Here is a 54380-nt window from a genome sequence, read left to right on the forward strand (position 1 = left end):
ATCTCGAAAAAGTACTTTTCTTAGTAGGAACTATTAAGTGGATCGCGCGTGTACATTGGGATGAAATGAGTACCCAGAAGCAGGCCCGTCAGCGATACGGCGACGTTCACGAGAGCGAAGCGCTCCGCGTCCCCGAGGAGAAGGCCGAACAGCTCGTCGACGCGCTCAACAGCGACCTCGCGGCGACGTACGTGCTCTACCACCAGATCAAAAAGCACCACTGGCTCGTCGAGGGCGCCGAGTTCCTCGACATCCACGAGTACCTCGGCGAGGTCGCGGCCGACCTCGAGGAGGGCGCCGACGTGCTCGCCGAGCGCGCGCAGGCGCTCGGCGGCGTGCCGCTCTCGGGCGGCGCGAACTACGAGGAGCACGCGCCGGTGACCCCCGAGGACGCCGACGCCTACGACATCCGGACGTCGCTCGCACACGACCTCGAGATGTTCGGCGACATCACCGAGCAGCTCCGCGAGCACATCCAGCTCGCCAACAACCTCGGCGACTACAACACCGAAGAGCAGCTCCGCGACATCCTCGAAGACGTCGAGGAACACGGCCACCACATCGAGCACTACCTCGAAGACGACACCCTCGTCACGAGCGAGACGCTCGAATAAGCCGGCCGCGGCGGACCGCTTTCGGGCCGTTCCAGGTCCCGATTCTTCGCTTTTTCCACACCGCCGAGCGGCGCCGCCGGCCGCACTCTCGCCGACCGCGCTTCCGGTCAGTCCAGATCCGGCGCCCGCTCGCCGGCCGGTATCACGATCTCCAGCCAGTTCTCCTCGGGCGGGAGCGGACAGGAGAACGTGTCGCTGTACGCGCAGAAGGGGCTGTACGCGAGGTTGAAGTCGATCGTGACGGCGTCGCCGTCGTCGAGGTCGCCCTCGGGCTCCAGCTCCATGTACCGCCCCTGGTAGTACGTCTGCTGGCCGGTCGTCTTGTCGCGGAAGGGGACGAAGATGGCGCCGTCGTCGCCCGCCTGTCGGTACCCCGCGAGCGTGTGCTCCTCGCCGTCGACGTCGAACGCGAACGTGACGACCCGGAGGTACCGGACCGGGTTGCTCGCGGTTGTCTCCATCTCGACCGGCTCGGGATCGTCGTGGACCGTGACGGTCGCCTCGACGCGGTAGTCCGGGTCCGGCGGGAAGTAGTCGAGCCCGTCGAACTCGCCGCGCCGCTCGGGCGGGATGGGCGACTGCGGGTGGTCGTCGAAGAACTCGTCTTTCTCCCGTCGGTTCGCGCGGAGCCGCTCGGCGTAGTCCTCGCTCATGGCCGGTCCGACGGGCGCCGGCGGTTTCAGGCCCGCGGTTCGGCCGCCCTCCCGCCCCGCGACGCCCTCACAGCGCCTGGAGGTCCGCGAGGCAGTCGTCGAGGTCGCGGTTCGACGTGGCCAGCGAGACCCCGTCGACGCGGGCGAGGTCGGCGGCGTGGTCCCACAGGTCGCCGTCCTCGATGCCGTGGAGCACGACCGCGTTCGGCGTCGGGCTCACGACCCGGAGCGCCACGAGCGGCGACTCGCCGCGCGTCACCCGCGTGAACACGAGCGCGCGGTTCGTCGACTGGCCGTACAGCCGGTAGAACTCCTCGCTGGAGAGGCGCGTGATCGCCTGGATCGAGTCGATGACGGTGTGGCCGTTCACGTGGTCGTGGTCGCCGCGGACGATCTCCGTCGCGCCCATCGCCTCGTAGAAGTCCTCCAAGGGGACCGCCGTCGAGTACTCGCGGAGGTCGTGGACGATGTCGCTCTCGAACCCGGCCGAGAGCACCCTGGCGTGCTGGCGGAGGCGACCGCCGCCCCGGCGCTCGTCGATGTCGAGTAGCCCCTCGACGGTGCGGCGGACGACGCCGATCCCCGGGCTCTCGCGGCGGCCGCTCTCGTAGTCGGAGATGACCGACGAGGAGACGCCGAGCTGGTCGGCCAGCTCCGTCTGCGAGACGTCGAAGTCGGTCCGCCACTTCCGGAGGGTCGCCCCCGGATCGTCGCTCAGCGTTATCTCGCCGGCGATCCGGCGGGAGAGCTCCTCGCGTGCGTCGCTCATGGCGTGAACGGACGGCCGAGCGCCGCAAAAGGGTACCGTTCGTCGCGCGTCGAACGCCCCCGGATCACTCCAGGTACAGCGAGTAGACGATGACCGCGAACCCGACCGCCGTGAGGAGGCCGTCGATGGCGATGCCGACGGTCAGGCTCGCGCCGATGATCTGGTGGGAGACGCCGCCCAGCAGCGCCCCGACCGTGACGATGCCGAAGCCGACGCCCAGCTCCCGCAGCGACCGGTCGCCGGTCCGGTCGTACGCGCGGAGCGCGTAGTAGGTGATGCTGCCACCGAGCACCAGGATGGCGGTCTTTGCGACGATGATAGTCAGGTCGATGTAGGGGTTCATGTTTCCTCTCGTAGCTCCGACCACAGGTCGGCCAGTCGCTCGTCTCGGGTCCGCTCGGGCCGAGAGAACTCCACGTCGAACTCGCGGCGGTCCGCGTCGCCGTCGCCGTCGACCGAGACGGTGACGGCGTCGAACGACACCGAGTACCGCGTCGTGTGCTGCCCGTCCCGCCGGATGTCAGTCGACTCCGAGAGCAGGGAGGCGTCCGTGAGCTTCTCCAGCTTCCGGTAGGTCGTCGACAGGGGGATGTCGCACTCCTCGGAGAGCTCGCTCGCGGTCTTCGGCTCGGTGAGCGCCGCGACGATCCGACGGGCCGCGTCGTCGGCCAGCGCGTCGAGCACCTCGTCGACCGACGGCGGCTCCGGCTCTCGCGACGGGTCCCGCACCATGCCTGACGGTTCGGCCCCCGGAACTTAAACCATCGAACTTCGGTCCGAGCGCCGACCGATCGCCTGAGGGCGCGGCCGGCGGTCGCCCGGAACCGGTCGCGGAAGTCGCCCCGCGCGAGGCCGCCCGTTTTTGTACGGCCGCGGCGTACCGCGGGCCGATGGACACGTGGAAGCGGCGGGTCGTGTTGTACACGGTCTTCCTCGGCGTCGTGCTCACGGTTACCGCCGTCGCCTACCGATGGGGGATGCGGGTCTACGAGGGCGACCCTCGGACCCTGATCGAGTCGTTCCAGTTCGCGATCGAGATGTTCACGACGACCGGCTTCGGCGGCGACGCCTCGGACTGGCAGAGCCAGCAGATGCACGCCTTCGTCGCCGTGATGGATCTGGTCGGGATGCTCCTTCTCATCGGCGCGCTCCCGGTGGTCGCGACCCCGCTCCTGGAATCCGCGTTCTCGACGACGGTCCCCCGGTCGCTGGAGGGCGACGTCGAGGGGCACGTCGTCGTGTGTTCCGACACCACGCGCTCCGACGCGCTGTTGAACGAGTTCGAGTCGGAGGCGGTCCCGTACGCCGTCGTCGAGCCCGACCCTGACCGGGCGCTGGCGCTGTACGAGGCGGGCCACACCGTGGTCCGCGCCGACCCGGAGACGACCGCGGGGCTCGAGAGCGCCCGCCTCGGGGCCGCCCGCGCCTTGGTCACGGACGTCTCCGACCGCGTGGACGCGAGCATCGTGCTCGCCGCGCGGGAGCTCTCGACGGACGTCCGCGCGATAAGCGTCGTCGAGGACCCGTCACGCGAACGCTACCACCGCCTCGCCGGCGCGGACGAGGTGCTGTCCCCGCGGTCGCTGCTCGGCGAGAGCCTCGCGTCGAAGGTGACGACGGCGGTGCGGACCGACCTCGACGAGGCGGTCGCGGTGGGCGACTCGCTCCGGATCGCCGAGGTGTCGGTCCACCACGGCAGCGGCCTCGCCGGGTCGACGCTCGCGGGCAGTCGGATCGGGGAGCGCACCGGCGTCGACGTGATCGGCGCGTGGTTCAACGGGTCGTTCGAGGCGGCGCCGCCGCCGGACGCGACGCTGTCGGCCGGGACGGTCCTCCTCGTCTCGGGCACCGAGGGACAGGTCGAGCGGCTCGTCGACCTGACGAACTCGGCCGCCCGCCGGTTCGGCGCCGGCGAGACGGTCGTCGTCGGACACGGACAGGTCGGACAGACGGTCGCGACCGCCCTCGAAGACGCCGACCTCCCGGTGACCGTCGTCGACCGCGAGGACGGCGAGGCGATCGACGTCGTCGGCGACGCGACCGATCCGGAGACGCTGCGGGAGGCGGGGGTCGACGACGCGCGGACCGTCGTCCTCGCGCTCCCGGACGACACGACGGCAGAGTTCGCGACGCTCGTGATCCGCGACCTGGCGCCGAACGTCGAGCTGCTCGCCCGGGTCGAGGACCCGGAGAGCGTGCCGAAGATGCACCGCGCGGGCGCCGACTACGTGCTCTCCCTCTCGACGGTGACGGGCCGCATGTCCGCGTCGGCGGTGCTCGCCGACCGTGACGTGCTCTCGCTCGACACGCACGTCGAGGTCGTCAGGAGCGAGGCGCCGGTCCTTTCCGGTCGAACCGTCGGGCAGGCGGCCGTCCGCGAGACCACCGGCTGTACCGTCATCGCCATCGAGCGCGGCGGCGACCTCATCACCGACGTGGGCCCCGAGACGCGGATCGAGCGCGGCGACGAGCTCGTCCTCGCCGGCACCGACGAGGGGGTCCGGTCGTTCGAGCGCGCGTTCGCCTGACCGGTTCGCGCCGCTGCCCCGCCCGCGCCGCCGCTTCCGCCGGGACGAGTCGAACGCTTCAAGTATTCGCTGGCTGTTCGTACCCGTATGAAAGACCAGGGACGCTCCGCGCGCAAGCGGACCGGCGGCCGACTCAAGCACGCCTCGAACAAGAAGCGCCACCAGCTCGGCCGCGAGCCCGCCGAGACCACGGTCGGCGAGACGCGACTCCAGTACATCGACTCCCGCGGCACGGACACGAAGGTCCGCGCGCTCTCGACGAACGTCGCGCAGGTCGCCGCCGACGGCGAGGTCAGCGAGGCCGAGATCGAGAACGTCGTCGACAACCCCGCGAACGTCAACTACGCCCGCCGGAACATCGTCACCAAGGGCGCCATCATCGAGACGTCCGCCGGCCGCGCCCGCGTCACCTCCCGTCCGGGACAGACCGGCCAGGTCAGCGCGGTCCTGCTCGACTGAGCCCGCGCCCTTTCTGAAGGTATTTCCCCCCGCACGCCCACTAACCACGCGTGTACCTCGGCGTCGACGAGGCCGGCAAGGGGCCCGCACTGGGCCCGATGGTGGCCGCGGCGGTGATCGCCGACCCCGCGAGCCTGCCGGCCGACGTGGACGACTCGAAGCGCGTCGCGCCGGCTCGGCGGGAGGAGCTGGCCGCGGCCCTCCGAGACGACCCGGCCGTCGCCGTCGGCGTCGCCCGCGTCGAGCCCGCCGAGATCGACCGGGCGGACACCGACATGAACACGCTCACCGTCCGCGGACAGGCGCGCGCGGTCCGGGCCGCGCTCGCCGGTCTCCCGGCGGGCGTCGCCGAACCGGTCCGCGCCGTCGCCGACGCGGGCGACACCAGCGAGGAGCGGTTCGCGGAGCGGCTCGCGCGCTTCGTCGCCGAGGGCGGCGAGGCGGACGCCGCCGCGGGGGCCGACCGCGTCCCACCGGTCGACGTGACGGCCGCCCACGGCGCCGACGAGGACGACCCCGTCGTCGGCGCGGCGAGCGTCGTCGCGAAGGTGGAGAGAGACGCCGCGATGGCCGAGATCGACGCCGCGTATCCGGACTACGACGACCTCGGTAGCGGTTACCCGAGCGACCCGGCCACTAGGGCGTTCCTCGCGGCGTACGTCGGCGACAACGGGACGCTACCGGACTGCGCGCGAGCGTCGTGGGCGACCTGCGAGGACGCGCTCGCCGCCGCCGAGCAGTCGGCGCTCGACGAGTTCTGACCGCTGCGTCAGGGAAGAAGCGCTTGAACGCGTTGATGACTGCCCACTTGGTCCGCTCGATCGGCTGGCCGCTCTCGCCGCTGATGACGATGTCGTCGTTCGCGACCGCGCCGCCGGTGGCGGCGACGAGGACCAGCAGCGCCACGGCGAGCGCGAACGGACCGCGTGTGAGCTTCATTGCTGCCGCGGGGCGCCGCGAGTATTTGATCAGCTCAGCGATGCGCCCGTCCCGGTCGCCGGACGCCGATTCCGCATCGCGCACGCGGAGGCGCGGGCTTCAGAACAGTCCGGCCGCGAAACCGCCGACCGCGCCGACGAACGTCTCCCACACCGAGAAGCCGGTCGCGATCGCCAACACGGTGTCCGCGCCGAAGAAGGCGAACAGCAGCGCGGAGCCCAGGTGCGCGAGCCGCATGTCGATCCGCCCCGCGAACGTGTGGAAGAAGTACGCGTTCGCGAGGCTCACCGGGACGATCGCGAGCATCTCGCCGACCCAGATGGCGGAGGTCGCGCCGTACTGGACGCTCAGCCCGATGGTCACCAGCTGGGTCTTGTCGCCGAACTCGCCCGTCGCGGTGAGCGCGAAGATAGGCAGGAAGCCGCCGAAGGACCCGGAGTACCTGTCGAGCGGTCCGGGGAGCGAGAGCTCCTCGAACGGGTCGCCCCCGTCACCGTCGCGCTCGGCCGCGGGGGACGCGCCGCGCGCCGGCGCGGAGCGGTACAGGGCCACCGCGAAGACGAAGAACAGCGTCGCGGTCACGGCGTCGAGCGCGACCGGCGGGAGCGCCGACTGGAGCGCCCGGCCGAACGCGATCTCGACCGCGGTCCAGCCGGCGAACGCCGAGCTCGCGGCGGCGACGACGACCTTCGGGTCGTACTTCGTCGCGAGCCCGGCGATCATGAGTTGGACCTTCTCGCCGGGTAGCACCGCGAGCTGTGCCACGAGGGCGATGACGACGATCTCGGCGTAGCCGGTCATGCGTCACTCGCCTCCCGCCGGCCCGCGGGTCGGCGTGTAATCCCGGACGACATCGGCTCGGCTCACCTGACCGTCAGCAGGCGGCGCAGGATGTCGCCGTACGCTGGGCGGGTGATCAGGACGCCGACGAGGACGCCGAGGACGGTGAAGATGGCGAACCCGGAGAGGTCGCCGAGCGACAGCACCATCAGCGGCGACATCGCGATGATCGTCGTCGCCGCGGCCGCGCCGATGACCCAAAACGCTTGGCGGAACCGTGAGTTGAACACCGTCCGGGAGCTCACGTCGCCCTCGCTCATCACTTGGTCGGCGATGATGACGAGGTCGTCGACCCCGGTCCCGACCACCGCGATGAAGCCGGCGATCACCGCGAGTTCGAGCGGGTAGCCGAGCAGCGCCGCGAAGCCGAGGAGCGCGTACACCTCCGTCAGCGCGGTGACGATCATCGGGAGGGCGACGCGGGGCTCGCGGTAGCGGAGGAACACCATTCCGGAGACGGCGAACACCGAGAGGACGCCGATGATAAGCGAGTACGTCCGGAAGTTCTCTCCCTGCGAGGCCGAGATAGACGAGGAGGTCCCTTCGCCGCTGATGTCGAGGTCGGCCGGGAGCGCGCCGGCGCGGAGGTTCAGCGAGATGGTCTGCGCCTCCGCGAACTCGCCGGTCGTGAGGCGGAAGTTCCCGGTGTCGGCCCACGAGCCGGCCGCCATGCTGTCGGCGAGCCCGGGATCCATCCCGAAGGAGTTGACGACCTCCCCGTCGACGACGAGCAGGAGACACGGGTTCCGGTCCCCGTTCACCACCTCGATGCCGCCGGTCTCGGGGTTGTACCCGCACCGGTCCGCCTGGGTCTGGTACGCGTCCTGGAACCCCCGCTGCGCGACGGCGTCCTGGAAGCTGTGCGCGGGCGACTGGCCGTTCTCGGCGGTGTTCCGGACGGTGACCGGCACGTACGCACCCGTGCCGCGGTCGCTCTGTGCCGCGGTCCCGATCTCCTCGAAGTCGTCTTGGATCAGCGCGCCCTCCTGCACGGCGGTCCCGTTGCCGTCGGGATACGCGATGTCGATCCGCACGGTCCCGCGCTCTTCGAGGAGGTCGATCACCTCCTGGCGCCCCTGTCCGGGCACCTCGACGAGGATGAAGTACTCGCCGGTGATCGACTGGACCTGCTGGACGCTCCCGCCCGAGAGGCCCGCCTCGTTGATCTTCCCCTGAATGACCTCCATCGTCTCGTCGCGGGTCTCCTGGGTGACGCCCTCGCGGATGTCGCCGTACTCGTACCCGCTCGCGTCCATCGCCGCGCGGAACTGGGACTCGGTCACGGACGGCTCCGTGACCTCCACCGCGCCCTCCTCGGGGACGACGCCGACGTTCCGGACCGACGCGTTGTCGAGCTCGGCCGCCACCGCCTCGGCGACCGTCCCCGGTGTGTCACCCCCGAACGCAACGTCCGTCGCGGTGTATCCCGACAGCGGCGCGCGGACGCGCGTCCCGCCGGCCAGGTCGAGCCCGTACTGGAGGTTCGTGATCCCCTGGCGGGCCTCGCTCGCGTTCTCGCCGGGCGCCGGCTCCGGCCCGAACCCGGGGCCGAACAGCGTCACCGTCGACCCGACCACGACGAGGACGAGCAGCAGGATCCGCCAGTTCTCCTTGATCGGTTCGAGCATTACCGGGCCACCCCCTCGAACTTGTACCAGCGAAGCAGCGAGACGTTCAGCAGGTACGTGTTCATCAGATCGGCGCAGAGCCCCACCGAGAGGATGATCCCGATGTCACGGAGGAGCCCGACCCCGAACACCGAGGCGACGACGGCCATCACGACCATCGCGGCGATGGAGGTGAGCGTCATCGTCACCCCGGTCCGCATCGCGCGGCTGACCGACTCGTAGAACTCGCCGGTCCGGCGCAGCACGGAGTCGTTCAACAGGATGTCCGAGTCAACGCTGTACCCGATGATCATAAGCAGCGCCGCGATCGTTCCGAGCGTCATCTGGATGCCGAGGAGGTTCATCGCCGCGATCGGTATCACGAGGTCCGAGAACGCGGACGCGACGACCGCCAGCGAGGGAACGAACGTCCGGAACAGCGCGAACACCAGCACGCTCATCCCGAGGAACGCGAGCGCCACGCCGAACAGCGCGGTCCGCGCGGTGTCGCTCGCGAAGCTCGGCGACACCTGGTCGACCGCGGTCGTCGTCAGGCCAGCCGCCTCCGCCTGGTCCTGGAGGTCGTCCGCGAGCCCCTCCGGGTCGTCCTCGGCCGCCTGGAACGTGACGACGACCACGTCGTCGCCAGGGATCGTCCGGACCGAGTCGGGCTGGCGGTCGAAGGCCGTCCGGATCTGCTGTTCGACGTCCCCGTTCGCCTCGTCCGCGACTCGCAGCTCGACGCCGCCGGTGAACTCCAGTCCGAGGTTCGCCGGCGCACCGGTGGCCACGACCCAGCCGCCGATGATCGCCAGCGCGAGGACCAGAAAGGCGAGCGGCACCGCCGCGAGCTGCCGGTTCGAGTAGTCGGTGTAGTCGACTTCCGGCACCTCGATCGCTACCATAAATACCGCTTCCTCTGCGGGCGCGAATAAGCCTTCTTATCTGGGTGGCTGCGGCCTCTCGTCCGACCGTCCACGGCCTCGATAACGCGGCCGCTCGGCGCCTTCGAACGGCCTACCCGCTCGGCGGTAACGGTCAGTCAGGTCCGACGACGAGCCAGTCGGGTCCGACGACGACTGAGCGACCGGCGCGCTCGCGGGGCCTACGGGAGGTACCGCACGGCGACGACGCCGGGCTCCGACCGGATTTCGACGCGGTTCACGCCGAGCCGGGCCGCGCGCGAGAGCGTCCCCTCGCGGTCGTCGATCACGTCCCCGACCGCCGCCTCCGTCTCCGATTCCGGCGGCGTCAACACGTGGACCTCGCCGACGCCCGCTCGCTCCTCGCGGGAGAGCTCCCCCGTCGCGGTCTCCGCGGCGAGCTCCCGCTCGTGGACGGTCGGCGGCTCCGGGCTCTCCTCGATCGACAGCGACCGGCGCTCCGCGACCTCGATCACCTGATAGGTCACCTCCATCGGCGGGTCCGGCGCGACGGTCGCCTCGACGGCGTCGTCGACGTCGAGGCCGGGGTTCGAACTCAGCGTGTGGACCTGTCCGTCGTGGACGTCCTTCAGCACGGCCGAGTCGCTCTCGACGTGCGTGACGAGGAACGTGCTCTCCTTCTCGTCGGTCATTGCGTCCGGGTAGTCGGTCCGGCGCCTTCGGGCTTTCGAGCCGCGGCCGGCGGGGGGCGGCTCACGCCGAGCCGCCGCCCCCGGTCGACTCGGCGCGGTCGGGGGACCCGTCGTCGGCGCCGCCGCGGAGCCGGAAGTGCGTCGCGAAGACGGCGAGCCCGGCCGCGACCGGCGGGACGAACCCGGCGAGCTGCGGGAGGTCGTACAGCGCGTTGACGATCACGGAGTCGCTCGGGTCCCGGAGCCCCTCGGGCGCCGAGACGATCATCCCGAGGTACAGAGAGAGCAGGAAGAGGAAGCCGGCGACGCCCATCCACCGGTCGTACGTCGCCGCGACGCGGTCGCCGCGGCGGTGGCGCCGGGCGACGAACAGGATCGGCGCGAGCAGCGGCCCGACGGCCGCGAGGCCGGCGACCACGTACAGCGACCGCGAGAAGAGGAACGTCCCCCCCTGCGCCGAGGCGGTCTCGCCCATCCAGACGACCAAGGCGAGGGTGACGACGAGCGCGACGAACCCGGCCGCCAGCGCGCCGAGCGCGGCGTACGCGCGCATCGTCCACGACTCGGTCGCGCGGAACGCGTAGGGGATCGCGCCGAACACCCCGCGGTAGCTGTCTGCCATCACCCGTGGTATGCGCGTCGGCGAATTAAACCCCTCGTCGGCGGGAAGCCATTTATACGCGCGGCCGGATCGACCTGACGTGGGTCTCTACGACGCGTACCTCGCGACGCGCCACCGCCTCCACGACGCCGAGCCGCCGGCGCACGTCGCCCTCGTGCTCACCGAGCGGGACCTCCTCGCCGACGGTGCCTTCGACACGCTGTCGTCGGCGATCCGTTGGGCGTTCGAGTACGGCGCGGAGCGCGTCACCGTCTCGGTCTCCGTTCTCGACCGCGCGGTCGCCCCGACGCTCGTCCGGGAGTTACGTCGGCTCGACGCGCCGGAGCAGACCGTGGTCCGCGGGCCACAGGCCGACGAGTTCGACGGCGGCAGTTCGGGCGCGGCGACGGACCGGGGCGCGGACGCGGCGCCGGAATCCATCGACGCGCCGGTGAGGATCCTGGTCGGGCTCGGCGGGAAGGCGGAGTTCGCCGGCGCGGTCCGCGAACTGGCCGGCGACGTCGCCGACGGCGAGGTGAGCCCCGAGGCGATCGACGAGACGGACATCGCCGAGCGGCTGCTGTTCCCCGAGGAGCCGGACCTCGTGATCAAGACCGGCGCCGAGCGCCTCTCCGATTTCGCCATCTGGCAGTCGGTGTACGCGGAGCTCTACTTCACCGACGTGAACTGGCGCGACTTCCGCCGGCGCGAGTACCTTCGCGCGGTGCTGGACTTCCAGGACCGCCAGCGCCGTTTCGGCAGGTGACCGACCCCGCGGGGCGCCGACCCCGCCCTACCAGACGAGCCTGAAGAGCACGGCGAACGTCACCAGCGCGCCGACCGTCGAGAGGATCGGCACGACGTTCTGCATCAGCACGACGCGCGCGCTCGTCCCGGGGTTGAACAGGTCGGACGCGGAGGGCACGTCGCTCGCGTCGCCCTCGCCGATCTCCGGCATCTCGTCGGCCGCCAGCGCGCCGACGGAGACCGCCGGCTCCTTCTCGCCGCTTATTCCCTGTCGCACGGTCACCGTGCGCGTCGCGCGGCCCCAGCCGAGCCCGACGATCGACATCGTCGCGATGATGACGAACGAGGCGGGGATGCCGACCGCCGAGAGGCTGATCACGATCCCCGAGGAGACGACCGCGACGACGATGGCGGCCGTCAGCGGGAGGTCGGTGATGTCGTTACCGAGCGTGTCCAGCGTCCGCCGGGCGATGGTGAACGCGCCGACCGCGACCGCCGCGCTCCCGAGGAGGATCATCGGCGTCATCTCCACGCCGTCGAGCGCGACGAGCGGCGCGATGGCGTTCGCGATGTTCGAGGTGCCGGAGGAGAACGCCATCAGACAGCCGATGGAGATGACGACGACCCCCCCCGTCAGCTCGCGTCGCGTCGTGTTCGGGCCGAGGACCGGCCGCGGTATCAGCCCCGACCGGTCGAGTTCGAACAGCGCGCCCTCGGTGCTCTCGATCGCCACCCAGCGGTCGATCGCCGAGTAGAAGTAGCGGCCGACGACGCCCGACACCCAGAACCCGATGATCGGCGCGACGAGCCACCAGATCGCGATCTCGCCCATCACGGCCCAGTCGAGGGTGTTCGTCGCGATCCCGAGTCCGGCGATGGCGCCGACCGCCGTCATCGACGTCGACGCCGGGACGCCGGCGAAGTTGCCGACGAACAGCGCGCCGCCGATGAAGAAGAGCACGATGATGCTCGTCTCCAGCGTGAACACGTTCGCGCCGGTGACGAGGTCCTCGCCCAGCGTGGTCACCACGCGCTGCCCCAGCGTCCCCGCCCCGACGAAGAAGAACAGCGACATCAGCGCCGCCGCGCCCGCCTTCGATATCACGTCCGCGCCGACCGCCGGCCCGAACGCCGGTCCGGTCGTCGCCCCACCGATGTTGTATCCGACGAACGCCGCGACCGCGACGCCGACGAGAAGAAGCGGCTCAACCATATACCCGAACAGAACACACACGCGCTGTTAAACGGACGGGGTCTGCCGCTGCCCGGCCCGTCGATCGGCGACGGCGCCCGCGCGATTCGGTCGAGGAGGCGCGCTGCCCGCGCACAGATATCTCTCGGTGATTTTGCTCACTTCGTTCGCAAAATGCACCGGCCGAGATTTGAACTCGGGTTGCAACCATGGCAAGGTTGCGTGATACCACTACACTACCGGTGCGTGCTTCGCATCTCGTAGTTAGACGGAGACTCACTTAAGTCTGTCACATCGGGACGGCGGGCGGACGCGGCCGGCGCCCGCCCGGTCGATCACCGGTCGCGCCGTCGGGCGATGTCCTCCGCGTGCGCGTCGTGAAGTTCAGCGAACGCCGCGGCCTCCGCCCGTTCCTGCGCCTCGCCCTCGCGGCGGTCGCGGATCCGACGCTTGATCGCCGCGAGCGCGTCGGCCTCGCCCGCCGCGATCTCGTCGGCCACCGAGCGGGGGTCGTCGACGACGCGGGAGACGAGCCCGGTCCGCAGGGCCGCCTCGGCGTCGAGGACTCGCCCCGAGAGCGCGAAGTCGAGCGCCTCGCCCTCGCCCATGACGCGCGGGAGCCTCACCGTGCCGCCCCAGGCGCCGAACAGCCCGAGGGAGACGCCGGGCTCGCCGAGCGTTGCCCGCGGGGTGGCGACCCGGACGTCCGCCGCCAGGGCCAGTTCGACGCCGCCGCCCCGAGCCGGGCCGTCCACCCCGCAGACGACGATCGACGGCGACTCCTCGACGGCGGCGACCGCGCGCTGCCCCCGCCGCGCGAACGCGTCCGGGTCGTCGAGCGCGGCGACAGCGTCGAGGTCGGCGCCCGCGCAGAAGGCGTCGCCCGCGCCGCGGAGGTACGTCACGGGCGGGGCGTCTCCGTCCGCGGGCGCTTCGAACGCCTCGCGCAGGACGGTCAGGTCGGCGGGCCGAAGCGCGTTGCGCGCCTCGGGGCGGTCGAGCGTGACGACGCGCACGTCGCCGTCGGTTCGGGTTCGGATCACGAGACGGAATCCCGTTCGTTTCCAAAGGTCTTTGCCCTTCGCTCGTCTACGAAACGACAATGGACGATGCCGCGCGAGCGCGTGACGCCGCGCGCGAGGCGCTCGCGGACGTCGAACCCGAACAGCTCCGCGAGGCCCTCGACGCCCGAATCGGCGACGCGGCGGTGACCCCCGGCGTGCTGGCGCTGGTCACCGCCCGCGCGCTGGAACCGGCCGTCGACCTCGGGGACGTGGCCGACCGCGCCGCGGGCGTGCAGCTCATCTACGAGGGGTTGCGCCTCACCCGGACGGTCGCTCACGACGAGCCGTGGGTGACGGCGGCGACCGCCGCCGCCGACATCGACGCGGACATGGACATCCTCGCCGCCGACGTGCTCGTCTCCCGCGGCTTCTCGCTTCTGGCGTGTACCGACGCCGCCCGGCCAGCCGTCGACGTGGTGCGCGCGTTCGGCCGCGACCAGACGCTCCGCGACCGCGAGGGCACGGACGCCGAAACGGCGGCCGAACTCGACCGCAACCTGGAGGTGGACGCGATGGAGCTCGCCGTCGTCGCGGGCACCACCGCCGTCGGCGGCGACCCGCCCGCGGAGTTGCTCGAATACGCCCGCGACCTCGCGGCCGACTGCGACGGCGAGTTCCCGCCCGCGGGCCGCGCGCTGCCGGAGGCGACCGCGAACCGCATCGCCGACATCTCGGAGCGGGCCGTCAGCGCGACCGACCGGTGATCCGCGCGGCGACCCTCCGAGACGGCGCGGGATCCCCCGACGCCGCGTCGCCGGATCGAAACCCATAAAGTCGAATCCGGTCAACAACTGATTGCGTGCCTGGGTAGCTTAGCGGTAAAGCGCGTCCTTGGTAAGGACTTCGCCGATATTAGGGACGCGCGGTTCCATTTCGGGGGACTCAGGCCTTCACACTCCACTTTGCGTCTTCTCTAAAAGTGAAATAAGGTGTGAGCAAATGGTCGAAAACGCTAAGCGACGAACAGGCCGCAGTATTGCGATTCTGAGTGTAACTCAGGAACAGAGTGTAACCACCCGGAATGTACCCGAAGGGGAGTGTGTATCCTTCGGTGGGGGGCTTGAATGACCTACCAAGGCGACCCCCTCGACAACCTTCCCTCGGATGTTGGTGAGGAGGAGGCTATCCTTCCAGCGCCCGAACCCATCGAGTTCCCGTTCCCTCTCGTGAGCAAACGGACGAAGGAGGACTTGGAGAAGTTCGGCGTCAACGTCGCGGAGGACTACCGTGACTTCAAAGAGGAGGTACTGACGTGGCTCGCCACCTACGGGAAGAACCCTGAGAAGGGCGAGGGACTGGCCGATACCACGCTGAAGTCCACCCACTACAAGCTGGAAACGGTCTTCCGCTGGCTGTGGGACTACGAGGAGCGGTACACGACGGAACTCACCCCGGCGGAGGCAGACCGATTCATCCGCCTCCTGAATATGTCCGACTCGATGATTGATTCCAGCGTCCTCCACCACCTCAAGGTCATCAAGCGGTATTTCAAGTACCACAACCACACGCACGGGACGGATTGGGAGTGGGAACCCGACCTCGACCTCAGCCAAGCGAACGGCGAGGAGCGTGATTACTTACATCGAGGGGCGTTCAAACAGCTATACAGCGCCGCGCTCGAATACGGGTCGGTCAAGAGCTACCACTCAGTAACTCCCGAAGAACGCGACCGAATCAAGACCTACCTCGCTCGGCTTGAGGGCGTTCCGAAGGAGAAAATCGGCCCCGAGGAGTTCAAAGAGGCCAACTCGTGGAAAGTCCCGTCGCTCATCGCGGTCACGCTCGACACCGGACTTCGACCCATCGAGGTGGGGCGGGCGTCGGTGGATTGGGTTAATCTGGAATCCCACGAGCTGAACATTCCAAAAGAGGAATCCACGAAGAACGAGGCGTACTGGAACTGTACCCTCAAGAACCGGACGGTCAACGTCTTGAGTCGCTGGCTCGATGAGCGGGCGACTTACGAGAAGTACCAAGACCGAGACGAGCTGTGGCTCACGAAGAAAGGCACGCGATACAGCTCGAAGTCGTGCAACTACCTCCTGCGCCGACTCATCGAGGAGGGGAACGTCTCGATTCCAAAGAACAAGGACGTGACGTGGTACTCCATCCGGCACGGCGTGGCGACTCATTGGGCGAACCACGTCGGGCCACACCACGCGAAGGAGCAACTTCGCCACAAGAGCGTGACGACGACGATGAAGTATCTCCACTCGGACTCGGAAACGCGGTCGTCAGCGGTGGAGCAAATCTGGTAGCACTACAAATCAGTCTACCTGTCGTTTTACAGTTATTACTCTTCTGCCGAATTTTATTGTAGTGGGGGTGAGTCAACCCCATAGTATGAGCTACGAAAAACCTCCATACGATGCGACAATTGATAATATCAAACTACTCTGTGAGGAGTTGCGTGATGTTTCAGAGACGGATAAGGACGAATTAGAAGAAGGTGTTGAAGACCTACAGGGTAGCACCTTCAGTAGAACTCTGGAAGCCGCTGTTCGACTTGGACTATTTGAGACGCTCTTCTGTAGCACATTGTTGATTTCAGAGAGTGGCTTTGACGGCGTGTTTGAGCGCTTTTCGTCCGGGTTTGCGGTAGAGTTCTCGTCTAAGTTGGAACGCTCGGAGATACTGTGTGAGGCGATCTTTTGAGATGCCTCGATGCGGCGAGAGCCACCGTCGCGCCAGCGACGCGTGGCTCTCGCAGGTGTTCACGTGGACCTCCTCGTCGGCGTACTCACCGTCTCCGTGAACGACGTATTCGCGGTCGAATTTCTCGTCTTCAATAAGCGGATCGTACGCACGAAATCCGTCGGTATAGACAGTGAGAGGCTCCTGCTGGCGGTCAGCCAGCAGGAGCCGGATCGTCGATTCGTCTGCGGATTTCGCCGGCACAACGTACCGTTGCTCGGTGCCGCGATCCACGAGGACGAACACGGGTGGTTTGTCTTGGTCATACGTTCCGCGTCCACGTCGTGAGAGGCCGCGAGAGCGCGACCAGCGGTCGCGCTCGCGGCCTTTCAAGCCGGCAGAGACGTAGAACTCGTCAATTTCAACCGGGCCACGGAGATCGAGTGACGGCGCGTCGAGCGCTTCGGTGAAGCGCTCGACACGCCTGTGGATCGTTTTGTAGGTGACATCGATTTCGCACTGTAGTTGCCTGAGACTGGTGTTAAACCGCAAAAACGCGTAGATCGAGAACAACCATCTGCGGAGTGCGATCTTCGAGTGAGCGAAGATTGTGCCGGTCTTATCGTTGAACGTGCGGTCGCAATCCTTACAGAGATACCGCTGAAAGTGCCCGTAGCTGCCGTTTCTGACCGTTCGGTCAGAACGGCAGCGAGGACAGGAAACGCCGTCACGCCAGCGAACCTGCTGTAACAGGTCCGCTGCGACCGATTCCGACCCAAACGCATCTAGCGGAATCATCCGTGTCGGACACCGCTGACGCGGTGTCCTTGTCCTCTTCGACACGACAGCGACAGCTCGCCAGTATCAACAATCTCCTACAGAAGAGCGATTTGAGAAAACAGAAAACGGCTACAAACCGACGACAGAAGGCAAGCGAATTGGTTATGGAAGGCTTTCTGATGAGGAAGAAAAAGAACTGTTCAGAAGTCTGGTTAAGAAATATGATTTCTACAACGCACTCCTCGATATTGTTGGGGGAAGTCTGACGAGTGACGATGGAGAACAGTATCTTGAGAGAGAAGTCGTTCAAAGCGAGATGGGCATTAATTTCGACTTTGGAGTGAGTGATAGAACACTTGAGTCTGCCGCAGGTACGTTCTTGCAAGTCTTGGATGAATGTGGGGTTGGAGAATATAAGCGAGGACAGAGTGGCTACCCGACTCGTCTGGTTGTGAACGAAGAATATTCTGAATTTCTCTCTGATTCAGCCTCGGAAGAGCCGAAAGAGGCAGAAGAAGACGAAGAACCTGCTCAGGAAGAACTTCCCATTGAGGAGGATGACGAAGAAGAAGAAGACAATAGTGAAGGAGAAGATGAAGATTTGGAATCTCCTGATACGACTACGCCTTCCCCTTCCACAGATTCTCAGGATGAGAATGTCGAGGTGTCCCAAACCATCGAGGAGAGTGTAGAATCGGGCTTCGATGTTACGGTCAATATCGAGGTCTCATCGGAGGATTGGGAGAGTGAGGAAGTTATTGCTTTGATAGACTCGCTCAAGAATAAAGACTCAGAGTGAATGTTTCCCGCATACGTAGTCCCACCAGAGGACATAACGGAGATATTGTTCGCACTTTCAGAGTTGGAGGAGCGGGCTGATGAGAAGACCGTAGCCCAATTCGCTGATGAATCCGAACGCAAGGTACGGGAATCAGTCAAGGTGCTACAAGAGTTGGAGATTGTTGTTGTAGATGGTGGTTATACCGTTGATATTGAATACAGCGACCTGATACAACAATTGCCACCCGGTGACAGAAACGCCGTTATCGAGAAAGCACTATTGAGGCATCAGCCATTCATAGATTATGCGACTTATCTGAATCGCGGCTATTCATCTGAGCAAGCCTCGAAGATGGTCTACGCCGCATATGAGGACTTAGCAAGTGGACAAGAGTATATGCAGACCTATTTTGAGCGATTAGGTCAGTATGCGGGAATATTGACCGAAGAAGGAGACGTTTCTATTGAGGTTCGGGAGATACCAACGGACTCTACCCACTCAATCGAGCAACTTCGAGAGTCTCTTGATTCGGAGCTGGAGGTGAGGATATATCTGGATGAGATATTAGGAGAAGAACTGATGTCTTTCTTGGATGAAGACACAAAAACGGACTTATCAAACGGCTATTTGAAGCACACACAAAGTCCGCGAGATTCAATTAGTGCCACGGGGAGGGCGTTTGAGGACTTTCTTAGAAATGTTGGGGATAAGTACGGTAGCGACGACCGAGACTATGGAAGTGCCTCTGGCATAGTCCCTGTCGTCAACCATCTACAAGGAGATGATTTGGTAAAGCGCATTCACAAGCGTAGAGTCTTCGCGTTAGCCGAGATTAGAAATAAAGGTGGCGCACACGGAGATGATACTGAGGTTCTTGAACGATGGGATACCTCACCAGAAGTGGCACTTGACTCTGCGCTTACTGCTACGTTGTTAGTTCGGAGTGTCTATTGCTATGCTTCCGAAGAGAGGTTGATTCTGTAGCTTCTCGTCTTGTGCTATGCCTCATCGAGGGGGCTTGCTCACCGAGTTACGATTTGGGCACGTCACGGTACGGCACGCCCGGTGGCTTTCATCACATTCTTATACGGCTGTGTAATAGAATCGAGTGCAGAAGGCGGAAAAGCGGGGTGTACGCACCCTGAGTGCCTGGGTAGCTTAGCGGTAAAGCGCGTCCTTGGTAAGGACGAGACCCCGAGTTCAAATCTCGGCCTAGGCTCTTTCTGCCGTCCACTCCTTGTACGCACACTTTTCTGACTACGCTCGTCTGAACGAAACCCGTTCAAGATTCGCGTCTCTCGCTAAACAGGGCATCCCTCGCCGTCATGCGATTCGCTAAAATGTCAGGGCACACAAACTAAGTCACAGACAGCGGCAGGATTGCCCCGAAATCGACCGGGAGCGCGTCCCCTCAAGTGACACCCCGGATTTCGCTAATCGACGCTCACAGAGGAATGACTGAAGCTTAGTCAGCAATGTGATAGAACACCCCCTCGATGCGGCTATCCACGTCGGTTACGCGGTGAGTGAGGCTCCGCCGAAACGACTATTGGTAAGACCAGCGTATTACGTCTATATGTCTGAAGCGGCCACAGACGACGACGGTGGAGACGACATCGCCACGGTGAACTTCAAACTCACCGAGTCGTTCCTCGAACAGATAGACGATACGTGGCAGGGACGCGGGTTCAACAGTCGGAGCGAGTTCATCCGGTACACGCTTCGGGACGCCGTCGAGTTCCCGACGTTCGACCGCGACGAACTCGTCGCCCTGCTCGAAGCCGAAGAGGACGTCCGCGAGGGACGAACGACGAGCGCCGAGGCAGCCCGCGAGCGGTTCGGCACGAGCGATGAGTGACGACGGGTGGACGTGGGAACTCTCCTCGACGGCCGAAGACGACCTCGACGGACTGTCCCCCGCCGACCAAGACCGGATACTCGACAAGCTCGATGAGATCGTCTCCTCGCCGTGGCGCGACCCGCCGGACTACGGTGAGCCGCTCCAGAACAGCCCGTACAAGAAAATACGCGTCGGGGAGTTCCGGCTCTCCGTAAGTTTCCGGCAGGACGACGGGCGACTCGTCGTCGCACGTGTCAAGCGTCGTGGCGGGGCGTACACCGCCGACGATGACTAAGTTATGACACACCCTCGATGCGGCGAGATACGGTAGAGGTTTCACCGGATTTGGCCCGGTTGTCGTCGGTCGTGAGCCACATCATCGAAGGGGCTGTTCCCTCTGTACCTCGATGTGGTGAGTCGCTTCGGTCAGTACAGGAGACCTCCGGAACGGTTCCCAGAGTTTACTGGGTGGAGGAGTCGTTATATTTCTATTTTGTCTCTGCTACAGCCGATTGGGTAGGGAAAAATCGCCGTAAAGCAAACGCAACAGTAGATGATACAATCCCTATTGGGACGCCATACAAAATTGCTGACCCCACGCCGGTTAAAATCCCATAGTGAGGTTGGGGGTGATTAAGCGAGATGACAGTATACAGGGTAGAGCCGCTCATGATGATGACGGCGACGGCGATACTCACGAGTATTCCGTCGTTTCGGTGTGTATGTACCCCTGCCAGAATAATCGCAGATACCGTGACTCCAAGCGGGCTCATAAGCAAATCAAATGAGTTTCCCATACCGGAATTTCCAACAAGATAGAGTTGACCGAAGAACAAGGCCATGAGGATGACCGAGTAGCCGAGATACCGAAGCGATAGGTTCAACGACTTCCCGAGAAGAAGCGATTCTAACCGTGAGTCCATACACCGCGGTGATTCTCTGGTTGTATATGATTTTTCACTGAGAATCTCGTGGGAAACTAGACATATAGATAGTATCCAAAACGAGCAGGTACTCTATGACCAGGTTCAATACGCACCCTCTCCTTTCCAGCTAATTCACCACGGCATTTCTGAAACGAATGGGGATACTCCCCCCGATGAAGTGGGGCCACACGTATGAACCGCACAGCACCTCTCACAATTATGATGTGTCGAGTAGGACAGCGCTCATCCGAACACGTTTGTCGTTTTCTGGTGTCCACAGACGGCACACGGGGCCGAATACCCAATTCATTCATAAGTAGAGTTGTTAATAGAGTGATAAGAAGCACGCAAAGTGGAGTGTTACGGCAACGGTAGCCGCTTTCAGGGCCGAAGGACTCCTCGGTAAAGCGCGTCCTTGGGAAGGACGAGACCCCGAGTTCAACTCTCGGCCTAGCCTCTTCTTCCCGTCGGCCGCGTTCTCCCGGTAGTGGCCGCACCGCACTGCCGCCAGTGACCCGCCGCGACTTCCGAAACCCGGTATGCGACCCCCGCCGACCCGCACCCTTTTGCGCTCGGACGCCAAGGGTCGACCATGCAACGCGGCCGCCGAAAGCCGGACTGGCTGAAGTCGCGCCCGCCGTCCGGGAGTCGGTTCACCGAGATCAAGTCCACCCTCCGCGACCACGACCTCCACACGGTCTGCGAGGAGGCGAACTGCCCGAACATGGGCGAGTGCTGGTCGGGGCAGGACGGCCCCGGCACGGCGACGTTCATGCTGCTCGGCGACCGCTGCTCGCGCGGGTGTAACTTCTGTGACGTCGAGACGGGCGGGATGGAGCCGCTCGACCCCGACGAGCCCGCGAACGTCGCGGACGCGGTCGCCGAGATCGGGCTCGACTACGTCGTCTTGACCTCCGTCGACCGTGACGACCTCGCGGACGGCGGGTCGGCGCAGTTCGCCGAGACGATCCGGGCGATTAAGCGTCGCGACCCGGAGGTGCTGGTCGAGACACTCATCCCGGACTTCCAGGGCGACCCGGAGGCGATCCGGCGGATCATCGACGCGGAGCCGGACGTGATCGCGCACAACGTCGAGACGGTCGAGCGGCTCCAGTGGCCGGTCCGGGACCGGCGCGCGAACTACGAGCAGTCCCTCTCGGTCCTCGATCAGGTCGACCGCGAGTCCGACATCCACACGAAGACGAGCCTCATGCTCGGCGTCGGCGAGTACGACCACGAGGTGTACCGGACGCTCGGTGACCTCCGCGAGGTCGGCGTCGACGTGGTCACCTTCGGCCAGTACCTCCAGCCCTCGCGCTCGCACCTCGACGTGTTCGAGTACGTTCACCCGGACGTCTTCGAGACGTGGCGCCGGGTCGCCGAGGAGGAGTTCGACTTCCTCTACTGCGCGTCGGGCGCCATGGTCCGGTCGTCGTACAAGGCGGGCGAGCTGTTCGTCGAGGCGCTGCTGCGCGAGGGGCGGTCGCCGGAGGCCGCGCGGCGCCACGCGCGGGCGGCGGGCGGCGACTGACGCTCCGGCCCCGTCAGAGCTGTCAGGCGGTTTCGAGGATTCTTGTCCGAACAGCGAGTTATTTACCGCTCGGTGTCTCACCCTGTGACAGTGAGACGTACACATGGGAACAACTGACTCGTCGATCGTCGACTCGGCGCGGGCCCGGCCGGGGCTTCTCCTCGTCACCCTCCTCGGCGGCCTGCTCCTCGTCGACCTCGCGGCGAAGCTCGCGGGGGTCGGCCTCGGCCCGGTCGGTGGGTCGATCTCGGTCGACCGGCTCGGCTCGAACCTCTGGAACGGCGTCGTCATCGGCCTCGTGATCGGGCTCGCGGGAATCGGGCTCTCGATGACGTACAGCATCCTCTCGTTCGCGAACTTCTCGCACGGGGACCTCGTCAGCGTCGGCGCGTTCTCCGGGTGGGGCGTGGCGTTCCTGATCGCGGGGTTCGGCGACGTGCCGGTCCGCGCGCTCCTGACCGTCCGCGACGCGGGGAGCGCCTCGCCGGGGGACATCGGCGCGCACATCCTCACGACGCCCGCCGCCATCCTCGTCGGGCTGGTGGCGGCGTTTGTCGTCACCGCGCTGCTCGCGGTGGCGCTCGACCGGGGGTTCTACAAGCCGATGCGCGACCGCGACGGGATCGCGCTGCTCATCGCCTCCATCGGCGCGGCGCTCATCGTCCGGTACCTGCTCCAGTTCGGCTACGGCTCCGACCGGCGCGGTGTCACCGCCAGCGTCGAGCAGTCGAACCTCGCGTTCGATCCGCTCGGACTGTCGGTGAACGCGCACGAGCTCACCATCCTCGTCGCCGCGGTGGGGCTGATGCTCGCGATGCACGCCATGCTCCAGCACACGAAGCTCGGGACCGCGATGCGGGCGATGGCCGACAACAAGGACCTCGCGCTCATCACCGGCATCCCGGCCGAACGCGTCGTCACCGCGACGTGGGTCATCGGCGGCGGGCTCGCGGGCGCGTCCGGCTACCTCTACGTCCTGCTCCGCGGGACGATCCAGTTCGACTTCGGCTGGCTCCTGCTCCTGTTGATCTTCGCGGCCGTGATCTTAGGCGGGATCGGCTCCGTCTACGGCGCCATCGCCGGCGGCCTCGTCATCGGGGTCGTGTTCACCACGTCGACGATCTGGATCCCGTCCGACTTCAACCAGGCCGCGGCCTTCGGCGTGATGATCCTCATGCTGCTGTTGCGCCCCGAGGGGCTCTTCGGCGGGGTGACGACAACATGAGCGACGCCGACGCCCCCGGCGACTCCGGGTCCGTATCCTCCGGGAGCGCGCCCGAGGCGCCCGAGAGCGCGACGGCGGCGCTGGTCAAGGCCGCCCGAGAGAGCGACCTCGGCCTCGTCGTCGGGACGCTGCTCGCGATCTACGCGGCCGCGACGCTGCTGACGTTCACCGACGGGCTCAACAGCGTCGTCGGGCTCATGGAGACGCTGACGTTCCTCGGTCTCGTCTACGCGCTCACCGCGCTCGCCCTGAACCTCCAGTGGGGGTACACCGGCCTCTTCAACATCGGCGTCGCCGGCTTCATGGCCGTCGGCGTCTACACGATGGGGATGGTCGTCCGCTCGCCGGACCCCGCGTTCGGCCCGCCCGGACTCGGCCTGCCGCTCCCGGTGGGGATCGCCGCGGGCGTCGCGATGGCGGCCGTGCTCGGCGCCGTCGCCGCCCTGCCCGCGCTGCGGCTCAAGGCCGACTACCTCGCCATCGTCACGCTCGGGCTCTCGGAGATCGTCCGCCTGTCGCTCCAGTCGAGCGCCTTCGACAACTTCCTGCGCGACACGGTCGGCGCCGGAACGGGCGGCGGTCGCGGGATGGGCATGCCGGACAATCCGGTCCGAGAGCTGTTCCTCGTCGACGGGCAGGCGGGGACGCCGACCGCGTTCGGCGAGTTCGTCTTCGGCGTCTTCGGCGCAGACGGCCTCGGGATCTCCAACCCGATCCTCATCGGGTGGGGGTACATCGCCGTCCTCGCCGCCTTCCTGATCGGGTTCTACCTCCTGGTGGAACGCCTCGGCCGCTCGCCGTTCGGCCGGACGATGAAGGCGATCCGGGAGGACGAACTCGTCGCCGACTCGCTCGGCAAGGACGTGAACCTCGTGAAGATCAAGGTGTTCGTCATCGGCTGCGCGCTGATGGGGCTCGCGGGCATCCTCTGGTTCGGCAGCCAGGGCAACGTCTCGCCGACCCCGCAGTTCCGCCCCCTGCTCACGTTCTACGTGTTCATCGCGGTGATCATCGGCGGGTCGGGGTCGAACACCGGCTCGGTCCTCGGCGGCATCGTCTTCGCCGCGGTCCTGTTCGAGGGGCCGCGCCGCGTCGGCGGGGTCGTCCGCGGGCTCATCGACGCGGAGACGCCGCCGTCGTTCGCCGACGCGCTCGTCTCGCTCGACCCGGTGACGTTCCTCGCGTACGCGACCGACAACATCGCACCGCTCCAGTTCGTCTTCCTCGGGCTGGTCTTGGTGTTCATCATCCACCGGCGCCCGGAGGGGATCCTCGGCGACCGGATCGAGACGGCCGCGGCCGTCGACCTCTCGGAGCGGCCCGGCGGGGGTGAGACCGATGAGTAGCGACGCGCCCGACGCGGCCGACGTCGCAGACGCGACCGGGGTCGCCGACGCGGTCGACGCGGCGGACGCCCCAGAGGACGAGCCCGAGGCGAACGACAGCGCGGTCGAGGAGGCCGCGAAGCACGTCCCGTCCGGGGCGCCCCCGCTCCGCGTGGAGGGGCTCGTCAAGCGGTTCGGCGGCGTCACCGCCGTCGACGGCGCCTCCTTCGAGGTCGAGGCCGGGTCGCTGACCGGCCTCATCGGACCGAACGGCGCCGGCAAGTCGACCACGTTCAACTGCATCACCGGCGTCCACGAGCCGACCGCGGGATCGGTGACCTTCGAGGGCGAGGACATCACCGGGCTCAGGCCACACGAGATCGCGCGGAAGGGCCTGGTTCGGACCTTCCAGATCGCCCGGGAGCTCTCCGAGATGACCGTCTTGGAGAACCTCATGCTCGCGCCGCAGGGCCAGGTCGGCGAGTCCGCGATCCGGGCCGTGACGCCCGGGCTCCGCGGCGCGGTGATCGGTGAGGAGGTCGACATCCGCGAGCGGGCCTGGGAGACGCTGGAGTTCTTCGAGATCGACCACCTCGCGCACGAGCACGCGGGGAACCTCTCCGGCGGCCAGCGGAAGCTGCTGGAGATGGCCCGCGCGCTGATGACCGACCCCGAGATGGTGCTGCTCGACGAGCCGCTCGCCGGGGTCAACCCGACCCTCCAAGAGAAGCTCTTGGACCGGGTCCACGACCTGCGCGCGGACGGCTACACCTTCCTGCTCGTCGAACACGACATGGACGTCATCATGAACAACTGCGAACGCGTCATCGTCATGCATCAGGGCAGCGTGCTCGCCGAGGGGACCGGCGACGAGATACGGAACGACGAGCGGGTCATCGAGGCGTACCTGGGGGAGGACCTATGACCGCCGACGGCGCGGCGGGCGAGGCGGCGGCCGACGCCGCCGACGCGGTCGACGTCGACGCCGAGGCGGTCGCGGCCGGCGCCGACGCCGGAGCGACACACGCGATCGACGGCGACGCGATCCTCCGGATCCGGGACCTCGACGCGGGCTACGGCGACCTCCAGATCCTCTCGGACGTGGTCTTAGACGTCGCCGACGAGGAGTACGTCACCATCGTCGGCCCCAACGGGGCCGGCAAGTCGACGGTGATGAAGACCGTCTTCGGGCTCACGACGCACATGGGCGGCACCGTCGAGTTCGAGGGGTCGCAGATTCAGGGGCTCGCGCCCGAGCAGATCATCCGCGAGGGGATCGGCTTCGTCCCGCAGACGGACAACGTGTTCCCCGGGCTCAGCGTCCGGGAGAACCTCGAGATGGGGGCGTACATCCTCGACGAGGTGCCCGAAGACCAGATCGAGACGATATACGACCGGTTCCCGATCCTCCGGGAGCGCAGCGAGCAGAAGGCGGGGACGCTCTCCGGCGGCCAGCGGCAGATGGTCGCGATGGGCCGGGCGCTCATGCTCGACCCGGACCTGCTGCTGCTCGACGAGCCCTCTGCGGGGCTCGCCCCCGACCTCGTCGCCGACATGTTCGACCGGATCGACCGGATCAACGAGAGCGGGACGGCCGTGCTGATGGTCGAGCAGAACGCGAAGGAGGCGCTGCGCCGCTGCGACCGCGGCTACGTGCTGGTGAACGGCGCGAACCGCTACACCGACCGCGGCGACGTCCTGCTCGCCGACGAGGACGTGCGGCGCGACTTCCTCGGCGGGTGAACCGCGGTCGTCCGCCGCTCGCGCGGCTCGCGCGGGACGGAAAAAATCGGAGAAGAGCCGGCCGACTCCCTACTGGTTCAGCACGCTCGACCACTGACTGGTGTACGTCGCCTGGTTCGGCTCGAAGGAGACGCGCTGGGTGATCGTCCCGTCGCGCTCCTGGAAGGCGCTCACGTACGCCTCCTCCAGCGACTGCCCGTAGGCGTCGTTGAGGTACAGCGTTCCGGACGACTCGGCGCCGACGGTGTCGCCGACTGCGAGGTCGGCCATCGCCGGCCCCTGGAGCAGGTCCGAGGGCGCGGTCCGGAAGATGTAGCCGTTGTCCTCTAAGTCCGTCACGTTCGGGTCGGTCGAGGACGGCGAGATCCCCACGACGCCGTTCGGGATGAACACCTGATCCGAGACCTGGAGGTTGACGTTCGACGACGCCGGGCCGACGACCGCGCCGAAGCCGGCGTTGACGAGGGCGTTCGCGCCGGAGATCCCCGCCTGCGGGTCGGTCTGCGTGTCCTCGACTCTCGTCTCAACGTCGACGTTGATGCCGGCGTCGTTGACCTGGGTGGCCGCGAGCAGCGCGCCGTCGCGGATCGGGACGCCGAGCGGCCCGAGGTCCCCCGTCTCCGGCATCAACACGCCGATTCGGGCGGTGAACGAGTCGACGCCCACGGGGTCGGCCGCGGTCGCGTTCCGGTCCTCCTCGCTGAGTTCGTTCCCGAACTCGACGGTGTCGAGCGTGACGAGGCTGCCGTCTTGGAAGTCGATGATGTCGTAGGCGGCGGTCGCGATGTCGCCGTTGGCGTCGAAGTTGACGCTCGACGACGCCCCCACGTAGTGGACGGGGTCGCCGCCGGCGACCGTCTCGACGGCCTCGGGCAGGTCAGCGGGGCCGAACTCCTCGCCGCCGGGGTTGGCGACGGTCCGGACGCGGTCGCGGATCGCCTGGCCGCTGTTCTCGCCCGCGGCGGTCGCCGCGAGGATCTCGACCGCCATCGCGTCGTACGCCTGTGCGGTGAACACGCCCGGTTCCTCGCCGTACGCCTCCTGATACGACTCGGTGAAGAACTCCGCGCCGGGGCCGCCCGCGGAGGGCGCGGTGCCGATGACGTTGTTCATGTCGTTGTCGACCTCGCTCGGCAGGTCGCTGTCGATCAGCCCGTCGGGGACGATGATGTCGAGGTCGGGCGCGCTGTCGGCGAACTCCGAGTAGAAGTCGCGGAACAGCTGGATCCCGGACTGCGGGAAGCCGACGACCATCACGGCGTCGGGGACGTTGTTCTGGTCCCCGCCGTCGCCGCCGTCGGACCCGTCGCTTCCGTCGCCGCCGTCCATCCCGTCGCCGCCGTCGGACCCGTCGGATCCGTCCCCGCCGTCGCCGCCGTCACCGCTCTCCGTCGAGCAGCCGGCGAGCCCCGCAATACCGACCGCGCCGGCGCCCTTGAGTACGTCGCGTCGCTGGATTCTTCGCTTCATTCTGTGACCGTATACCATACGAGCCGTTATAAGTGTATCCACGGTCACAAATACCACAGCACCGGGATTCGGACGCGTCAGGCCGGTCTCGTCGCGTCCGCGCGCGCTCTACCGACAGACTCGCCGATCGGCGGCCGGCCGCGAACGGCGCGTCGTACCCGCTCGCTGATAGGAGACTGGTCGTCGCCGCCGGAGGCGGTCGCGCCCGCCTCAGTACCCCTGCGCGTTCCCGTCCTTCCGGGGCTCCGTGGCGGCCGAGAGGACCCCGTCCCGGCTCCGCGCGATCTGGGCGCCGCCGAACATGACGGGCGAGAGCGTCCGCACGTCGTGGTCCCTGCGGACCAGCTTCGCCGCGGCGTCGTCGTCGAAGTGCGGCTCCAGCGCCAGTTCGCCGCTCTCGCGGTAGCGCCACCGCGGCTCGTCGAGCGCGCGCTGGAGCGGCATCCCGTAGTCGACGAGGTTGGAGACCACCTGGACGTGGCCCTGCGGCTGCATGTACCCGCCCATCACGCCGAACGCCGCCCAGTCGTCCTCGTCGAACCGGACGACGCCCGGGATGAGCGTGTGGAAGGGGCGCTTGCCGGGTTCGAGGCTGTTCGGGTGGTCCGGGTCGAGCGAGAAGGACGCGCCGCGGTTCTGTAAGGCGATGCCGGTGTCGCCGGCGACGAGCCCGGAGCCGAAGCCGGCGAACCGGGAGTTGATGTACGAGACGACGTTGCCCGCCTCGTCCGCGACGGTGAGGAGGACGGTGTCGGCGTCCTCGGCGTTCGCGTTCGGCACGCCGAAGGAGACGTCGTGCGAGGCCGTCTCGCCGACGCCGGCGGCGCGCTCGCTCGCCCACTCGCTCGACGCGAGCGGCGGGATCTCCTCGTACTCGGGGTCGGTGATGTAGCGGTGGCCGTCGTGGAACGCCCGCTTCATGGCCTCGGCGAAGTAGTGGACGCGCTCGGGCGAGTCGTAGTCGTACTCGCCGGCGCCGAGCTCGCTCGCGACGTTGAGCGCCTCCAGGGCGATCAGTCCCTGGTTGTTCGGCGGGAGCTCGTACACCTCCGCGCCGTTGTAGGTCGTCGACACCGGCTCGGGCCACTCGACCTCGAAGTCGGCGAGGTCGTCGACGGTCATGAACCCCCCCTGCGACTGGACCTCGTCGGCGATGGCCTCCGCGATCTCGCCCTCGTAGACGACGTCGGCGCCCTCCTCGGCGATCCGCCGCATCGACTCGCCGAGCCGCGGGAGCGTCACCGTCTGCCCGACGCCCGGCGGCTCGCCCTCGAAGAGGAACGCCTCGCGGGCGTGGTCGTCGGTGAAGAGCGCGTCGGCGCTCGCCCAGTGGGAGGCGATGACCTCCGACACCGGGTACCCCTCGGTCGCGTAGCGGACGGCGGGCGCGAGCGCGTCCGCGAGGGTGAGCCGGCCCAGCTCCTCGACGGTGGCCTCCCAGCCGCGGGCCGTCCCGGGCACCGTGACCGCGTGCGGGCCGTAGAACGGCATCCCGGCCTCGCCGGCGTCGTCGACCGCGTAGCCGCCGTCGTCGGGGTAGTACGAGTCGGCGTCGTCGTCCTCTGCGAGCGCCGCCTCGACGTTCTCTATCGTCGCGTCCGCTGGGGCGCCGCCGCACGAGCGCATCGCGCCGACCTCGCCGTCCGCGGTCCGGTACAGCGCGAACACGTCGCCGCCGAGCCCGGTCGAGGTGGGCTCGACGACGTTCAGCGCGGCCGCGGTCGCGACCGCCGCGTCGAACGCGTTCCCGCCCTCGCGGAGGACTTCGATCCCCGCCTCGCTGGCGAGCGGCTGACTGGTCGCCACCACGCCGCGCTGGCCGTACACGGTCGATCGGCGCGACGTGAACCGGTCTAAGTCTGGCTCCATACGACCTCGTCCGGCGCGCGGGAGAATAAAGCACCGACCGGATCTATCCGGTGTCTACGGCCCAGATCGGGCGGCTCAGAGGCGTCTCGCCGCGACCGGTCGCGCCGGCGCGTCACTCGTCGAACTCGGCGTAGTGCCGGACCAGCCCGCACTCGGGACACATCACCGTCGTCAGCTCCTTGCGTTCGTTCATGCCGAGCTTCCCGAGCAGCCCGGACCGCTTCTCGCCGGTCTTGACGTGCGCGTTCCAGGCGTCGCCCATGCTGAACTCGACCTCTTCCATCGTCACGGCGCAATCGGGACAGCGGTGGTCCATGAACTCGGAATCACGCGGCGGCCTGAAAACGATTGCCTCGACCGTTCTTCAGCGAGCGGGAGCCGTCAAACCGCCCGGCGCGACAGTCCAGAGCGGACGACGTCTCCGCGCGTGGGCCGGAGCGGTCGATGTCACCTCGAGACGCGGCGGGACTGCGGGGTCGCTCGGACGACGCCGTCCTCTCAGCGGGCGACAGACGCGATTCGCAGGCGTCGCTGGCCGTCTCGGCACGCTGTGATCGAAAGTCGGCCTCGGTACTCATAGGGCTCGTCGTCGCCGGGTGCCGAGTCCGGCTCGGAGCGGTGGTTCGTCATCGGCCGCTCGCCGGTAGTCGCGCCGTCGAATAAAAGGATCCGGCCGCGCCGTCAGTGCGACGAGCCGGCGTACTCGTTCCAGCGGTCGGTGCCGTTCGCGATCCGCCGGGTGTCGGACGGGTCGAACGTCGCCGCCGCGTTCGCGACCGCCTCGGCGGCGGTCGGGAGATCCTCGGTGTCGGTGGTCGCGCCGCCTTCGGTCGGACTGGTCGATGGACCCGATCGGTCGGTCGCCGGTTCGGTCTGCGTCGCCTCGCGCGTGCTCGGACCGCCGGGACCGGTCGTCGTCCCCGCCGTCGAGCGTGCGTCAGTCGTGTACTACGGGTGGCACGGATCCGACAAGGGGCGTATCCTTCATAATTGTTTATGTTAGTGTGAGGATCGCCGGACGGGGCGGACGGGGCGGGCGGACCGCGCCGAGCGCGTCGCGCCACCGGGCCGCCCTACCAGGCCGACCACGCGGTGAGCGTCTCGTCGCGGGCGTACACCCGCTTGAGGTCCTTCGCGTAGGCGAGGTCGCCGGCGTGGTCGAGCTTCTCGTGGCGGTACTCGGGGGCGTCCTCGCGGATCTGGAGCCCCTCGACGGTGAACTCCTCGTCGCCGAACTCCGTCGTCTCGCCGACGGTGAACTCGTAGTCGCCGGGGACGTTCACCCGCAGCGAGCGCGTCTGGTCCGCGTCGCCGTCCTTCGGGTGGAGCGTGACCGGGACCGCGACGTTGTCGACCGCCCGGGTCCACAGCGTCTCCACGTCGGTGATGTCGGCCTCCTCGACGCGGTTCTCGGGGCCGAGTTCGATCCCCGTTATCCGCACCTGCATCAGCGCGTCGTCGGTGTCGACGACGAACTCCTCGCCGGTGGCCACGTCGCCCTCGGCGGGCACGTCCATCGCCGTCGTGAACGAGTCGCCGTCCTGCGAGACGACGATGGTCACGGAGACGGTCTCCTCCTCCGGAATCTCGGCTTTGTGGGTATGGTCGCACTCGGTACAGCGGACGGTGGCCTGCCCGCCCGGGCTCAGGACCTCGTGGACGGTCGGCTCGGCGGGCGAACACGACGGACAGGGGAGCCCGACGCGCGCGCCGGCTTCGGTGTCGCTCATTGGGCGCTCGTACCCGCCGCGCCCGTAAATATCCGCCCCTGTGGGGGCGGTGTGGGTCGCGCTCGCGTGGCGCGCGGCGGCGCCGTTGCGGTTCCGCGGCCGCGGGCCCCGCAGCCGCCGCGCGGTAAGGAAACTGGTTTACCGGTGTCCGGAAAACGGTCGCCCATGATCGTACCCGGATCCAGCTCGCAGCAGCTCGCGGCCGCGCTCGCGGCGGAGACGGACCGGGCGCTCGCGACCCCGACATACGACCGGTTCCCGGACGGAGAGGGGCTCGCCGCGGTGCCCGACTTCGACGCCGACGAGGCCGTGATCGTCGCCGCGACCGACTCAGACGAGGCGTGGGTCGAACTGCTCCAGCTCCAGGACGCCGTCCGCGAGGCCGGCGCGACGGACGTGACCACCGTCGTCCCCTACATGGGCTACGCCCGACAGGACGCCTCGTTCGGCGACGGGGAGCCGGTCTCGGCCCGCGCGATGGCCCGCGCGATCTCTACCGGGACCGACCGCGTCGTCCTCGTCAACCCCCACGAGGCGACCGTCGCCGACTTCTTCGAGGTCCCGGTCGAGGCGGTCGACGCCGCGGGCGTCCTCGCGGCGCCGCTCCCGGCCGACCTCGGCGACCCCCTGTTCCTCGCGCCCGACGAGGGAGCGATCGACGTGGCCGCCACCGTCCGCAACGCCTACGGCGCCGGCGAGACGGACTACTTCGAGAAGCGCCGCGACCGCGAGACGGGCGCCGTCGCGGTGTCGCCCTCCGACGCCCCCGTCGCCGACCGGGACGTGGTCGTCGTCGACGACATCATCGCGACCGGGTCGACGATGAGCGAGTCGGTCGCCGTCCTCACCGACCGCGGCGCCGCGCGCGTGCTGACGGCCTGCGTCCACCCGGTCCTCGCGGCCAACGCGGTGACGAAGCTCCGCGCCGCCGGCGTCGACCGGATCGTCGGCAGCGACACCGTCGAGCGGGGCTGTAGCGTCGTCAGCGCCGCGCCCGCCGTGGCCGACGCGCTCGACTCCCTGTAACGGATCACCCGCCGCCGATCTCGCGGATCTCCTCGGCCGGATTCCCGCCCACCACCGTCCGCGCCGGCACGTCGTCGACCACGACGGCGCCCGCGGCGACGACCGCGCCGTCGCCGATCTCGACCCCCGGCGTGATCACCGCTCGCCCGCCGATCCAGACGTCGTCGCCGACCGCGACGGGGTCGCCGAACTCCAGCCCGGCCGCCCGCTCGTCGGGGTCGATCGGGTGGGTCGCGGTGTACGCGTGGACGCCCGGACCGAGCAGGCAGTTCTCGCCGAACGCGACCGGCGCCACGTCGAGGAAGACGCAGCCGTAGTTCGCGAAGAAGCCGTCGCCGACGCCGACGTTGTACCCGTAGTCGCAGCGGAACGGCGGGACGACGGTCGCGTCGCCGCGCACCTCGCCGAACAGCTCCCCGAGCAGCCGCTCGCGGCGGTCGGTCTCCGTCGGGGCCGTGGCGTTGTACCGGCGGCAGCGCTCCTGCGCCCGCCGCCGGTCGGCGACCAGTTCGGGGGCCGACGGGTCGTAGGCCTCGCCGGCGAGCATCCGCTCCTTCTCGCGTCCCATACGCCTCCCGGCGCGGCGAGCGACAAAAGGACTGTCAGTCGCCGCGCCCGGGAGCGGCGCGAGGGATGAGCGGTGGCCGAGCGGCGGCCGGGCGGCGGCCCCCCGCCTCAGACGATCTTCATCATCCGCGTCTCGAACTTCCCGACGCGGACGCGGACCCAGCCCGCGAGCCCGTCGTCGAGGTCGGGGTCGTCGGTGTCGACGCGCAGCGCGCGCACGTCGTCCAGCTTCGCCCGCGACGCGACGATTCGGAGGTCGCAACGCCGGATCACGGCCGGCGATATCTGGGGGTTGCCGCGGCCGAAGACGAACCCCTGGCCGCCGATGGGGGAGACGACGATGACGTTCTCCTCGCCGAGCGCGTCGAGGATCTCTGTCTCCGTCGCGTCGCGGGCGATCACCTCGCCGTCGCGCCACACGTCGACGCCGATCGGCGACGGCTCGAACCCCAGTTCGTCCTTGATCGCGCCCACGGTCGACCCCGGCCCGAGGACGAAGGTGACGCCCTCCCCGTCGCGCTCGCGAATGTCCGCCGCGACGCCCTCCGCCAGCGACTCGACGGTCCCGCTCGCGGTCTGTTTCGACGACTGGAGGTCCTCGGCGACGGGGACATGCGCGACGCCGCGCAGCGTCGGGCTCACCTCCCCCTCCCGGTAGGCGTCCTCGTCGATGTCCATCACCTCGCGGCGCTCCGTCCGCGAGAACGAGGCGGCCACCTCGGCGGCGTCCTCCGGCGAGACCGCGAACACCGACGAGTACACCTTCACGCCGGCGGGGACGCCGAGCATCGGCACGTCGGTCCCCTCCAGCGCGCCAGCGACGTCCGCGGCCGTGCCGTCGCCGCCGACGAACAAGACGAGGTCGACGGGGTCGGCGGGCCCGTCGCCGTCGGCCGCGTCGTCCCCGTCGAGCCCGGCGAACGCCCGCACGACGGCGGCCGTGTGCGCCGCGGTCGTGTCGGTCGGTCCCGGCGCGTCGCCCTCGAAGGGGTCGACGACCCGCGCCGGCTCGAAGCCGGCCGCGCGGACGACGGACTCGCCCATCGGGTCCGCGGCCACCGACACGACGGCGTCGGGCGCGACCGCGGCCAGCCGGTCCAGCGCGCGGCGCGCTCGCTCGGGCGCGCGCCGTTCCGCGCCACGCTCGACCGCCTCCACCACCTTCCCGTCGGTGCCCTTCAGCCCGACGCGGCCGCCCATGCCGGCGACAGGATTCACCGCGATCCCCACGTGCATGCCCGACGTTCACCGCGCCGGCCTCTTAAGCGAGCCGCGTCCGGCCGCGGCGCGCGGGCGTCCGCCCCCGGTGACTCACTCGAACGGTTCATAAAGCCCCTCAACACGCGGACACGGGAACCAACAGGCGTCCGCTCATCACAGCAGACGCCGATGGAACGAGCCCGCCATCGGCGACGTCAGCCGCTCGTCTCACCGGGACTGGATCCCTCCCTCGGTAGCTGCCACACGCCCACGCCTTCCGGTCCCGTTTTCGAACCCCTGTGACGCAGTTTCGGGACCGTCCTCGGTCCCGCGTCGACGGACTCCGTCGGAGAATCAATACTTAAGACGCCCCCAGAACAACCGCGAGACATGATCCTCGAAGCCGCCGTGACGGAGCCGTTGCCGATCAGCGCGACCGCGGGCGTGGTCCTGCTCGCGAGCCTCGCGCTCGTCGCCGTGTGGGTCGCGTACCTGTACCGCTAGGCCGCCCCTTCGCCGGCCGTCCTCCCGTCGCACCGACCGCTCCTGCCGATCGCTTCTCGGCCGCTCAGGCGGACCGCTCCTCGACCGCGTCCGCGTGCTCGCGGATCCACGCCGCCGCTCGCTCGGCCTCCCCCTCGCTCTCGGCGGTGATCTTCACCGTCACGACCTCGCCCGGGTAGGAGCCGACGCGCACGTCGAACCGCTCGCGCAGCGACGCGAACCGGTCGAGCAGCTCGCTCTCCGGCTCGTCGACGTCGACCGTGAGCACGTGGGTGAGCGTCCCCGCGAACTCCGCTTCGACCCGCTCGAACATCGCCTTCATCTCGCCGGGTACCCCGGGGAGGACGTAGACGGACTCGACGACGGCGCCCGGCGCGACCCCCGCCTCGTTCGGCAGCGGGCGGCAGTCCGCCGGGAGGTGCGTCGTCTCCGCCGCGAGGTCGCTGCCGCTGTACCCCCGCTCGGCGAGCCACGCGGCCGCCTCCTCGTTCGCCGCGAGGTCGCGGCCGAACGCGGCCGCGACCGCCTCCATCGTCACGTCGTCGTGCGTCGGCCCGAGGCCGCCGGTGACGATCACCGCGTCGTACTCGGCGTGGTACTCGTTCACGACGCGCGCGATCTCGCTCACCTCGTCCGGCACGACTGTCACCCGTCGGACGGCGACGCCTCGCGCGTCGAGCCGGTCGCAGAGCCAGGTCGCGTTCGTGTTCTCGGTGTCCCCGACGAGGAGCTCGTCCCCGACGGTGACGACGGCGGCGTTCATACCCAGTCCAAGCGGCGCGCGGTAGAAAAGGACCGCGGCGGGGGCGACCGGACGGCGCTCGACGCGACGCGAGCGTCAGAGCCAGCCGTCCTCGTCCTCGTCGTCGTAGACGCCCAGGCCGAGGTCGCGGCGGCGCTGGCGGAGCGCCTCCAGCTGTCGCCTGAAGTAGAGCGTCCCCGCCGCCGCGGCGATCACGCCCACGAGGAGGATGACGCCGAACACCAGCAGGTCCCCCTCGCGGTACGACTGGACGACGATCGAGCCGCGGGACACCTCCTCCCAGACGATCCGGTCGCGGTCGCCGACCGTCTCGACCGCGTGGTCGCGCGGCGACACGTGGCCGACGACCGGGAACTCGGTGGTGAAGCCCGGCGGGAGCGTCACGGCGTACGACCCCTCGACGTACGCGCGCATGGTGAACCGGCGCGGCGACCCGGCGCCCGAGAACGCCACCCGGCCGCCGCTCATGTCGTCCGCGAAGCGGATCCACGTCTCGTCGGTCGTCCGCTCTATCTCGCCGCCGCGGGCGCGGAACTCGCTGCCCGTGATCACCTCGCCGTCGGGGTACCGGTACCGGAACGCCTCGAACTCGAGCGGCTGGTCGCCCGCGTACGGCGTCTGCTCGTACAGCCGGATCTCCTCCCTGTCGCCGACCGCGTACACGACGGTGTAGCGCGCGTCGGTCGAGAGCTCGAACGCGGCGTCGCGGTCCGTGTCGAAGTCGTACTCGCGGGGCGGCTCGGCGTCCAGCGTCTCGTTCGTCACCTCGCCGCCGCCGGTCGCGTAGCCGAGGCAGCCGGCGCTGACCGCGAGGAGGGCGACCGCCGCCGCCGCGAGCGCGAAGCGTCTGTTCACGTGTTACCTCCGGTTAGACCACACAGCGCATCTCGGCCGGGAGGTACGAGCCGATGGCGGCCAGCAGCCCCGGCGGGTCGGTCCCTTCGCCGCAGACGATGCTCTGTTCCAGCAGTCCGAGCCGCTCGACGGTGACGATGTCCTGCGCGTGGCCCGCGCGGTTCACCGTCGCGCGCGTCTCGCCGCGCGTCGCCGAGTTGACGTTCACCCGGCCGTCGCCGCGCCGCCAGTCGTACAGGCGGTCGCGCTCGGCGTCGGCCAGCCGGGACGGCTCCGCGTCCGGGTCGCCGGCGTCGCCCCCGTAGACGAACCGCATGGGTAGGTGCTGGACGAGGCCGAAGCGCTCGACGACCTGCTCCGGCGAGCCGACGCCGAGGCCGAGTTCGTCGGCGGGCACGAACACGTCGACCCCGGCGTCGAGGGTGACCCCAACGTCGTCCCACGACTCGAGGGTGCCGACGTACTCCTCGCCGGCGTCGAGTCCGCCGTCGTGGGCGACTATCTCGCCCCACGTCTCCGCGAGGACGTTGCGCGCGACCGGCGCGTCCTCGCCGGTCACGTCGACCTGGACGAAGTCGTCGTCGCGCACGCCCACCTGCCAGTCGACGTCGAGCTCGTCGAGGTCGTTCGCCACGAGCGAGTTCATCCCGTCGAGCGCGCGGTCGCGAGCGTCGCCCTCGACGTAGCACTTGGTTGCGAGGACGACCATCAGCCGGTCACGTCCACGTTGAGCTCGTTGCGGAGCTCGTCGATGCGCTGGTCCATCGCGTCGCGGAGCCGGTCGTTGTCCATCGCGTCGAGGGGGGAGCCGCACTCGGGGCACTCGAAGCCGAAGTCCATCGCCTCGCCGAACTCGAAGCGGATCGAACACACCTCACAGAGGTAGAACTCGTGGGTGCGCTCGTACTCCTCGCGCTCCTCTAAGGCCTCGAGCAGCCGGTACATCTCCTCCTGGAGGTTCTCCGGGATGTTGTCGTAGTGGAACGTCCAGAGGTACGTGAGCCACCCGGAGTCCTCGTCGCGGACGCGCCGGTACGTCGCGAGGTCGTTCTCGTACAGGATGAACAGCGCGCGCCGCACGTCGTTGAGCTCCAAGCCGAGCTCCTCGGCCAGCTCCTCGTCAGTGACCTCGCCGTCGGGCGGCGCGGCCGCGACCGGCATCCCCGTCGGCCCCACCAGCTCGTGGAGGTACTTCTGGATGACGGGGTCGTTCAGTAGATCCTCAAAAGCCATTACGGGAAACTGGTGGTGGAATCCGGTTAAAACCTCCGAAAGGCGCGGTCGCGACGCTCCCGATCCGCCCCGCCGAGCGGCGTCCGATCCGCCGCCGACCGACCCGCCGGTCCGGCAGAGCTTTAGGGGCCGTGACTCACACTCGCCCGTATGGCTGACTCGGTGGACGGACGGGGGCGACGCGCGCTCGGCGCCCTCGCGCTCCTCGCCGTCCCGACGGTGTTGGCGGCGGTCCCGCTGGCCGCGCTCGCCGCGCTGCTCGGCCCCGGCGGGCTCGGCGCGCTCCCGTTCGGCGCGGCCGGCGGCCTGCTCGCGGCGGCCGTCGTCGGACCGGCCGCGTCCGCGCTGCTCGGCCCGGTCCTCGTCGACAGGCGGATCGCGCGGCTCCCCGACGCCGACCTCGACGAGCGCCGCGCCGACTTCGTCGCCGACCGCGTCGCGTCGCTCGCGGCCGAGGTCGGCGTCGACCCGCCCGAGGTGACCGCGGTCCGCGCCGACGCCGCGAACGTCGCCGTCGCGGACGGCCACCGCGGGTCCCGGCTGGTGGTCTCGACGCGGCTGCTCGCCCTCCCGAAGGCCGACCGGGACGCCGCGCTGCGCCACGCGCTCGTCAGGCTCCGGACGCGGCAGGCGCTGCTCGCGACCGCGACGCTCCCGGCGCTGGCGGCCGTCGAGACCGCGGCGCTGCTCGCGACGCTGCTCGTCGGGCGCCGGGGGGACCGCACCGCCGCGGACCGGCGCGTCAACCGGATCCACGGGTACGAGCCGGACCGCGAGCGCGTCCCGTCGTGGGCGTACGCCGCCGCCGGCGCGCTCTGCTGGCTGCTGCTCCTCCCGGCGTGGATCCCGGCGACGGTCGGCGACCGGTTCGCCGTCGCCGGCGGGCGCCGCGCCGCGGACGCGCTGGTCGCGCGCGCCGGCGCCGCGGAGCGCGAGGGGCTCGGCAACGCCGTCGCGTTCGCCGGCGACGCCGCGGGCGCCGGCGACTGGCCGCCGCTCCTCGACCGCCTCTCGCTCGTCTCCATGGCCGACGCCGAGACGGGCCGCGTCCGCGGGACGAGCCGGCAGGAGGCGCGGACGCGGCTCGCGCGGCTCCGCTCGAAGCGGACGCTGTAAGAGGGGCCCGCCGGTCCTGGCCCGACTCGGGGCCGCGCCGGGACCCGGAGCTGGACCGTCGTCCCGTCCTCGCCGGTCTCGACGTCGAACTCGCCGCCCGCCTCGGCCACGACCCAGTACACGAGCCGGATGCCGAGGCGGTCGGCGTGGGTCAGCGAGGTCTCGCCCGCCTCCAACACCTGCGTCCCGTGGTCCGGGATCCCGGGGGCGTCGTCGTCGACCTCGACGGTGACCGGGCTCCGCGACATCTTGAGCGGCACGCCGGAGGTCGTCGAGGAGGACCTGCGCCGGTCGGAGCGGGACGACGCCGACGAGTAGCGGAGCGCCGACTCAGTCGCGGTCGTCGGCCTCGGCGCTCTCGCCGGCCGCGTCGGCGCTCGCGTCCGCCGAGTCCCGGTCGGCGTCGACCACCGTCTTCCCGGTCGCCTCCGGCACCACGCGGCGGTCGGCGTCCGCCCACTCGCGGTCGAGCTCAGCGCCTGCGAACAGCCGGTCGAGGAACACCGCGAGCCCGGCGACCTCGGAGTGCGGCTGGTTCGTCACGCCCACGTTGAAGTCGGCGCGCTCGTACAGCGCCCACGGCACCTTCTCGCCGCCGACGACGACGAGGAGGTCGCGCGGCGGCGACGCCTCCCCCACCACCGCTGGCTCGTCGAGGCCGACCGCCTCCCGGACCGCCGCCTCCACGTCCTGGACGCGCTCGCCGTACATCGTCAGGTGGACGACCACGCCCTCGAAGTCGCGGACGATCGCCTTCTGGTCGTCGCGGAGTTCGACCGCGAACGGCCCGCCGAACCGGTCGGTGATGTCGCGGACCGTCTCCGCGGACTGCCCCGCGTTGTCGGGGAGGACCACCCGGTCAGCGCCGAGCGCCCGCGCCGTGAGCCCGACGTGCGTCGTCATGCGGTCGTCGCGCCCCGGCCGGTGGCCGTACCGGAGGACGACGACCTCGCGCGCATCGTTCATGCCACGGGCTGGGCGGGCGAGCGGGGTGTCGCTTTCGATGCGAGCGCGCCGGCGACGAGCCTCGTCGCGCTCGGTCCGATCCGCAGACGTGGATCGAAACGAGGTAAAACGGGTCGAGGTGACCACGTAACTGGAACCTTCTTGTGGGAGGCGGTCGCGGTATGCGCCATGACGAGCGTCAAGGAGTTCCGCGTCGACGAGCCGGCGACCGCCGACGGACTCGGCCGCGGTCGGTTCGTCTTCACGGACGCCTACTCGGTGTTCGACTGGGGGCAGATGCCCGACGCGATTCCGCACAAGGGCGCGAGCCTCTGCGCGATGGGCGCGTTCAACTTCGAACTGCTGGAGCGCGAGGGGGTCCCGACCCACTACCGAGGGGTCGCGGACCCCGACTCCGGTCGCGTCGTCCCGCTCGACGAGGCGACCGCCCCGCCGACGGAGATGGCCATCGACCTGACGCAGGTGCCCGACCTCCCGTACGAGGGCCCCCACGCCGGCTACGACTACGACGCCTTCCACGCCGCGGGCGGAGAGAACTACCTCGTCCCGCTCGAAGTGGTCTTCCGCAATCGCGTCCCCGTCGGGTCCAGCCTGCGGCGCCGCAGGGAGCCCGCCGACTTCGGCCTCGACGACCTCGCCGGCGCCGACGGCGAGTGGCCGGACGAGCCGGTCGACCTCCCGGAGCCCGTCGTGGAGTTCTCGACGAAGTACGAGCAGCAGGACCGCTACCTGACCCGCGCGCAGGCCGACGAGGTCGCGGGCGTCGCCGACGTCGAGGCCCTCGAATCGCTCGCGCGCGACGTGAACCGCGTCGTCACCGACCGCGCCGAGGCGGCGGGCTTCGTGCACGAGGACGGCAAGATCGAGTGCCTCTCCGTCGACGGCGAGCTGCGCGTCGCCGACGTGGTCGGCACCTTCGACGAGAACCGGTTCTCCTACGGCGGCCGCGGGATCTCGAAGGAGGTCGTCCGCCAGTGGTACAAGGCGAACGACCCAGACTGGGTCGCGGCCGTGAAGGAAGCGAAGGAGTCGGTGGCGGGCCGCGAGACGGACGACTGGCGCGAGCTCTGCGACGAGTCTCCCGACCCACTCCCTCCCGCGGTCGTCGAGGCGGTCTCCGACCTGTACGCGGCCGGGGCGAACGCCTACACCGGCCGCGAGTGGTTCGACGCGCCCGGCGTCGAGGCCGCGCTCGACGCGGCCGAGGGCCTGTAACGTCAGGGGGATCGCCGGGAAGCGGGGGGCGGACCGTCACCATCGATCGGACGCGAGGGAACCTCTTTATCGCCGACGCGCGTGGATGGAGACATGCCCACCGAGGCCGACTTCGGGGAGCGGTTGGAGACCCAGACCGCGGCGTACCTCGACCGGATCGACGACTGCGTCGTCCTCCTGCCGCGCGTCCTCGACGAGTACGCCGACGAGGGTGCCTACCGGGACACTGTCGACGAGATAGCCGCCGTCGAAAGCGAGTGCGACGACCTCGTCCGCGACGTTCGGGCGCTCATCACGGATGCGGGGCCGGACGACATCGGACTGTTGAACACGCGGATCAACTTCAACGAGTCCGCCCTGCTCGACTTCTACAACGAGCTGGACGTGGTCGCGAACCACACCGAACGGATCGCTCAGGAGGTGGCGATGATGCGCCCCGACGCGAGCGTCGAGCCGTTCGCCGACATGCGCGAGATGGCGGACCGGATCGCCGAGATGGTCGCGGTCCTCGGCGACGTGGTCGAGGGGTTCGTCAGGGGGCTCACGCGCGCCGACGGAACGGAGACGTTGGCCGACGGAATCGAGGCGATCCGCGGCTTGGAAAGCGAGTGCGACGACCTCCGTAACGACGCGATCGAGACCGCGTTCGCCGACGAGACGATCGATCAGCCCCTCGTCTACCGCGGGCTCGCGATCCTGCTGGACGAACTCGCCAACGCCGTCGAGGACCTCACCGATCGGATCGTCGTTATCGCGAGCAAGGAGCCGGGAATCGTGGCCGAGTCGGCGTCGGACGCGGACGGGAACTGAATACCTCCCGTCACCGCCGCGCCCAGTCGAGCATGCGTCCGTAGAAGGGGTCGGAGGCGAGCGCGTCCGCGTCGCCGACGATCGTCAGCTGCTTTTTCGCCCGAGTGAGGGCCACGTTGACGCGGCGGTGGTCCTCGAAGATGGGCCCGTCCAGGTCGCCGGTCGCGACGAAGGAGACGAGGATGACTTCCTTCGAGGAGCCCTGGAAGCGGTCGACGGTGTCGACCGTCACGTCGGTCCGGCGACCGATCTCGGCGACCTGCGCGCGGAACGGCGCGATCACGCCGACGTCGTCGGGGTCGACGCCGGCGGCGACGTAGGCGTCGACGACCGCGGCGACGCGCTCGGCCTCGCGGACGTTCCGGTTGCCGTCGCGCTCGCCGTCCGGGTCGACGAACCCCACGCCGCCGGTCAGGTCGGGCGCGAGCGCGTCGGGGTCGACGCCGAGGTCCGCGAGCGTCTGCCCGGCGACCTCGGGCGTGGCGGGCCGGAGCGCGCCGTCGTAGAACTCCGCGGAGGCGAACGCCTGGATGCGCTGGCTCATCCGGTACTGGCGGTCGAGCATGACGCTCGCGTCCGGGTACGTCTCGATGAGGCGCTGGAAGAGGGAGGTCTTGAGGTCGTTCTCCGCGCGGACGACCGGCGGGAGCTGCTCGTGGTCGCCGACGAGGACGAACCGGTCCGCGAGGGTGATCGCGGCGTGGGTGCCCGGCTCCGTGAGCTGGGAGGCCTCGTCGACGAGCGCCACGTCGAACTCGCACTCGCGCATGACCCGGGAGCCGCAGGCCGCGGTGGTGGCGGCGACGACCGGGGCGTCCCGCAGCTCTGCCGCCTTCGCGTTCGGCTCGCCGCGCTGGACCAGCCGCACGTCCTGCATGTCGCCCCGGACCCCCGTCTCCGTGCCCACCCTGAGCACGTCGTCGAACCCCTGGTCGCGGAGCGCCGCCAGCGCGTTGTCGACCGCGCGGTTCGTGAACGCGGAGAGCAGCACGCGGTTCCCCTCCGCGACGAGGGCGCGTATCGTCCGCGCGATGGTGTACGTCTTCCCGGTGCCCGGCGGGCCGTGGATCAGCGCCAGGTCCTCGGCGTCGACCGCGAGCTCGACCGCCTCGTTCTGGGCCGCGTTGTTGCCGATGTACGCGTCGGGCGCGTCCGGGTCGTCGGTCCCGGGGCTGCCCGGCGGCCGTTCGCTCGGCTCCCGGAACCCGGGCTCGCGGCGGCCGAACAGCACGTCCTTGCGTTCCGGGTCGCCCTTCAGGACCGCGTCGTGGAGCGCGGTGAGCGACCGGTCGACGGAGATCTCGGAGGGGTAGACATCGAGCCGGCGCAGCTCGACCGGTTCGTCCGTCTCGACGACGACCTCGTCTTTCCCGAGTTCGGTGATGCGGCCGAGCTCCGCGTGGCCGGAGACGGGGTCGCCGTCGCTCGCGAGCGCCACGTCGCCCTCGCGGAGCTTCGAGACGGCGTCGCCGGGCTTCCGGGCGCGGAGCGCCCAGCGGGCGTCGTCGATCTCCGTCCGCGCGACCGGTTCGAGGCCGATCAGCGCGCGGTCGTCCGCGGCGCGTTCTTCGGGGCTCTGCTCCCACAGCTTCCGGTACTCCGCGTGGGTCTCGCGGCGCTCCTCCGCTAAGGCGACGTAGAAGCGGTCGAAGTAGTCGCGCTCCGCGTCGGGGACCGGCGTCCCGATCTGCCCCGCCTTCGACTCCTGGTCGAGCCGGCCGGAGACCACCATACAGGCGTCCTGCTCGAAGCAGTAGCTGCACGTCGCGTCCGCCTCGTACCCCGTCGGCACCGTCGGGCGCTCGCCGGGGTCGTTGAGCGCGCGCCACTCCATCGCGGCGAGGGCGTTGCGCTCGCGCACGACGAACTCAAGGAAGCCGCGCCCGACCGTGAACTCCTTGGCGGGCGCGAGGTCGCCCGACGCCTCGCTGCGGTCGAGGGCGGTGTTCTTCGTGTACAGCAGCGTCCCGATGTCCGGGTCGACACCCCGCTCGTCGAGCATGAGCGCGTAGCAGGCCGCCTGGACCTTGTCGTGGAAGCGCGGCTCCCGCTTGGTGTTCTTCCCCGTCTTCAGCTCGACGGGCGTGCCGCGCCGGAGCGCGTCCGCCCGCCCCTTCAGCCCGAAGGTGGGCGAGATGAGGCTGAACTCCGAGCGCCACGTGTCGTCGTCGGAGAGCGTCCCCTGCGCGAGCCACCCCTCGATCGCGGCGGCGTTGCGGCGCACCTCCTCTTCGACCTCCTCGGTCTCGTAGCCGAGGAGGCCGAGTTCGAGCCCCGCCTCCGCGACGCGGTCCTCGACGGACGCCTCCAGCTCCACCCCGCGGAGCAGGTCGCCGAACACCTCGTGGACGATGGTCCCCTTGACCACCGGGTAGTTGAGCGGGATCCCGGAGAGCTTGTTCAGGTAGTACATCCGCGGGCACTGGACCCACGACCGGATCCCCGTCACGTCGACGAGGAAGTCGGGCTGGAGGACGACCCACGACTCGCCGGTCGTGGCGTACCCCGTCTCGCCGCGGTACTCGTCCTCCTCCGCGTCGGTGACGAGCAGCTCCATCCCCGGCTCCGCGTGCTCGGCCGTCTCCGTCCACTTCCCCCACAGCGTCACGTCGACCGGGTCGCCCGCGCCGCGGTCGGGCCGGACCCGCACCTCGCGGAGGTCGCGCTCGCCGTGCGACGTCGACACCGTCCGCGCCTCCCCGACGGAGACGATCGGCCCCCGAACGTTCACGTCCCCGCTCGGCGGCGGCACCGAAAAACGCTGTCGGTGAGCGCGGTCGTCGCGGCCGGCGCTCCTCTGCTCGCCGTCGCCCCCGCGTTCGCCCCGCACCGACACGCTCTTGCGCTCGCGACCCCCACGCATCCACCAGCATGCGCGTACGAGACTGGGACGACATCCTCGCGGACGTCGCGAGCGACTCGACCGACCCCGACGGCTGGCGCGCGGTCGCCGGCACCCGCCGCGGCGGCCTCGGCGAGGACCTCTACTTCGGCCACCCGAGCGTCGGCCTCTACCACCTGAAGACGTACGCCAAGAACCCCCGCGACCTCCGCGGCGTCGGCGCGCAGGTCGCCCGCAGCGTCGACGACGAGCTCGACCCGCTCCTCCCGGACGCCGACAGCGACGGGCGGTTCGCCGTTCGGTCGGCCCCGGAGGACGAGGAGCACGCCGAGGAGATGGCGACCCGGCTCACGGAGACGCTGCGGGTCCACGCGGAGGCGCCGACCGACCCCGACCACCTCTTCGAGGACGTGATGGAGGCCGTCGAGTCGCCCGCGTTCGGCCCGATGGAGTACGAGTTCGACGGCCGCCCGGACGAGCTCGACGAGCTCTCCGACACCTTCGAGCAGGCCGAGGAGCTGCTCACCAGCGAGCTCGACGACCTGATCGAAGACGACGACGTGGACCGCGGGTTCCACTGACGGGAGCGACCGCTCGGTCCGCGCGGACCGAGCCTGCCGACCACCGCCGCATCGGTTTTGTCGCTCCGCGGTCAACGTCTGGTATGGGACTCAAAGAAGACACCGCGAACGGCGTAATCTCGCTCGGCATCGGCGTCATCGTCACCTGGCTCACCGCCGGCGACGGCGACCACAGCACGGCTGACCTCCTCGTCGCGGTCGCGATCAGCTCGTTCCTCTCGGGCTTCTTCACGAGCTACTTCGCGAAGTGACGCGCGGAGCGGCGAGGGGGAGCCGGAACCGTCGCCCTCAGATCGCCGTCACCTACGCCCTCAGATCGCCGTCACCCACGCCCGGTACTCGGCGTCGAGCTCGTACACCTCGCGGAACGCGCGCTCGACGAACCCCGCGACGCGGTTCGCGTCCGAGCGCGCGGTGACGACGGCGTTCGTCCCCTCGGCCTCCTCGGGGCTGACGAGCTCGTCGATCCGGAACTCGGGGAACTCCGAGAGCAGGTCCTTCAGGCGCTCTAGCTCCTCGTCGGTACAGTCCATGATGAGCTCGGTCCCCACGAGCTGGATCCACGGCGGCACCTCGCCGCCCTCGGTGTCGTCGCTGGCGGGGTCGACGTCGACGGTCATCACGTCGCCGGAGCGCGCGCGGTGCGCGGCCGCGGCGTCGGCGAACAGCCTCAGCCGCTCGTCCTCGCCCGCGGCGTCGAATCTGGTCATACCCACGCTCGGCCGCGACGGGGCTTAAAAATCCGCACTCCGCGGCCGCGGGAGACTCCGCCCGTCCCCGGTCACTCTCGCTCCGTCTCCGCCAGCACGTCCTCGACGGTCGACAGCGTCCGCTCGGCCTCGGCGAGCCGCGCCTCGGCCTCCCCCTCCTCGATCAGCGCCAGGTCCTCGTCGTCGAGTTCGTGTCGAACCTCGGCCGCGCGGCGGAGCCGCTCGTACTCGTCGCTCCGCGCCAGCTCCCGGACGGAGCGCAGGGTCGCGACCGCCTCGTCGTCCGCGATCCGTCCGACGAGCGGGACCAGCTCGTCGATCTCGTAGGCCAGCTCGTCGCCGGACTTCGGCGGCCAGTCGAGCGTCAGCGGCTCGCCGTCGAGCCGTTCTAGGTACGTCCGGTGGACCGCGACCGCGGTGCGGAGCGCGCCCGGGTCGTCGACGTAGTGCTCCAGCTTGGAGTTCGTGTAGTCGGCGTACTCCAGCAGCGTCGCGGGCGGCTCCTCGCCGGCCGCGTGCGTCTCGACGTACTCCGCGAGGTCCGTCGGCGGCACGTCGACGTCGACGAAGGGCGTCCCGTCGGCGCGGTCGAGGAAGTCGAACACCTCGCGGGCCGACGCCGACTTGAAGAACTCCTCGAACGCCGCCCGGACCGCCTCGTCGTACGCCTCGATCGGCTCGCGGACGCGGTCGAGGTCCGCGTCGAGGTCGGCGTCGGCCATCTCGGCGACCTCGCGGAGCCCGTCGAGCCGCGCGTCGAGGCGCTTGCGGGCCTCGCGGGCCGCCTTCCGGGCCGCCCGGTAGTCGTCGACCGCGTCGTCGTACGCCTCGAGGAGGTCGACGAACTCCCCGGCCGGCTCCAGCGCCTCGCGGGCGGCCGCGAAGTCCTCCTCGGAGAGCCGGCGCTTGTCGACCGCCTCGTCGGCGGCGTCGAACGCCGCCGCGGCCGGGAGGTCGTCGTCGACGTCGACCGCGTCGTCGAACTCGCCGCGGAACCGGACGTACGACTCGAAGTCGCCGGAGCCGACCGCGTCCTCCTCGAACCGGTCGAGGATCCGGTGCGCGTGCCGGTACGCGTCGGCCGCCGCCTCGACGCGCTCGCGGCCGTAACCGTCGATCCGCGACTCGATCCGACGCAGTTCGTCGTAGCGCTCGCGGAGGCGCGCGGCCGCCTCGCCCGCCTCGGCGACCGGGTCGTCCCCCTCGCCCTCGGCCCGTCCCGCGGTCCCGCCGGCGCTCTCGGACATCGGTCAGTACACCTCGTCCGGGTCGAAGACGCGCTCGCCGACGTGCTCGCCGTCTATCGTCCGGTGGAAGCACGACCGGTGGCCGGTGTGGCAGGCGCCGCCCGCCTGGTCAACGAGGTACAGCAGGGCGTCCGCGTCGCAGTCGACCCGGACCTCCCGGACCGACTGGGTGTGGCCGGAGGTGGCTCCCTTGTGCCACAGCTCCTCGCGGGACCGGGAGTAGTAGTGGGCCTCGCCGGTCTCGCGGGTGCGCGCCAGCGCCTCGGGCGAGACGTACGCGAGCATCAGCACCTCGCCGGAGTCGGCGTCCTGGGCGACCGCCGGCACCAGCCCGTCCTCGCCGAAGTCGACGTCGATCGGCTCGGCCTCCGCGTCGGCGTCACTCATGTCCGTCCGGAGGCGTGGCGCTCGAATAGTCCTTGTGCCTGCGGTCACCGCGCGGAGGCCGTCGTCCGGCGGTCGGGGCGCTATCTCCGCCGCAGCACGAGCGCGTCGCCGTCGGCGTACGCGTCCGGCCGCCGCTCGACGACCTCGAAGCCGAGCGAGTCGTACAGCGCGAGCGCGGCGTCGTTGTCCGGGTGCGCCTGGAGCGTCACCGGCCCGTCGGCGTCCGCTATCGCCGCCCGCAGGAGCCCGCGGGCGCGCCCCTCCCGGCGGAACCCGGGCGCGACGACGAGCTCGGCGAGGTGGACGCCGGGCCGGTTCGGCGCGTCGACCGGGAGCAGGTAGCCGACGACGCGCCCGTCCGCGACGGTCACCCGGGCGGCGCCGACCGCCAGCCCGTACTCCAGCAGGTCCGGGCTCGGCTGCCGAAGGTGCGACTGGAGCTCGCGGATCCGGTCGGCGTCCGCGGTCCACCCCGGCCGAACCCTCGGGTCCGGGCCGTCGCGGTCGCCGTCGTCGGCAGCGGCCGCGTCGTCGCCGCCGCGCTCGTCTCGGTCGGGGCCGGCGGCGTTCTCGCCCGCCATCTCACGCGACCCCCCAGAGCGCGACGGCGACGGCCGCGCCGGCCAGCGTCGCGAGGAAGTTCACGGTCTGGTTCCCGATCCGGTCGCCCTCTATCAGGGCGCCGAGGAGGCTGTCGACGGTCATGCCGGCGACGCCCGCCGCGACGACCGCGCCGCCCGCCGCGACCCCGCCCGGGGTCACCGGGTCGAGGACCGGCGCCCCGGCGGCGGCGAGGAGGCCGACGAGCAGCGCGCCGGCGAGGCCCGCCAGCTCGCCCTGCCAGGTGATCGCGCCGTCGGTGCCGGGCTCGACGCGGCGGAGCGTCGTCACCAGCCGCGGGCCGTCGAAGAGGCCGCCGATCTCAGAGGAGAGCGTGTCGGCCATCGCGGTCGCCGTCGCGCCCGCGAAGGCGAAGCCGAGCGGCGCGGCCGGGACAGCGAGGTGCGGCGCGGCCGCGTAGCCCACCACCGCCGCGAGCGCGACCGCGGAGTTCGCCAGCACGTTGCCGGTGCCGCGGGCGCCCTCGTTCTCCTGAGCGACGCCCCGGGCGGCCTTCTCGTCGAACCGGTACTTCGAGGCGAGGCCGCCGATAGCGTAGAAGGCCATCAGCGTCGCGAACCATCCCACGCCGCCGAGGACGGCCGCGAGCAACGCCGAGACGACGCCGGTGAGCATCCCCGCCACCGAGGCGGTGCCGATGGCGAACGAGACGTAGCCGAGCGCGCCGGTCACCGGGAGGGCGACGAGGATGAGCGCGACGCCGACGGTCGGCTCCAGCGCGAGGAACCCCCACGTCACGAACGCGACGAGGATCGTCGTGATGTGTGCGTCGCGGGAGAACACGAGCGACCGGACCAGCGCCGCCGTGAGCGCGGCCGCCGCCGCGAGGAAGACGAGGAGGGGGACCGTCGCGCCGTCGACGGGGGCGCCGGTCTGGAGCCGCACCCCCGCCTGCCCGACGAGGGCGGCGGCCGTTCCGGCGACGACGTAGCCGGCGACGAGCGGGAACTCGTCGGTCGTCCGCCGTGAGACGACCGTCCGTCCGAGGCGGCCGACGCCGACCGCGAGCGTCGCGGCCGCGAACGCCTCGTACGGCAGCGGGGCGCGCGGCAGCGACGCGAACAGCGCGAGGCCCGCGCCGGCGAGCGCGAAGGAGACGAGCCCGTAGAGCCGCTCCGCCTCGCGGTCGCCGGGCAGCGCGAGCGTCTCGAACCACTCGCCGTCGCGGACGCCGAAGAAGGCCGCGCCGGCGACGGCGAAGAAGGGGACGGCGGCGGCGGTGTCGAGCGCCGGTGCGAGGACCGCAATGGCGGCCACCGCGGCGAAGATACTCGCGCGTCGGAGCCTCCGTATCACACCATCGGCTACCCCCGACGACCACTTAACGGTCCCGACAGCCGTCGGGCGGTCGCTCGGCGCCGCCTCCCGCCCGACGCCGCGCTCAGTACCGGTACTCGTTGAACTGGACCGCGTGTCCCTCCAGCACGCGGACGGACTCCTCGGGGTCCTCCTCGTCGTCGGCGGTCCGGTCCTCGTGTGAGTCAACCACTCCCATGTGCGAGCGGTACGCTCGCCGGTACATAACTGTTTCCCACGCGGTGAACGTTATCGCCCTCCGCGACGCGGCGCTCAGCCGAGTACGCGGTCGATCTCTCCGAGGTGGTCGATCACGTGGTCCGGGTCGATGTCCGAGGCCGCGAGGGCGGCCTCGTCGGTGACGCCCGACCGGACGAGGACGGACGTCATCCCGGCGCGCTCGCCGAGCGCGATGTCCGTGTCGAGCCGGTCGCCGACGACGAGACACTCCTCGGGCGGATACGGGAGTCGCTCGCGGACCATCTCGATGGCGGTGTCGGAGGGCTTGCCGAGGACGGCGTCGGGCTCCCGCTCCGCGACGCCCGCTATCGCGTTGATCACGGCCCCGGAGCCGGGCACGTCGCGCTCGGGCGCCGGGATAACCACGTCGGGGTCGGTGCCGATGAACGGGATGTCGCGCTCCAAGGCCCACAGCGCGGTACAGAGGTCGTCGTAGTCGAACTCGCGGTCGATGGAGGCGACCAGGGCGTCGGCGGCCTCGGCCGAGTCGGTCGTCGAGAGGCCGGCGGCCGCGAACTGGTCGAGCAGCCCCGACTCGCCGATACAGAGGAGGTCGTCGTCGGCGTGGCGCTCTCGGAGGTACCGCGTGGTCACGCTGCCGGCGGTGAACACCCGGTCGGCGCCCACGTCGTACCCCGCCGCGCCGAGGCGGTCGACGTACGCCGGGGGCGCCTTCGTCGGGTTGTTCGAGACGAACAGCGTCTCGACCCCCGCCTCCCGGAGCCGGCGGTACCCCGTCGGGGCGCCCGGGATCGGATCGTCGCCGCGCACGACCGTGCCGTCGACGTCGACGACGGCGCCGCTGAATTCCATGTCGGGAGTGGGAGCGCCACGGCCGTAGGGGTTGCGCCCGGATCAGCGGTGCCTCCCAGCCACCCGCCGCAGAGATCACGAACTCGGTACCGGTCCCACCTTCGGGATAACGGAAGGGTAAAGCGGCCGCGTTCCATATCGGTGGTCACTGTGACGACGACCCAGGTGACCCTCGTCCAGATCGACAACTACGGGCCGTGGACGACGACGCCGGAGCCCCGTCGCGAGATGGATCTCCAGACGCTCCAGTCGCGGCTCTACGCCGACGTCGCCCAGTTCCTCGGGCACCGCGACGCCTACGTCTTCTTCACTCGCTTCGACAACATGATCGCCGTGACCAACGGGGTCGACGGCGCCGCCCACGCGACGCTCCAGGAGTCGATCGGCAACCGCTACCCGGTCACCGTGAGCCTCGGAACCGCCGTCGCCGAGCGCCCCGTCGACGCGCTCGAGGCGGCGAACCGACGGCTCCAGACCGCGGGCAGCGCCCAGGACGAGAGCCGGACCGAGGTGCTCGCCGGCGAGTACCTCTCGGAGACGAACCGGTCCGACCTCCAGGTCGCGCACTTCGACGTGATCAACGCGACCGGCAAGTACACCGACCGGCTCAACGAGTTCGACACGTTCATCAACATCGAACGGGCGTACGGCTCGCTGATGCGCCACCTCCGCGAGGCGCACGGCGCGCTCTCCTTCTTCGTCGGCGGCGACAACGTCGTCGCGGTCTGCCCCGACCTCCCCGAGTCGGCGTTCTCGTCGGCGGTCGCCCACGTCGAGGACGACGTCGACATCGAGCTCCAGGTCGGCGTGGGCCGGGGGGCCTCCGCTCACGAGGCCGGCTTCGCGGCCAAGCACGCCCTCGAAGACTGCCGGCACGACGGGACGAACGTCGAGCTGTTCGGCGTGCCCGCCGTCAGCGACTGACTGGCTCGCCGGTCGGTCGAGCTCGCCGCCCCTTCGCCGAATCAATTCTGATAATTTCGGTGCGAGGTTTTTATACACCGCTCCGATACCTCCGGATAGCATGTCAGAGGAGATAGTGTTCGTCTGTACGGCGGACGGCTGTGACGAGGGCCCGTGGGAGGGCTCGCACGACGCGATGGCGCACTGCTCCGAGCACCCGGACCACGGGTACACGGGGATGCCGCGGTCCGAGCTCGACCCGAGCCGCGAGGTGATCCCCGCGACCGCGACGCGGGAGCGCGACAACCGCAACCTCCAGCACAAAGGGCACCCGAAGGGTGCGTACGCGCAGAACGACTGACACGTCCCGACGGACGGGCCGCGGTCCCGGCGTCCGTCCCAGACCCTGGCAGCGGCTCCCCGTCGTCGACGCGGCGCGCGAGGAATCGCCTCTCTGACGGACCTTTCTCCTTCCGATTCGGCGCCGTTTATGAGCGCCCCGGACGTACGGGCTCGCATGGTCTCGGAGATATTCGATCCCGACGCGTGGGAGCCCGTCACCGACGAGTTCGACGACATCACCTACCACCGCGCCGTCGACGTCCCCGCGGTCCGGATCGCCTTCGACCGCCCCGCGGTCCGCAACGCCTTCCGGCCCGGGACGGTCGACGAGCTGTACGCCGCGCTCGACCACGCCCGCAAGCAGGCCGACGTGGGCACCGTCCTCCTCACCGGGAACGGCCCCTCCGAGAAGGACGGCGGCTGGGCGTTCTGTTCCGGCGGCGACCAGTCCGTCCGGGGCGGCTCCGGCTACGAGTACCGCGACGACGACGAGGCGGGCGACGACGACGACGACCTCGTCCGGGAGGCGCGCGCGGGCCGGCTCCACATCCTCGAAGTCCAGCGGCTGATCCGATTCATGCCGAAGCCCGTGGTCGCGGTCGTCCCCGGCTGGGCGGTCGGCGGGGGCCACTCGCTGCACGTCGTCTGCGACATGACCCTCGCCAGCGCGGAGCACGCGCAGTTCCTCCAGACCGACCCCGACGTGGGATCGTTCGACGGCGGGTTCGGCTCCGCGTACCTCGCGAAGCAGATCGGGCAAAAGAAGGCCCGAGAGGTGTTCTTCCGAGGCAAGACCTACTCCGCCGAGGAGGCCGCGGACATGGGGATGGTCAACGAGGTCGTCCCGCACGAGGAGCTGGAGGACGTGGCCGTAGAGTGGGCCGACGAGATGACCCGGAAGTCGCCGACCGCGATGCGGATGCTGAAGTACGCGTTCAACATGGCCGACGACGGCATGGTCGGCCAGCAGGTGTTCGCGGGCGAGGCGACGCGGCTCGCCTATATGACCGAAGAGGCGCAGGAGGGCCGCGACGCCTTCTTGGAGGGCCGCGAGCCGCAGTTCCGCGACTACCCCTGGCACTACTGACGAATGGACAGAGACGCGGCCGCTCGCGCGATGACCCTCGGGGCGGCCGCCCCAGTCACCTACAAGTACCCCGCCGCGGTACCGCTACCCATGCTGGTCGAGGAAGTGATGACGACGGACCTCGTGACCTGTGACGTCGGCGCCACGGTCCGGGACGCCACGGAGTCGATGCTCCGCAACCGGATCGGCAGCGTCGTCGTCACGGACGGCGGGACGCCCGCCGGGATCCTCACCGAAAGCGACGTCCTCCACGCCGGGTACGTCACCGACGACCCCCTGTCTTCGATCCCGGTTCGGGAGGCCGCGAGCGCCCCGCTCGTCACCGTTCGGCCGAGCGCGACCCTCCGGAGCGCGACCGAGCGCATGCGCTCGGAGGGCGTCAAGAAGCTCGTCGTCGTCGACGGCGTGACGCCCGAGGGGATCGTCACCACGCAGGACATCGTCGACAACTACGCCGGGATCCGCCGGGAGGTCCGCGACCTCGCGACGGACGCGACCGGGTGGTCGGAGCGGTCCGACCGGCTCCGCGACTGAGGACCGCCGGTTAGGTGCCCTCAGTCGTCGTCGCCGACGATCCCCTCCGCGACCGCCATGTCCTCGACCGCGTCGCTCTGGTGTACCCGTTCATGTTCTGCTGTTAGCTCGCCGCCCCGGCCGCCGTCGGTGCGCTTTTTCCGCCGCCGCCGGTATCCGGACCTATGTACGCGGCCCTCTACCGACTCGGAATCGGTGCGTACCTGCTGTGGCTCCTGTTGACCGTCCTGCTAATTCTCGGGCGGTACACCCCGGTGCCGTCGTTTCAGGTCGTTCACCTCGGCGTCGTCGTCGGCGCCGCCGTCCTGACGTTGATCGGCGCCGCCCGACTGCTTCGGAAGGGGTACGGCCGCGCGACGCGACTGCTCAACGAGCGGTCGTGAGTCGGCGTCGCGCTCTCGCCGCAGGAATGCGTGGGACGGGATTCGAACCTCACTCACTCCGCTCGCTGCGCTCGCTCCGTTCCCTGATTAGCTCTGTTGAAATCCTTAAGAATTGATAGGATCGGTGTGCGGGACCCAGAGGATAACCTCAGCGAGCGATCCAATAGCTTCTCAGAGAACTGCCGATTCGAACGCACATATGAAGCACCGACGTGTGAGAGAAACTATAGTTAGGGGGGTCGGTTCCTGCTTCTGTCAGCAGGCGTCTTGTGTATCCACGCCGATTGAGAGTTCACCCATAATATCGATTTCGACCAAAATACTCAGACAGTCCGCGTTGGTCTGTAACTGAGTAGATGTTACCTGCTTCTCACCAGTTTCGTCATCCGGCTCAACACGAGCGTGGAGCGCATAATTCCCGGGTGACTGAACAGGGTTTTCCCACGAGTGTATGTCAATTTCCTCGTCCCCGTCCTCGTCTCGGTCGGCCATTGGTCGCGTTGGATGTGTTTCCCAGAATACGACCTCGTTATCGGTTACATCCTCGATAACGACATCGAATACGGCAGGGCTGTCGCCGAGGTTCTTTACCCACACCTCCGTAATAGAGATTGGGCTCGATTTCCGGGTGAACTCCGAGACAGACGAACACCCAGAAAGCGGGATCGAGAGGGCGGCTCCGGCGGCCATCAGTAG

The 54380-nt window shown here is 69.3% G+C and carries 60 protein-coding genes, 2 tRNA genes and 1 pseudogene (1 of these 63 only partly in view); 29 read left to right on the forward strand and 34 right to left on the reverse strand.

What is annotated here, in order from left to right:
* Positions 1-65: 65 nt before the first annotated feature.
* Positions 66-614 (forward strand): DNA starvation/stationary phase protection protein DpsA, encoded by a 549-nt coding sequence (gene dpsA, locus AMR74_RS04330; protein WP_053770813.1) that lies wholly within the window; start codon positions 66-68, stop codon positions 612-614.
* Between the two features lie 107 nt (positions 615-721).
* Here dpsA and AMR74_RS04335 read toward each other — a convergent pair whose 3' ends face one another.
* The 4 genes from AMR74_RS04335 to AMR74_RS04350 form a co-directional block, all read right to left on the reverse strand.
* Positions 722-1267, reverse strand: coding sequence for a DUF1684 domain-containing protein (locus tag AMR74_RS04335; protein ID WP_053770814.1), 546 nt, complete (start codon positions 1265-1267; stop codon positions 722-724).
* Positions 1268-1334: 67 nt separating this feature from the next.
* Entirely contained in the window at positions 1335-2036 is a 702-nt protein-coding gene (locus tag AMR74_RS04340; RefSeq protein ID WP_053770815.1) for a helix-turn-helix domain-containing protein, read from the reverse strand.
* Between the two features lie 64 nt (positions 2037-2100).
* On the reverse strand, positions 2101-2379 hold the full coding sequence (locus AMR74_RS04345) for a DUF7521 family protein (RefSeq protein ID WP_053770816.1): 279 nt from the start codon (positions 2377-2379) through the stop codon (positions 2101-2103).
* On the reverse strand, positions 2376-2768 hold the full coding sequence (locus AMR74_RS04350) for an ArsR/SmtB family transcription factor (protein WP_053770817.1): 393 nt from the start codon (positions 2766-2768) through the stop codon (positions 2376-2378). Before AMR74_RS04350 ends, AMR74_RS04345 begins: the two co-directional genes overlap by 4 nt.
* A 158-nt stretch (positions 2769-2926) precedes the next feature.
* On the opposite strand from AMR74_RS04350, the gene AMR74_RS04355 reads away from it, so the two are divergent.
* The 3 genes from AMR74_RS04355 to rnhB all read left to right on the forward strand — a co-directional run bounded on the left by AMR74_RS04355 (position 2927) and on the right by rnhB (position 5784).
* Positions 2927-4564, forward strand: a complete 1638-nt coding sequence (locus AMR74_RS04355; RefSeq protein ID WP_053770818.1) for a potassium channel family protein — start codon at positions 2927-2929, stop codon at positions 4562-4564.
* Between the two features lie 87 nt (positions 4565-4651).
* Entirely contained in the window at positions 4652-5023 is a 372-nt protein-coding gene (locus tag AMR74_RS04360) for a 30S ribosomal protein S8e (protein ID WP_053770819.1), read from the forward strand.
* A gap of 50 nt (positions 5024-5073) precedes the next feature.
* On the forward strand, positions 5074-5784 hold the full coding sequence (gene rnhB, locus AMR74_RS04365; RefSeq protein WP_053770820.1) for a ribonuclease HII: 711 nt from the start codon (positions 5074-5076) through the stop codon (positions 5782-5784).
* Between the two features lie 277 nt (positions 5785-6061).
* Here the strand turns inward: rnhB and AMR74_RS04370 are convergent, their stop codons facing one another.
* The 5 genes from AMR74_RS04370 to AMR74_RS04390 all read right to left on the reverse strand — a co-directional run bounded on the left by AMR74_RS04370 (position 6062) and on the right by AMR74_RS04390 (position 10607).
* Complete coding sequence (locus AMR74_RS04370) at positions 6062-6763, reverse strand: TMEM165/GDT1 family protein (RefSeq protein ID WP_053770821.1); 702 nt, start codon at positions 6761-6763, stop codon at positions 6062-6064.
* 62 nt (positions 6764-6825) lie between these two features.
* Positions 6826-8430 carry a preprotein translocase subunit SecD gene (locus tag AMR74_RS04375; protein WP_053770822.1) on the reverse strand — a complete coding sequence of 535 codons (1605 nt, stop codon included), beginning with the start codon at positions 8428-8430 and terminating at the stop codon, positions 6826-6828.
* On the reverse strand, positions 8430-9314 hold the full coding sequence (secF, locus tag AMR74_RS04380; protein WP_053770823.1) for a protein translocase subunit SecF: 885 nt from the start codon (positions 9312-9314) through the stop codon (positions 8430-8432). Before secF ends, AMR74_RS04375 begins: the two co-directional genes overlap by 1 nt.
* Positions 9315-9514: 200 nt before the next feature.
* Positions 9515-9985 (reverse strand): DUF5812 family protein, encoded by a 471-nt coding sequence (locus AMR74_RS04385; protein ID WP_053770824.1) that lies wholly within the window; start codon positions 9983-9985, stop codon positions 9515-9517.
* Positions 9986-10046: 61 nt separating this feature from the next.
* Positions 10047-10607: a hypothetical protein gene (locus AMR74_RS04390; protein WP_053770825.1), complete on the reverse strand. Its 561-nt coding sequence runs from the start codon at positions 10605-10607 to the stop codon at positions 10047-10049.
* 79 nt (positions 10608-10686) lie between these two features.
* On the opposite strand from AMR74_RS04390, the gene AMR74_RS04395 reads away from it, so the two are divergent.
* Positions 10687-11352, forward strand: a complete 666-nt coding sequence (locus tag AMR74_RS04395) for an undecaprenyl diphosphate synthase family protein (protein WP_053770826.1) — start codon at positions 10687-10689, stop codon at positions 11350-11352.
* 27 nt (positions 11353-11379) lie between these two features.
* Here the strand turns inward: AMR74_RS04395 and AMR74_RS04400 are convergent, their stop codons facing one another.
* The 3 genes from AMR74_RS04400 to AMR74_RS04410 all read right to left on the reverse strand — a co-directional run bounded on the left by AMR74_RS04400 (position 11380) and on the right by AMR74_RS04410 (position 13568).
* The gene (locus AMR74_RS04400; RefSeq protein WP_053770827.1) at positions 11380-12546 is read right to left on the reverse strand and encodes an inorganic phosphate transporter; all 1167 of its coding nucleotides are present in this window, start codon (positions 12544-12546) and stop codon (positions 11380-11382) included.
* A gap of 154 nt (positions 12547-12700) precedes the next feature.
* Positions 12701-12771: transfer RNA gene (locus AMR74_RS04405), tRNA-Gly, on the reverse strand.
* 89 nt (positions 12772-12860) lie between these two features.
* The gene (locus tag AMR74_RS04410) at positions 12861-13568 is read right to left on the reverse strand and encodes an enoyl-CoA hydratase/isomerase family protein (protein ID WP_053770828.1); all 708 of its coding nucleotides are present in this window, start codon (positions 13566-13568) and stop codon (positions 12861-12863) included.
* Between the two features lie 59 nt (positions 13569-13627).
* Here AMR74_RS04410 and AMR74_RS04415 point away from each other — a divergent pair, with 59 nt between their 5' ends.
* The 3 genes from AMR74_RS04415 (at position 13628) to AMR74_RS18995 (ending at position 16244) form a co-directional block, all read left to right on the forward strand.
* Positions 13628-14293 (forward strand): DUF7114 family protein, encoded by a 666-nt coding sequence (locus tag AMR74_RS04415; protein WP_053770829.1) that lies wholly within the window; start codon positions 13628-13630, stop codon positions 14291-14293.
* 360 nt (positions 14294-14653) lie between these two features.
* A complete protein-coding gene (locus AMR74_RS04420; protein ID WP_053770830.1) occupies positions 14654-15847 on the forward strand; it encodes a tyrosine-type recombinase/integrase in 1194 nt (397 codons plus the stop codon).
* Positions 15848-15932: 85 nt separating this feature from the next.
* Positions 15933-16244, forward strand: a complete 312-nt coding sequence (locus AMR74_RS18995) for a hypothetical protein (RefSeq protein WP_167551879.1) — start codon at positions 15933-15935, stop codon at positions 16242-16244.
* Here the strand turns inward: AMR74_RS18995 and AMR74_RS17065 are convergent.
* Positions 16137-17021 carry an IS1595 family transposase gene (locus AMR74_RS17065; protein ID WP_077152244.1) on the reverse strand — a complete coding sequence of 295 codons (885 nt, stop codon included), beginning with the start codon at positions 17019-17021 and terminating at the stop codon, positions 16137-16139. The genes AMR74_RS18995 and AMR74_RS17065 overlap by 108 nt on opposite strands.
* A 298-nt stretch (positions 17022-17319) precedes the next feature.
* On the opposite strand from AMR74_RS17065, the gene AMR74_RS19000 reads away from it, so the two are divergent.
* From AMR74_RS19000 to AMR74_RS04445, 5 genes are all read left to right on the forward strand, one after another.
* Positions 17320-17802: a hypothetical protein gene (locus tag AMR74_RS19000; RefSeq protein ID WP_167551890.1), complete on the forward strand. Its 483-nt coding sequence runs from the start codon at positions 17320-17322 to the stop codon at positions 17800-17802.
* A complete protein-coding gene (locus tag AMR74_RS18380) occupies positions 17803-18768 on the forward strand; it encodes a hypothetical protein (protein ID WP_139042957.1) in 966 nt (321 codons plus the stop codon).
* Positions 18769-18931: 163 nt separating this feature from the next.
* Positions 18932-19003, forward strand: a tRNA-Thr gene (locus AMR74_RS04435).
* A gap of 357 nt (positions 19004-19360) precedes the next feature.
* On the forward strand, positions 19361-19642 hold the full coding sequence (locus tag AMR74_RS04440) for a ribbon-helix-helix domain-containing protein (RefSeq protein ID WP_053770833.1): 282 nt from the start codon (positions 19361-19363) through the stop codon (positions 19640-19642).
* A complete protein-coding gene (locus AMR74_RS04445; RefSeq protein ID WP_053770834.1) occupies positions 19635-19919 on the forward strand; it encodes a type II toxin-antitoxin system RelE family toxin in 285 nt (94 codons plus the stop codon). Before AMR74_RS04440 ends, AMR74_RS04445 begins: the two co-directional genes overlap by 8 nt.
* Before the next feature lie 193 nt (positions 19920-20112).
* On the opposite strand, the gene AMR74_RS18385 is transcribed toward AMR74_RS04445, so the two are convergent.
* The gene (locus tag AMR74_RS18385) at positions 20113-20547 is read right to left on the reverse strand and encodes a hypothetical protein (protein WP_139042958.1); all 435 of its coding nucleotides are present in this window, start codon (positions 20545-20547) and stop codon (positions 20113-20115) included.
* A 595-nt stretch (positions 20548-21142) separates the two neighbouring features.
* Between AMR74_RS18385 and lipA the strand changes: the two genes are divergently transcribed.
* From lipA to AMR74_RS04475, 5 genes are all read left to right on the forward strand, one after another.
* The gene (lipA, locus tag AMR74_RS04455) at positions 21143-22081 is read left to right on the forward strand and encodes a lipoyl synthase (RefSeq protein WP_053770835.1); all 939 of its coding nucleotides are present in this window, start codon (positions 21143-21145) and stop codon (positions 22079-22081) included.
* Positions 22082-22184: 103 nt separating this feature from the next.
* Positions 22185-23306: a branched-chain amino acid ABC transporter permease gene (locus tag AMR74_RS04460; RefSeq protein ID WP_053770836.1), complete on the forward strand. Its 1122-nt coding sequence runs from the start codon at positions 22185-22187 to the stop codon at positions 23304-23306.
* A complete protein-coding gene (locus tag AMR74_RS04465; RefSeq protein WP_053770837.1) occupies positions 23303-24652 on the forward strand; it encodes a branched-chain amino acid ABC transporter permease in 1350 nt (449 codons plus the stop codon). Before AMR74_RS04460 ends, AMR74_RS04465 begins: the two co-directional genes overlap by 4 nt.
* Positions 24645-25556, forward strand: a complete 912-nt coding sequence (locus AMR74_RS04470) for an ABC transporter ATP-binding protein (RefSeq protein ID WP_053770838.1) — start codon at positions 24645-24647, stop codon at positions 25554-25556. The genes AMR74_RS04465 and AMR74_RS04470 overlap by 8 nt, the downstream gene beginning before the upstream one ends.
* Positions 25553-26374, forward strand: coding sequence for an ABC transporter ATP-binding protein (locus AMR74_RS04475; RefSeq protein WP_233561632.1), 822 nt, complete (start codon positions 25553-25555; stop codon positions 26372-26374). The genes AMR74_RS04470 and AMR74_RS04475 overlap by 4 nt, the downstream gene beginning before the upstream one ends.
* A 69-nt stretch (positions 26375-26443) precedes the next feature.
* Here AMR74_RS04475 and AMR74_RS04480 read toward each other — a convergent pair whose 3' ends face one another.
* The 4 genes from AMR74_RS04480 to AMR74_RS04495 form a co-directional block, all read right to left on the reverse strand.
* Positions 26444-27844 carry an ABC transporter substrate-binding protein gene (locus AMR74_RS04480; RefSeq protein WP_053770839.1) on the reverse strand — a complete coding sequence of 467 codons (1401 nt, stop codon included), beginning with the start codon at positions 27842-27844 and terminating at the stop codon, positions 26444-26446.
* A gap of 210 nt (positions 27845-28054) precedes the next feature.
* Positions 28055-29713 (reverse strand): gamma-glutamyltransferase, encoded by a 1659-nt coding sequence (gene ggt / locus AMR74_RS04485; RefSeq protein WP_053770840.1) that lies wholly within the window; start codon positions 29711-29713, stop codon positions 28055-28057.
* A gap of 112 nt (positions 29714-29825) precedes the next feature.
* The gene (locus tag AMR74_RS04490) at positions 29826-30029 is read right to left on the reverse strand and encodes a hypothetical protein (RefSeq protein ID WP_053770841.1); all 204 of its coding nucleotides are present in this window, start codon (positions 30027-30029) and stop codon (positions 29826-29828) included.
* Positions 30030-30786: 757 nt separating this feature from the next.
* On the reverse strand, positions 30787-31443 hold the full coding sequence (locus AMR74_RS04495) for an HVO_0476 family zinc finger protein (RefSeq protein WP_053770842.1): 657 nt from the start codon (positions 31441-31443) through the stop codon (positions 30787-30789).
* Positions 31444-31608: 165 nt separating this feature from the next.
* Between AMR74_RS04495 and prs the strand changes: the two genes are divergently transcribed.
* On the forward strand, positions 31609-32469 hold the full coding sequence (gene prs / locus AMR74_RS04500; protein ID WP_053770843.1) for a ribose-phosphate diphosphokinase: 861 nt from the start codon (positions 31609-31611) through the stop codon (positions 32467-32469).
* Between the two features lie 4 nt (positions 32470-32473).
* On the opposite strand, the gene AMR74_RS04505 is transcribed toward prs, so the two are convergent.
* The 6 genes from AMR74_RS04505 to AMR74_RS04530 all read right to left on the reverse strand — a co-directional run bounded on the left by AMR74_RS04505 (position 32474) and on the right by AMR74_RS04530 (position 37591).
* Positions 32474-33037, reverse strand: coding sequence for a maltose acetyltransferase domain-containing protein (locus tag AMR74_RS04505; RefSeq protein WP_053770844.1), 564 nt, complete (start codon positions 33035-33037; stop codon positions 32474-32476).
* 107 nt (positions 33038-33144) lie between these two features.
* Entirely contained in the window at positions 33145-34272 is a 1128-nt protein-coding gene (locus AMR74_RS04510; protein WP_053770845.1) for an ATP-NAD kinase family protein, read from the reverse strand.
* Between the two features lie 532 nt (positions 34273-34804).
* Positions 34805-35503 (reverse strand): competence/damage-inducible protein A, encoded by a 699-nt coding sequence (locus tag AMR74_RS04515; protein WP_053770846.1) that lies wholly within the window; start codon positions 35501-35503, stop codon positions 34805-34807.
* 75 nt (positions 35504-35578) lie between these two features.
* Entirely contained in the window at positions 35579-36358 is a 780-nt protein-coding gene (locus AMR74_RS04520) for a DUF5803 family protein (RefSeq protein ID WP_053770847.1), read from the reverse strand.
* A gap of 13 nt (positions 36359-36371) precedes the next feature.
* Entirely contained in the window at positions 36372-37067 is a 696-nt protein-coding gene (locus tag AMR74_RS04525) for a DUF2110 family protein (protein ID WP_053770848.1), read from the reverse strand.
* On the reverse strand, positions 37067-37591 hold the full coding sequence (locus AMR74_RS04530; protein WP_053770849.1) for a transcription factor: 525 nt from the start codon (positions 37589-37591) through the stop codon (positions 37067-37069). The genes AMR74_RS04525 and AMR74_RS04530 overlap by 1 nt, the downstream gene beginning before the upstream one ends.
* 150 nt (positions 37592-37741) lie before the next feature.
* Here AMR74_RS04530 and AMR74_RS04535 point away from each other — a divergent pair, with 150 nt between their 5' ends.
* Complete coding sequence (locus AMR74_RS04535; RefSeq protein WP_053770850.1) at positions 37742-38707, forward strand: hypothetical protein; 966 nt, start codon at positions 37742-37744, stop codon at positions 38705-38707.
* A 29-nt stretch (positions 38708-38736) separates the two neighbouring features.
* Here the strand turns inward: AMR74_RS04535 and AMR74_RS19500 are convergent.
* Together AMR74_RS19500 and AMR74_RS04545 are read right to left on the reverse strand one after the other, a co-directional pair.
* Positions 38737-38940, reverse strand: a pseudogene (locus AMR74_RS19500) (PAS domain-containing sensor histidine kinase); the annotation flags it as partial.
* Between the two features lie 97 nt (positions 38941-39037).
* On the reverse strand, positions 39038-39673 hold the full coding sequence (locus AMR74_RS04545) for a tRNA (cytidine(56)-2'-O)-methyltransferase (RefSeq protein WP_053770852.1): 636 nt from the start codon (positions 39671-39673) through the stop codon (positions 39038-39040).
* A 168-nt stretch (positions 39674-39841) separates the two neighbouring features.
* Here AMR74_RS04545 and AMR74_RS04550 point away from each other — a divergent pair, with 168 nt between their 5' ends.
* Both AMR74_RS04550 and AMR74_RS04555 read left to right on the forward strand, forming a co-directional pair.
* Complete coding sequence (locus AMR74_RS04550) at positions 39842-40888, forward strand: phosphoribosylaminoimidazolesuccinocarboxamide synthase (protein WP_053770853.1); 1047 nt, start codon at positions 39842-39844, stop codon at positions 40886-40888.
* A 93-nt stretch (positions 40889-40981) separates the two neighbouring features.
* The gene (locus tag AMR74_RS04555; protein WP_053770854.1) at positions 40982-41698 is read left to right on the forward strand and encodes a DUF47 domain-containing protein; all 717 of its coding nucleotides are present in this window, start codon (positions 40982-40984) and stop codon (positions 41696-41698) included.
* A 10-nt stretch (positions 41699-41708) separates the two neighbouring features.
* On the opposite strand, the gene AMR74_RS04560 is transcribed toward AMR74_RS04555, so the two are convergent.
* Positions 41709-44429 carry an AAA domain-containing protein gene (locus AMR74_RS04560; RefSeq protein ID WP_053770855.1) on the reverse strand — a complete coding sequence of 907 codons (2721 nt, stop codon included), beginning with the start codon at positions 44427-44429 and terminating at the stop codon, positions 41709-41711.
* A 140-nt stretch (positions 44430-44569) separates the two neighbouring features.
* Here AMR74_RS04560 and AMR74_RS04565 point away from each other — a divergent pair, with 140 nt between their 5' ends.
* Positions 44570-45121, forward strand: a complete 552-nt coding sequence (locus AMR74_RS04565) for a hypothetical protein (RefSeq protein WP_053770856.1) — start codon at positions 44570-44572, stop codon at positions 45119-45121.
* A gap of 83 nt (positions 45122-45204) precedes the next feature.
* A complete protein-coding gene (locus AMR74_RS19005; RefSeq protein WP_167551891.1) occupies positions 45205-45372 on the forward strand; it encodes a hypothetical protein in 168 nt (55 codons plus the stop codon).
* Between the two features lie 60 nt (positions 45373-45432).
* Here AMR74_RS19005 and AMR74_RS04570 read toward each other — a convergent pair whose 3' ends face one another.
* The 6 genes from AMR74_RS04570 to AMR74_RS04595 form a co-directional block, all read right to left on the reverse strand.
* On the reverse strand, positions 45433-45831 hold the full coding sequence (locus tag AMR74_RS04570) for a hypothetical protein (RefSeq protein WP_053770857.1): 399 nt from the start codon (positions 45829-45831) through the stop codon (positions 45433-45435).
* Positions 45832-45902: 71 nt separating this feature from the next.
* Positions 45903-47078, reverse strand: coding sequence for a DUF7118 family protein (locus AMR74_RS04575; protein ID WP_053770858.1), 1176 nt, complete (start codon positions 47076-47078; stop codon positions 45903-45905).
* A 3-nt stretch (positions 47079-47081) separates the two neighbouring features.
* Positions 47082-47465: a phosphoribosyl-AMP cyclohydrolase gene (gene hisI / locus AMR74_RS04580; protein WP_053770859.1), complete on the reverse strand. Its 384-nt coding sequence runs from the start codon at positions 47463-47465 to the stop codon at positions 47082-47084.
* Between the two features lie 80 nt (positions 47466-47545).
* Positions 47546-48046 carry a GNAT family N-acetyltransferase gene (locus AMR74_RS04585; protein ID WP_053770860.1) on the reverse strand — a complete coding sequence of 167 codons (501 nt, stop codon included), beginning with the start codon at positions 48044-48046 and terminating at the stop codon, positions 47546-47548.
* A gap of 1 nt (position 48047) precedes the next feature.
* Entirely contained in the window at positions 48048-49382 is a 1335-nt protein-coding gene (locus AMR74_RS04590; RefSeq protein WP_053770861.1) for a DUF92 domain-containing protein, read from the reverse strand.
* 273 nt (positions 49383-49655) lie between these two features.
* Complete coding sequence (locus tag AMR74_RS04595; protein WP_053770862.1) at positions 49656-50435, reverse strand: HAD-IIA family hydrolase; 780 nt, start codon at positions 50433-50435, stop codon at positions 49656-49658.
* A gap of 150 nt (positions 50436-50585) precedes the next feature.
* On the opposite strand from AMR74_RS04595, the gene AMR74_RS04600 reads away from it, so the two are divergent.
* The 5 genes from AMR74_RS04600 to AMR74_RS04620 all read left to right on the forward strand — a co-directional run bounded on the left by AMR74_RS04600 (position 50586) and on the right by AMR74_RS04620 (position 53684).
* Positions 50586-51359 carry a GTP cyclohydrolase III gene (locus tag AMR74_RS04600; RefSeq protein WP_053770863.1) on the forward strand — a complete coding sequence of 258 codons (774 nt, stop codon included), beginning with the start codon at positions 50586-50588 and terminating at the stop codon, positions 51357-51359.
* 100 nt (positions 51360-51459) lie between these two features.
* Positions 51460-51699 (forward strand): hypothetical protein, encoded by a 240-nt coding sequence (locus AMR74_RS04605; protein WP_053770864.1) that lies wholly within the window; start codon positions 51460-51462, stop codon positions 51697-51699.
* A 156-nt stretch (positions 51700-51855) separates the two neighbouring features.
* Complete coding sequence (locus AMR74_RS04610) at positions 51856-52767, forward strand: 1,4-dihydroxy-2-naphthoyl-CoA synthase (RefSeq protein ID WP_053770865.1); 912 nt, start codon at positions 51856-51858, stop codon at positions 52765-52767.
* 90 nt (positions 52768-52857) lie between these two features.
* Complete coding sequence (locus AMR74_RS04615) at positions 52858-53301, forward strand: CBS domain-containing protein (RefSeq protein WP_053770866.1); 444 nt, start codon at positions 52858-52860, stop codon at positions 53299-53301.
* Positions 53302-53465: 164 nt separating this feature from the next.
* Positions 53466-53684, forward strand: coding sequence for a hypothetical protein (locus AMR74_RS04620; protein WP_053770867.1), 219 nt, complete (start codon positions 53466-53468; stop codon positions 53682-53684).
* A gap of 255 nt (positions 53685-53939) precedes the next feature.
* Here AMR74_RS04620 and AMR74_RS18390 read toward each other — a convergent pair whose 3' ends face one another.
* Positions 53940-54380: the 3' portion of a hypothetical protein gene (locus AMR74_RS18390; protein ID WP_139042959.1), read on the reverse strand. Its footprint extends 27 nt past the window's final position; only the last 441 of its 468 coding nucleotides appear in the window; its start codon lies beyond the right edge, outside the window — the gene reads right to left on this strand; its stop codon occupies positions 53940-53942.

Origin of the sequence: Halorubrum tropicale, assembly GCF_001280455.1 — an archaeon.
Classification (GTDB): domain Archaea; phylum Halobacteriota; class Halobacteria; order Halobacteriales; family Haloferacaceae; genus Halorubrum; species Halorubrum tropicale.

Coding starts and splice junctions, on each gene's coding strand:
- dpsA (WP_053770813.1), top strand. CDS start 66: ATGAGTACCCAGAAGCAGGCCCGTCAGCGATACGGCGACGTTCACGAG.
- AMR74_RS04335 (WP_053770814.1), bottom strand. CDS start 1,267: ATGAGCGAGGACTACGCCGAGCGGCTCCGCGCGAACCGACGGGAGAAA.
- AMR74_RS04340 (WP_053770815.1), bottom strand. CDS start 2,036: ATGAGCGACGCACGCGAGGAGCTCTCCCGCCGGATCGCCGGCGAGATA.
- AMR74_RS04345 (WP_053770816.1), bottom strand. CDS start 2,379: ATGAACCCCTACATCGACCTGACTATCATCGTCGCAAAGACCGCCATC.
- AMR74_RS04350 (WP_053770817.1), bottom strand. CDS start 2,768: ATGGTGCGGGACCCGTCGCGAGAGCCGGAGCCGCCGTCGGTCGACGAG.
- AMR74_RS04355 (WP_053770818.1), top strand. CDS start 2,927: ATGGACACGTGGAAGCGGCGGGTCGTGTTGTACACGGTCTTCCTCGGC.
- AMR74_RS04360 (WP_053770819.1), top strand. CDS start 4,652: ATGAAAGACCAGGGACGCTCCGCGCGCAAGCGGACCGGCGGCCGACTC.
- AMR74_RS04370 (WP_053770821.1), bottom strand. CDS start 6,763: ATGACCGGCTACGCCGAGATCGTCGTCATCGCCCTCGTGGCACAGCTC.
- AMR74_RS04375 (WP_053770822.1), bottom strand. CDS start 8,430: ATGCTCGAACCGATCAAGGAGAACTGGCGGATCCTGCTGCTCGTCCTC.
- secF (WP_053770823.1), bottom strand. CDS start 9,314: ATGGTAGCGATCGAGGTGCCGGAAGTCGACTACACCGACTACTCGAAC.
- AMR74_RS04385 (WP_053770824.1), bottom strand. CDS start 9,985: ATGACCGACGAGAAGGAGAGCACGTTCCTCGTCACGCACGTCGAGAGC.
- AMR74_RS04390 (WP_053770825.1), bottom strand. CDS start 10,607: ATGGCAGACAGCTACCGCGGGGTGTTCGGCGCGATCCCCTACGCGTTC.
- AMR74_RS04400 (WP_053770827.1), bottom strand. CDS start 12,546: ATGGTTGAGCCGCTTCTTCTCGTCGGCGTCGCGGTCGCGGCGTTCGTC.
- AMR74_RS04415 (WP_053770829.1), top strand. CDS start 13,628: ATGGACGATGCCGCGCGAGCGCGTGACGCCGCGCGCGAGGCGCTCGCG.
- AMR74_RS04420 (WP_053770830.1), top strand. CDS start 14,654: ATGACCTACCAAGGCGACCCCCTCGACAACCTTCCCTCGGATGTTGGT.
- AMR74_RS18995 (WP_167551879.1), top strand. CDS start 15,933: ATGAGCTACGAAAAACCTCCATACGATGCGACAATTGATAATATCAAA.
- AMR74_RS17065 (WP_077152244.1), bottom strand. CDS start 17,021: ATGATTCCGCTAGATGCGTTTGGGTCGGAATCGGTCGCAGCGGACCTG.
- AMR74_RS19000 (WP_167551890.1), top strand. CDS start 17,320: ATGGGCATTAATTTCGACTTTGGAGTGAGTGATAGAACACTTGAGTCT.
- AMR74_RS18380 (WP_139042957.1), top strand. CDS start 17,803: ATGTTTCCCGCATACGTAGTCCCACCAGAGGACATAACGGAGATATTG.
- AMR74_RS04440 (WP_053770833.1), top strand. CDS start 19,361: ATGTCTGAAGCGGCCACAGACGACGACGGTGGAGACGACATCGCCACG.
- AMR74_RS04445 (WP_053770834.1), top strand. CDS start 19,635: ATGAGTGACGACGGGTGGACGTGGGAACTCTCCTCGACGGCCGAAGAC.
- AMR74_RS18385 (WP_139042958.1), bottom strand. CDS start 20,547: ATGGACTCACGGTTAGAATCGCTTCTTCTCGGGAAGTCGTTGAACCTA.
- lipA (WP_053770835.1), top strand. CDS start 21,143: ATGCAACGCGGCCGCCGAAAGCCGGACTGGCTGAAGTCGCGCCCGCCG.
- AMR74_RS04460 (WP_053770836.1), top strand. CDS start 22,185: ATGGGAACAACTGACTCGTCGATCGTCGACTCGGCGCGGGCCCGGCCG.
- AMR74_RS04465 (WP_053770837.1), top strand. CDS start 23,303: ATGAGCGACGCCGACGCCCCCGGCGACTCCGGGTCCGTATCCTCCGGG.
- AMR74_RS04470 (WP_053770838.1), top strand. CDS start 24,645: ATGAGTAGCGACGCGCCCGACGCGGCCGACGTCGCAGACGCGACCGGG.
- AMR74_RS04475 (WP_233561632.1), top strand. CDS start 25,553: ATGACCGCCGACGGCGCGGCGGGCGAGGCGGCGGCCGACGCCGCCGAC.
- AMR74_RS04480 (WP_053770839.1), bottom strand. CDS start 27,844: ATGAAGCGAAGAATCCAGCGACGCGACGTACTCAAGGGCGCCGGCGCG.
- ggt (WP_053770840.1), bottom strand. CDS start 29,713: ATGGAGCCAGACTTAGACCGGTTCACGTCGCGCCGATCGACCGTGTAC.
- AMR74_RS04490 (WP_053770841.1), bottom strand. CDS start 30,029: ATGGACCACCGCTGTCCCGATTGCGCCGTGACGATGGAAGAGGTCGAG.
- AMR74_RS04495 (WP_053770842.1), bottom strand. CDS start 31,443: ATGAGCGACACCGAAGCCGGCGCGCGCGTCGGGCTCCCCTGTCCGTCG.
- prs (WP_053770843.1), top strand. CDS start 31,609: ATGATCGTACCCGGATCCAGCTCGCAGCAGCTCGCGGCCGCGCTCGCG.
- AMR74_RS04505 (WP_053770844.1), bottom strand. CDS start 33,037: ATGGGACGCGAGAAGGAGCGGATGCTCGCCGGCGAGGCCTACGACCCG.
- AMR74_RS04510 (WP_053770845.1), bottom strand. CDS start 34,272: ATGCACGTGGGGATCGCGGTGAATCCTGTCGCCGGCATGGGCGGCCGC.
- AMR74_RS04515 (WP_053770846.1), bottom strand. CDS start 35,503: ATGAACGCCGCCGTCGTCACCGTCGGGGACGAGCTCCTCGTCGGGGAC.
- AMR74_RS04525 (WP_053770848.1), bottom strand. CDS start 37,067: ATGGTCGTCCTCGCAACCAAGTGCTACGTCGAGGGCGACGCTCGCGAC.
- AMR74_RS04530 (WP_053770849.1), bottom strand. CDS start 37,591: ATGGCTTTTGAGGATCTACTGAACGACCCCGTCATCCAGAAGTACCTC.
- AMR74_RS04535 (WP_053770850.1), top strand. CDS start 37,742: ATGGCTGACTCGGTGGACGGACGGGGGCGACGCGCGCTCGGCGCCCTC.
- AMR74_RS04545 (WP_053770852.1), bottom strand. CDS start 39,673: ATGAACGATGCGCGCGAGGTCGTCGTCCTCCGGTACGGCCACCGGCCG.
- AMR74_RS04550 (WP_053770853.1), top strand. CDS start 39,842: ATGACGAGCGTCAAGGAGTTCCGCGTCGACGAGCCGGCGACCGCCGAC.
- AMR74_RS04555 (WP_053770854.1), top strand. CDS start 40,982: ATGCCCACCGAGGCCGACTTCGGGGAGCGGTTGGAGACCCAGACCGCG.
- AMR74_RS04565 (WP_053770856.1), top strand. CDS start 44,570: ATGCGCGTACGAGACTGGGACGACATCCTCGCGGACGTCGCGAGCGAC.
- AMR74_RS19005 (WP_167551891.1), top strand. CDS start 45,205: ATGGGACTCAAAGAAGACACCGCGAACGGCGTAATCTCGCTCGGCATC.
- AMR74_RS04570 (WP_053770857.1), bottom strand. CDS start 45,831: ATGACCAGATTCGACGCCGCGGGCGAGGACGAGCGGCTGAGGCTGTTC.
- AMR74_RS04575 (WP_053770858.1), bottom strand. CDS start 47,078: ATGTCCGAGAGCGCCGGCGGGACCGCGGGACGGGCCGAGGGCGAGGGG.
- hisI (WP_053770859.1), bottom strand. CDS start 47,465: ATGAGTGACGCCGACGCGGAGGCCGAGCCGATCGACGTCGACTTCGGC.
- AMR74_RS04585 (WP_053770860.1), bottom strand. CDS start 48,046: ATGGCGGGCGAGAACGCCGCCGGCCCCGACCGAGACGAGCGCGGCGGC.
- AMR74_RS04595 (WP_053770862.1), bottom strand. CDS start 50,435: ATGGAATTCAGCGGCGCCGTCGTCGACGTCGACGGCACGGTCGTGCGC.
- AMR74_RS04605 (WP_053770864.1), top strand. CDS start 51,460: ATGTCAGAGGAGATAGTGTTCGTCTGTACGGCGGACGGCTGTGACGAG.
- AMR74_RS04610 (WP_053770865.1), top strand. CDS start 51,856: ATGGTCTCGGAGATATTCGATCCCGACGCGTGGGAGCCCGTCACCGAC.
- AMR74_RS04615 (WP_053770866.1), top strand. CDS start 52,858: ATGCTGGTCGAGGAAGTGATGACGACGGACCTCGTGACCTGTGACGTC.
- AMR74_RS04620 (WP_053770867.1), top strand. CDS start 53,466: ATGTACGCGGCCCTCTACCGACTCGGAATCGGTGCGTACCTGCTGTGG.